Annotated in this window: 51 protein-coding genes, 1 tRNA gene and 1 pseudogene; 26 read left to right on the forward strand and 27 right to left on the reverse strand. The window is 51.3% G+C overall.

The window, feature by feature from the left end; all coding sequences use genetic code 11:
* Positions 1-50 precede the first annotated feature (50 nt).
* Positions 51-590, forward strand: a complete 540-nt coding sequence (locus tag HK25_RS10890) for an endonuclease V (protein ID WP_198943257.1) — start codon at positions 51-53, stop codon at positions 588-590.
* Between the two features lie 435 nt (positions 591-1,025).
* Here HK25_RS10890 and HK25_RS10900 read toward each other — a convergent pair whose 3' ends face one another.
* The 7 genes from HK25_RS10900 to cbiB form a co-directional block, all read right to left on the reverse strand.
* Entirely contained in the window at positions 1,026-1,358 is a 333-nt protein-coding gene (locus HK25_RS10900) for a DUF6525 family protein (protein WP_086636208.1), read from the reverse strand.
* Positions 1,351-2,574 (reverse strand): GTP-binding protein, encoded by a 1,224-nt coding sequence (locus HK25_RS10905; protein ID WP_086555335.1) that lies wholly within the window; start codon positions 2,572-2,574, stop codon positions 1,351-1,353. The genes HK25_RS10900 and HK25_RS10905 overlap by 8 nt, the downstream gene beginning before the upstream one ends.
* 88 nt (positions 2,575-2,662) lie before the next feature.
* Positions 2,663-3,487: an MOSC domain-containing protein gene (locus HK25_RS10910; protein WP_086636209.1), complete on the reverse strand. Its 825-nt coding sequence runs from the start codon at positions 3,485-3,487 to the stop codon at positions 2,663-2,665.
* 8 nt (positions 3,488-3,495) lie between these two features.
* Complete coding sequence (locus HK25_RS10915; protein ID WP_086636210.1) at positions 3,496-3,960, reverse strand: nuclear transport factor 2 family protein; 465 nt, start codon at positions 3,958-3,960, stop codon at positions 3,496-3,498.
* Between the two features lie 69 nt (positions 3,961-4,029).
* Positions 4,030-4,581 (reverse strand): flavodoxin family protein, encoded by a 552-nt coding sequence (locus HK25_RS10920; RefSeq protein WP_086555338.1) that lies wholly within the window; start codon positions 4,579-4,581, stop codon positions 4,030-4,032.
* A gap of 35 nt (positions 4,582-4,616) precedes the next feature.
* Positions 4,617-5,255: a 5,6-dimethylbenzimidazole synthase gene (gene bluB, locus HK25_RS10925; protein WP_086555339.1), complete on the reverse strand. Its 639-nt coding sequence runs from the start codon at positions 5,253-5,255 to the stop codon at positions 4,617-4,619.
* Positions 5,252-6,241 carry an adenosylcobinamide-phosphate synthase CbiB gene (gene cbiB / locus HK25_RS10930; protein WP_086636211.1) on the reverse strand — a complete coding sequence of 330 codons (990 nt, stop codon included), beginning with the start codon at positions 6,239-6,241 and terminating at the stop codon, positions 5,252-5,254. Before cbiB ends, bluB begins: the two co-directional genes overlap by 4 nt.
* Here cbiB and cobD point away from each other — a divergent pair.
* The 3 genes from cobD to cobS all read left to right on the forward strand — a co-directional run bounded on the left by cobD (position 6,240) and on the right by cobS (position 9,415).
* Positions 6,240-7,373, forward strand: coding sequence for a threonine-phosphate decarboxylase CobD (cobD, locus tag HK25_RS10935; protein ID WP_086636212.1), 1,134 nt, complete (start codon positions 6,240-6,242; stop codon positions 7,371-7,373). The genes cbiB and cobD overlap by 2 nt on opposite strands.
* Before the next feature lie 198 nt (positions 7,374-7,571).
* Positions 7,572-8,615 (forward strand): nicotinate-nucleotide--dimethylbenzimidazole phosphoribosyltransferase, encoded by a 1,044-nt coding sequence (cobT, locus tag HK25_RS10940; RefSeq protein ID WP_086636250.1) that lies wholly within the window; start codon positions 7,572-7,574, stop codon positions 8,613-8,615.
* Positions 8,612-9,415 (forward strand): adenosylcobinamide-GDP ribazoletransferase, encoded by an 804-nt coding sequence (cobS, locus tag HK25_RS10945; RefSeq protein WP_086636213.1) that lies wholly within the window; start codon positions 8,612-8,614, stop codon positions 9,413-9,415. Before cobT ends, cobS begins: the two co-directional genes overlap by 4 nt.
* A gap of 141 nt (positions 9,416-9,556) precedes the next feature.
* Here cobS and HK25_RS10950 read toward each other — a convergent pair whose 3' ends face one another.
* From HK25_RS10950 to cobU, 3 genes are all read right to left on the reverse strand, one after another.
* On the reverse strand, positions 9,557-11,011 hold the full coding sequence (locus HK25_RS10950) for an NAD-dependent succinate-semialdehyde dehydrogenase (RefSeq protein WP_086636214.1): 1,455 nt from the start codon (positions 11,009-11,011) through the stop codon (positions 9,557-9,559).
* A gap of 144 nt (positions 11,012-11,155) precedes the next feature.
* Complete coding sequence (locus tag HK25_RS10955; protein WP_086636215.1) at positions 11,156-11,749, reverse strand: PadR family transcriptional regulator; 594 nt, start codon at positions 11,747-11,749, stop codon at positions 11,156-11,158.
* A 142-nt stretch (positions 11,750-11,891) separates the two neighbouring features.
* A complete protein-coding gene (cobU, locus tag HK25_RS10960; RefSeq protein ID WP_086636216.1) occupies positions 11,892-12,455 on the reverse strand; it encodes a bifunctional adenosylcobinamide kinase/adenosylcobinamide-phosphate guanylyltransferase in 564 nt (187 codons plus the stop codon).
* 141 nt (positions 12,456-12,596) lie between these two features.
* Between cobU and aroE the strand changes: the two genes are divergently transcribed.
* From aroE to HK25_RS10980, 4 genes are all read left to right on the forward strand, one after another.
* Positions 12,597-13,457 carry a shikimate dehydrogenase gene (aroE, locus tag HK25_RS10965; RefSeq protein WP_086636217.1) on the forward strand — a complete coding sequence of 287 codons (861 nt, stop codon included), beginning with the start codon at positions 12,597-12,599 and terminating at the stop codon, positions 13,455-13,457.
* 11 nt (positions 13,458-13,468) lie between these two features.
* On the forward strand, positions 13,469-14,944 hold the full coding sequence (locus tag HK25_RS10970) for a sugar porter family MFS transporter (protein ID WP_086636218.1): 1,476 nt from the start codon (positions 13,469-13,471) through the stop codon (positions 14,942-14,944).
* Between the two features lie 53 nt (positions 14,945-14,997).
* Positions 14,998-15,300, forward strand: coding sequence for a hypothetical protein (locus HK25_RS10975; RefSeq protein WP_143295991.1), 303 nt, complete (start codon positions 14,998-15,000; stop codon positions 15,298-15,300).
* Between the two features lie 752 nt (positions 15,301-16,052).
* A complete protein-coding gene (locus HK25_RS10980) occupies positions 16,053-17,267 on the forward strand; it encodes a phage integrase central domain-containing protein (RefSeq protein ID WP_086636220.1) in 1,215 nt (404 codons plus the stop codon).
* A gap of 314 nt (positions 17,268-17,581) precedes the next feature.
* Here the strand turns inward: HK25_RS10980 and HK25_RS12830 are convergent, their stop codons facing one another.
* From HK25_RS12830 to HK25_RS11025, 8 genes are all read right to left on the reverse strand, one after another.
* Positions 17,582-17,890, reverse strand: a complete 309-nt coding sequence (locus tag HK25_RS12830; RefSeq protein ID WP_143295992.1) for a hypothetical protein — start codon at positions 17,888-17,890, stop codon at positions 17,582-17,584.
* Positions 17,891-18,763: 873 nt separating this feature from the next.
* Entirely contained in the window at positions 18,764-19,264 is a 501-nt protein-coding gene (locus tag HK25_RS10995) for a hypothetical protein (RefSeq protein ID WP_086636222.1), read from the reverse strand.
* A 25-nt stretch (positions 19,265-19,289) separates the two neighbouring features.
* Positions 19,290-19,979, reverse strand: coding sequence for a hypothetical protein (locus HK25_RS11000; RefSeq protein WP_086636223.1), 690 nt, complete (start codon positions 19,977-19,979; stop codon positions 19,290-19,292).
* Between the two features lie 1,025 nt (positions 19,980-21,004).
* On the reverse strand, positions 21,005-21,835 hold the full coding sequence (locus HK25_RS11005; RefSeq protein WP_198945977.1) for a hypothetical protein: 831 nt from the start codon (positions 21,833-21,835) through the stop codon (positions 21,005-21,007).
* Positions 21,836-21,890: 55 nt separating this feature from the next.
* Positions 21,891-23,636 (reverse strand): DUF2326 domain-containing protein, encoded by a 1,746-nt coding sequence (locus HK25_RS11010; protein WP_086636225.1) that lies wholly within the window; start codon positions 23,634-23,636, stop codon positions 21,891-21,893.
* Positions 23,633-23,860, reverse strand: coding sequence for an ABC-three component system middle component 6 (locus HK25_RS11015; RefSeq protein WP_086636226.1), 228 nt, complete (start codon positions 23,858-23,860; stop codon positions 23,633-23,635). Before HK25_RS11015 ends, HK25_RS11010 begins: the two co-directional genes overlap by 4 nt.
* The gene (locus HK25_RS11020; protein WP_086636227.1) at positions 23,857-24,600 is read right to left on the reverse strand and encodes an HNH endonuclease signature motif containing protein; all 744 of its coding nucleotides are present in this window, start codon (positions 24,598-24,600) and stop codon (positions 23,857-23,859) included. Before HK25_RS11020 ends, HK25_RS11015 begins: the two co-directional genes overlap by 4 nt.
* The gene (locus HK25_RS11025) at positions 24,590-25,141 is read right to left on the reverse strand and encodes an XRE family transcriptional regulator (RefSeq protein ID WP_233127810.1); all 552 of its coding nucleotides are present in this window, start codon (positions 25,139-25,141) and stop codon (positions 24,590-24,592) included. Before HK25_RS11025 ends, HK25_RS11020 begins: the two co-directional genes overlap by 11 nt.
* Positions 25,142-25,914: 773 nt before the next feature.
* On the opposite strand from HK25_RS11025, the gene HK25_RS11030 reads away from it, so the two are divergent.
* Genes HK25_RS11030 through HK25_RS11040 form a run of 3 tightly spaced genes read left to right on the forward strand, consistent with a single transcriptional unit; the run spans position 25,915 to position 26,905 of the window.
* Entirely contained in the window at positions 25,915-26,355 is a 441-nt protein-coding gene (locus HK25_RS11030; RefSeq protein WP_233127811.1) for a RusA family crossover junction endodeoxyribonuclease, read from the forward strand.
* The gene (locus HK25_RS11035; RefSeq protein ID WP_086636229.1) at positions 26,352-26,717 is read left to right on the forward strand and encodes a hypothetical protein; all 366 of its coding nucleotides are present in this window, start codon (positions 26,352-26,354) and stop codon (positions 26,715-26,717) included. Before HK25_RS11030 ends, HK25_RS11035 begins: the two co-directional genes overlap by 4 nt.
* Positions 26,714-26,905, forward strand: coding sequence for a hypothetical protein (locus HK25_RS11040; protein WP_086636230.1), 192 nt, complete (start codon positions 26,714-26,716; stop codon positions 26,903-26,905). The genes HK25_RS11035 and HK25_RS11040 overlap by 4 nt, the downstream gene beginning before the upstream one ends.
* A gap of 78 nt (positions 26,906-26,983) precedes the next feature.
* Here the strand turns inward: HK25_RS11040 and HK25_RS11045 are convergent, their stop codons facing one another.
* Positions 26,984-27,391, reverse strand: coding sequence for a hypothetical protein (locus HK25_RS11045; protein WP_086636231.1), 408 nt, complete (start codon positions 27,389-27,391; stop codon positions 26,984-26,986).
* Positions 27,392-27,398: 7 nt separating this feature from the next.
* A complete protein-coding gene (locus HK25_RS11050) occupies positions 27,399-27,932 on the reverse strand; it encodes an ImmA/IrrE family metallo-endopeptidase (protein ID WP_158092947.1) in 534 nt (177 codons plus the stop codon).
* Positions 27,933-28,426: 494 nt separating this feature from the next.
* Between HK25_RS11050 and HK25_RS11055 the strand changes: the two genes are divergently transcribed.
* On the forward strand, positions 28,427-29,506 hold the full coding sequence (locus tag HK25_RS11055) for a hypothetical protein (protein WP_086636233.1): 1,080 nt from the start codon (positions 28,427-28,429) through the stop codon (positions 29,504-29,506).
* Positions 29,507-29,571: 65 nt separating this feature from the next.
* Here HK25_RS11055 and HK25_RS11060 read toward each other — a convergent pair whose 3' ends face one another.
* The 3 genes from HK25_RS11060 to HK25_RS11070 all read right to left on the reverse strand — a co-directional run bounded on the left by HK25_RS11060 (position 29,572) and on the right by HK25_RS11070 (position 31,677).
* Positions 29,572-30,831 (reverse strand): sodium:proton antiporter, encoded by a 1,260-nt coding sequence (locus HK25_RS11060; RefSeq protein WP_086636234.1) that lies wholly within the window; start codon positions 30,829-30,831, stop codon positions 29,572-29,574.
* Between the two features lie 194 nt (positions 30,832-31,025).
* Positions 31,026-31,445, reverse strand: a complete 420-nt coding sequence (locus tag HK25_RS11065) for a hypothetical protein (protein ID WP_086636235.1) — start codon at positions 31,443-31,445, stop codon at positions 31,026-31,028.
* A gap of 4 nt (positions 31,446-31,449) precedes the next feature.
* Positions 31,450-31,677, reverse strand: a complete 228-nt coding sequence (locus HK25_RS11070; RefSeq protein WP_255406302.1) for a helix-turn-helix domain-containing protein — start codon at positions 31,675-31,677, stop codon at positions 31,450-31,452.
* Positions 31,678-31,819: 142 nt separating this feature from the next.
* Between HK25_RS11070 and HK25_RS13015 the strand changes: the two genes are divergently transcribed.
* From HK25_RS13015 to HK25_RS11120, 12 genes are all read left to right on the forward strand, one after another.
* Positions 31,820-31,990: a hypothetical protein gene (locus HK25_RS13015; RefSeq protein ID WP_158092948.1), complete on the forward strand. Its 171-nt coding sequence runs from the start codon at positions 31,820-31,822 to the stop codon at positions 31,988-31,990.
* Complete coding sequence (locus HK25_RS11075; RefSeq protein ID WP_086636237.1) at positions 31,987-32,178, forward strand: hypothetical protein; 192 nt, start codon at positions 31,987-31,989, stop codon at positions 32,176-32,178. Before HK25_RS13015 ends, HK25_RS11075 begins: the two co-directional genes overlap by 4 nt.
* Positions 32,175-32,384: a hypothetical protein gene (locus HK25_RS11080; RefSeq protein WP_086636238.1), complete on the forward strand. Its 210-nt coding sequence runs from the start codon at positions 32,175-32,177 to the stop codon at positions 32,382-32,384. Before HK25_RS11075 ends, HK25_RS11080 begins: the two co-directional genes overlap by 4 nt.
* A complete protein-coding gene (locus HK25_RS13520) occupies positions 32,381-32,506 on the forward strand; it encodes a hypothetical protein (RefSeq protein WP_255406303.1) in 126 nt (41 codons plus the stop codon). The genes HK25_RS11080 and HK25_RS13520 overlap by 4 nt, the downstream gene beginning before the upstream one ends.
* Positions 32,503-32,715 carry a hypothetical protein gene (locus HK25_RS11085; RefSeq protein WP_086636239.1) on the forward strand — a complete coding sequence of 71 codons (213 nt, stop codon included), beginning with the start codon at positions 32,503-32,505 and terminating at the stop codon, positions 32,713-32,715. Before HK25_RS13520 ends, HK25_RS11085 begins: the two co-directional genes overlap by 4 nt.
* Positions 32,715-32,999: a hypothetical protein gene (locus HK25_RS11090; RefSeq protein ID WP_086636240.1), complete on the forward strand. Its 285-nt coding sequence runs from the start codon at positions 32,715-32,717 to the stop codon at positions 32,997-32,999. The genes HK25_RS11085 and HK25_RS11090 overlap by 1 nt, the downstream gene beginning before the upstream one ends.
* Before the next feature lie 524 nt (positions 33,000-33,523).
* On the forward strand, positions 33,524-33,697 hold the full coding sequence (locus HK25_RS12835) for a helix-turn-helix domain-containing protein (protein WP_143295993.1): 174 nt from the start codon (positions 33,524-33,526) through the stop codon (positions 33,695-33,697).
* Complete coding sequence (locus HK25_RS11095) at positions 33,694-33,888, forward strand: helix-turn-helix domain-containing protein (RefSeq protein WP_086636241.1); 195 nt, start codon at positions 33,694-33,696, stop codon at positions 33,886-33,888. Before HK25_RS12835 ends, HK25_RS11095 begins: the two co-directional genes overlap by 4 nt.
* Positions 33,889-34,212: 324 nt before the next feature.
* Positions 34,213-34,521, forward strand: a complete 309-nt coding sequence (locus HK25_RS11105; protein WP_086636243.1) for a hypothetical protein — start codon at positions 34,213-34,215, stop codon at positions 34,519-34,521.
* On the forward strand, positions 34,518-34,838 hold the full coding sequence (locus HK25_RS11110) for a hypothetical protein (RefSeq protein WP_086636244.1): 321 nt from the start codon (positions 34,518-34,520) through the stop codon (positions 34,836-34,838). Before HK25_RS11105 ends, HK25_RS11110 begins: the two co-directional genes overlap by 4 nt.
* On the forward strand, positions 34,835-37,372 hold the full coding sequence (locus tag HK25_RS11115; protein WP_086636245.1) for a DUF927 domain-containing protein: 2,538 nt from the start codon (positions 34,835-34,837) through the stop codon (positions 37,370-37,372). The genes HK25_RS11110 and HK25_RS11115 overlap by 4 nt, the downstream gene beginning before the upstream one ends.
* Positions 37,373-37,633: 261 nt before the next feature.
* Positions 37,634-38,068 (forward strand): hypothetical protein, encoded by a 435-nt coding sequence (locus tag HK25_RS11120; RefSeq protein WP_086636246.1) that lies wholly within the window; start codon positions 37,634-37,636, stop codon positions 38,066-38,068.
* 133 nt (positions 38,069-38,201) lie between these two features.
* On the opposite strand, the gene HK25_RS11125 is transcribed toward HK25_RS11120, so the two are convergent.
* From HK25_RS11125 to gatC, 4 genes are all read right to left on the reverse strand, one after another.
* Positions 38,202-38,293: transfer RNA gene (locus HK25_RS11125), tRNA-Ser, on the reverse strand.
* A gap of 113 nt (positions 38,294-38,406) precedes the next feature.
* Positions 38,407-39,861, reverse strand: coding sequence for an Asp-tRNA(Asn)/Glu-tRNA(Gln) amidotransferase subunit GatB (gene gatB, locus HK25_RS11130; RefSeq protein WP_086636247.1), 1,455 nt, complete (start codon positions 39,859-39,861; stop codon positions 38,407-38,409).
* Entirely contained in the window at positions 39,858-41,345 is a 1,488-nt protein-coding gene (gene gatA, locus HK25_RS11135; protein ID WP_086636248.1) for an Asp-tRNA(Asn)/Glu-tRNA(Gln) amidotransferase subunit GatA, read from the reverse strand. Before gatA ends, gatB begins: the two co-directional genes overlap by 4 nt.
* A 1-nt stretch (position 41,346) precedes the next feature.
* A complete protein-coding gene (gene gatC / locus HK25_RS11140) occupies positions 41,347-41,634 on the reverse strand; it encodes an Asp-tRNA(Asn)/Glu-tRNA(Gln) amidotransferase subunit GatC (protein WP_086555352.1) in 288 nt (95 codons plus the stop codon).
* Between the two features lie 81 nt (positions 41,635-41,715).
* Between gatC and ruvX the strand changes: the two genes are divergently transcribed.
* Positions 41,716-42,189, forward strand: coding sequence for a Holliday junction resolvase RuvX (gene ruvX, locus HK25_RS11145; protein WP_086636249.1), 474 nt, complete (start codon positions 41,716-41,718; stop codon positions 42,187-42,189).
* A 142-nt stretch (positions 42,190-42,331) separates the two neighbouring features.
* A pseudogene (locus HK25_RS11150) lies at positions 42,332-42,544 on the forward strand (hypothetical protein); the annotation flags it as partial.

The following is a 42,544-nucleotide window of genomic DNA, read 5'->3' on the forward strand; positions in this document are numbered from 1 at the left end:
TTATGGTACTTTTTTTGAGGAAAAATTAAAAAAAGAATGCCCAGATTTATATGAAATGTTTATTTCAAAAATTGAATTTTTTGTGTAAATCAATGATTTTATGTATAGATGCTTATTATTTTAATAAAAAAGCAAAAGTTTCTGGAGGGTTATTTCAGTCATGGACTGATTCTGCTTTCTGTAAAGTTTATAATTGTGATTGTGATGACGTTTTGCCATATGAGCCTGGCAGCTTTTATCAGAGAGAATTGCCTTGCCTTAAAAAGTTAATTTATAAAATTTCAGAACCGATTGAAGTTATTATTATAGATGGTTATGTCACTCTTGGTTCTGATATGAAAAAAGGCCTTGGTGCTCATCTGTATGAAGAGCTTAATCAACGCATTCCTGTCATCGGTGTAGCCAAAAGTAAATTCAAGGATACTCCGGAAGAATGTTTTATTTTTCGTGGTCAAAGCCTTTCACCACTTTATATTACATGCTTAGGTATTCCTCTTGAAATGGCAAAAAAATATATAAATTCTATGGTTGGTGAATATAGAATCCCACTACTTCTTAAGGAAATTGATAAAATATCAAGGAGTATTTAAATAATTTCTAAAAAAATTTATTAATTATTTACTCTATATGTGCACAGGTGGGGTCTATACTAAGTTGGCTTTCCGCCTGTGTGCGTTTTTTCGGCAATATGAGGTCGATACTTATTAAAATTTCAAGGATAAGAACGGTCATGCTCTCTGTTGCAACCCACTATCCTGTCATAGAAAAATGACCAAATAGCACCTGTATAAAAAGTGCCATCTGATCGAAAATATATTCGCAAAGTTGACAGCCCGGCGACGTGTTGCGACCAGATATGACCGCTGCGCTTATACATTCATGTCTGCAATTCACATCACAGCAAGTTTCAGATTCTATCTCAGAGAATGAATCCTGAGCCTGGTAAAGAAAGCTCGTTGGCCTGTAACATGATAAAAGTAAGAGCACGTTTTAGCCTGATGGGACGAGGCAGTTTTTTCTTTCTTTTATCTGAGCACGCTTGCCTCGGCGGCATCATGTGGCAGCACTGCTCCGTAGACTTCGTTATAACGTGAGGCAAAAGCCTCCCGCTCCAGACGTTCACAGTAATCCAGATACTTAATGAGCGCGCGCTCGGCGCGTGGAGTGCGCCCGTAAATACGCTTGTAGTGTCGCCATAGCATCATCACATTCACTGACCATGCATCATAACTGTGCCGGGTCACTCTCGCCCGAACAGCCGGAGGCAGGGCATCAAACGCAGCCCAGTCATCGCCATTATAGCGGTGCCACATTTCGTGGCGTAGTGTTCGCTCGTTATCTGCTAAGATGTCAGGCATGTTCTGCACTTTCCTGCACGCCCCACAGAGGGAAGGGGTCTGGCAAATATGACAGGTGTAAGGGGTCGTATTGCTTTGTGGCGGGTTGCGGCGCCAGGCAGGTGTTGAGGGCACGGGTAATTTCTGCCTCGTTCATCTCCCCGGTGCCGATAAAGACGATCTCCTGACGACGATCGCCGTAAAGCGGATCCCATTTTGAAATGATCGTATTTTTTGATTCTTCGTCTTCAGGCCAGTAGCTTTCAGGAACCGTAACCCACCAGCGTCCCAGTGCCTGTGTGCGCACAAGAGCACCTGCCTGCCCCAGTTCTCCAACCCACTGGGGGCGCGTTGCCAGCCAGAAATGTCCTTTAGCCCGAATGACGCCTGGCCATATGCTGTCAATGAAAGCTTTAAATCGTTCAGGTATAAGCGGGTGGCGGGCCCGCCAGACAAATGTGCTGATACCGTATTCTTCTGTCTCAGGCGTATGATTTTCAAAATCTGAGAGCTCTTTATACCATAGCGGATGCTGGTGGGCTTTGTCGTAGTCAAAGAGCTGAGTATTGAGAATGTCAGCGCATGAAACTGCGCCCTGGTCCGTTTCGATAATTCTGGCATCGGCGTTCAGTGCCTGAATAATTTGTCTGGCTGTTAGCCGTTGCTCAGGTGTTGCGGCTGATATTTTGTTAAGAACGATAATATCGGCAAATTCTATCTGTTCAACCAGCAGGTCAACCAGAGCACGGTCATCTTCCTCACCGGCTGTTTCACCTCTGTCACGCAAAAAATCGGTCGAGCTATAGTCCTGCAGCAGGTTTACGGCATCCACTACCGTGACCATCGTATCAAGGCGGGCAATATCAGAGAGACTTTCACCGGCTTCATCGCGAAATTCAAAAGTTGCAGCAACGGGGAGTGGTTCTGCAATTCCTGTTGATTCAATCAGCAGATAATCAAAGCGTTCTTCCTCTGCCAGCCGGCGTACTTCCTGAAGCAGGTCATCACGCAGAGTGCAGCAAATGCAGCCGTTGCTCATTTCTACAAGGGTTTCATTTGTGCGGGAGAGGTCACTGCCGCTGCGTATCAGATCAGCATCAATATTAACATCGCTCATATCATTCACAATCACGGCGACTTTCCGCCCTTCGCGATTATTGAGGATATGGTTGAGCAGTGTTGTTTTGCCCGCTCCCAAAAAGCCTGAGAGCACTGTTACCGGAAGTTTTTTAAGCATAGCAGACACGGTCCATCAGATTTTGGTCTGCTTACTCTATATGATATGTTATAACATAACAACTCTTAAAAGGAAAAGACCAGTATCTTCAGGGTAACAGGTTAGAGGGGCCTTCTTCGAGTACATCAGCAATATCACCGACGGTCATGTGGCCTTCCTGCTCGACAATGGCATTTTGAGCAAACATGATGCCTTCAGCCGTACGATGAAATTTTGCGAGTGTGCGAAGTGGCTCTTTTTTGTCTGGTATATCGCCATGTTCCTGGTCGGTTGTGGTGACGATACAGCGTGCACAGGGCTTGCTGATGCGCAAAATGGCTGTGCCAATACGCAGCCTGCGCCAGCAATCTTCAGCCCATGGTTCGGCTCCTGCAATGACGATATTGGGCCTGAAGCGGGTCATAGGCACAGGCTGTTTCAGGCGGGCGTTAAGATCAGCGAGCGATGCTTCGGTTGCAATCAGCAGCGGGTAGCCATCGGCAAATGAGACTGGCACCGGGTTTTGTTCAATGGTGCGTATGCGCGCCTGATCGGGGTTGTGCATATACATCAGGCGGCAGGCTGTCTGTGTATGTAGGGTGAGCCAGTCAGCCGCCAGGTCACCTGCGTCCCGTGCGTTAATAAGGTCTTTCCATACACGTACTGTTTTGACGGGTATGTCAGATGCAGGGCAGGTAACAGTGCAGGGTGCAGAGCCTTCACATGTCAGCACCAGTCCTGTTGCCGTTGGGTGTGCCTGCACACGTGCCAGAGCAGGCACTGTGCGCTGCGTTATAAAAGTGCCGTCGGGTTGAGTAATAACCCAGCGGCGGTCCCCCTCTGCTCCCCAGAAGCGTATGGAGACGGAGGAGCAGTCGAGAGCGCGTAAGGCCTTAACCGGATAAATACTCAGAGTTATGACCTGAAGCGTCATATTCGCCGTTACAGGCCGAGAGCTGAGAGGGAGGGGTAATCGTCAGGGCGGCGGTTGCCCTGCCAGTGCATTTTACGGTCTGCTTTAGTAATATGGAGGTCATTAATAGAGGCAAAGCGGCGCTGCATAAGGCCGGTTGCATCAAACTCCCAGTTTTCATTGCCGTATGAGCGAAACCATTGTCCGCTTTCATCATGCCATTCATAGGCAAAACGTACGGCTATACGATTATCATGAAAGCTCCACAGTTCTTTAATCAGCCGGTAATCATGCTCAGTGTTCCATTTATGCGTAAGAAAAGCCTCTATTGCGACACGCCCTGTAATGAACTGGTCACGGTTTCTCCACACTGAGTCGGGTGTATAGGCCAGAGCAACCTGCTGAGGGTTCTGGCTGTTCCAGGCATCTTCTGCGGCGCTGACTTTGAGTGTGGCAGTTTCAGCCGTAAAGGGAGGAAGGGGAGGGCGTGTCATCGTATTGTCCTCGTCAGTAAGTGTATTTCCCGCACGAAGCCGGTGCGGGAAAACAGTGAGGAGAGGTAATTATTTCAGGCGTGATGTGATGTCAGCAATACGTCTGCCATAGAGCTCTGCTGTAAGCAGGTCGCCTTTATGCACTTCATCCACGCTGGCATCAGCGGGCGAACGTACCAGCAGGCCTACTGAGCCACCCAGGTTGTTTGTGTCGTCAGAGGTTGCTGCCTTGGTATTAGAGGGAGGCAGGCCCAGACTGACCCATATACCACCATGCTGTGAGGCAAGTGTTTGCAGATAAATGAGAGAAACCTGCTTGTCACCACTGGGGCTGGCTGAGTTTGTAAAACCGCCAAAAATTTTATCTTTCCAGCCGCCTGTAAACCAGATTTTCGACGTTGCATCAGCGAATTTTTTAAACTGCCAGCTAACATTACCCATATAAGTCGGGGCACCCATAATAATGGCGTCTGAGCTGTTGAGTGTCTCCCAGTCTGCCTCAGTGATATCACCATTGGCATCAATGATAACCAGCGCGCCGCCTGAACCCTTTGCAATGTGGTCGGCAACGACTTTGGTGTGCCCGTAGCCAGAATGGTAAACAATGCTGATTTTGCTCATAACGTCTTACCTTTTTTAAAAAGAGGAAAAGAGTGTTAACGGTAAATCCACCGGCGGCGGGCCGGGTTACGCTGCTCCCATCCCTGGCGTTCAAGCTCAGGGGTGCTGGCATGTTGTTTAGGGTAACCAACACAGAGATAGGCCAGAAACTGCCAGTCAGGCTCTACACTCAGGACAGAGGCGGCATCATCCGGGTCGAGGATAGAAACCCACCCCAGGCCAATCCCCTGAGCTGCGGCACTTAGCCAGAAGGTATAAATTGCCATAACGGCAGACCATGTTGTGGTCTCGGGCATGGTGGCACGACCCAGACCACGCCCCTGTGCCGGGTTTGTGTCGCAAAAAACAGCAATATGGTGCGGAGCTTCATCAAGCCCGGCAAGTTTGAGCGACGCATAACGCTGTGCGTCGTCACCATTGCGGCCATCAAGGGCAAGAGCATTACTGCGGGCAAAATTATTGCGTATACCAGCGCGGCGCTGCGGGCTTTCAACGCGTACAAAGCGCCATGGCTCGCTCAGGCCGACCGACGGAGCACGGCAGGCCGTGTGCAGCAGGTCTTCCAGAATATGTTCGGGCACCGGATCTGTTCTGAAATGACGAACATCACGCCGCCATTCAAAAAGTTTATCCAGATCCTGACGAAATGCTGCGGAAAAATTTGGGTCGCTCATCCCATCATCATGCCGCTAAGTGCCGCACTCAGCAAGAAGATTATCAGCAGGCCACAGGCACGGCGATATACGCTGAGCCCTCGTTTCAGGTCTGATGCTGTAGCCTGTGCTGTGCCGTTGCCCATCCAGTGGTCAGGCACTTCTTTGCCACTATAGCTGCGTGGCCCGGCCAGACGGAGGGTGAGGGCACCCGCCATAGCAGCTTCTGGCCAGCCGGCATTGGGTGAGCGGTGTTTGCGTGCATCACGCCATACTGCCCGCCATGCTTCTCTGCGCTGTCCGTGAGGGGCAGCCAGTATAATGCAAAGGGCTGCGAGGCGTGAGGCTGGCAGGTTAATCAGGTCATCAAGTCTGGCTGAGGCCATGCCAAATGCGGCATAACGTGGTGTCAGGTGGCCTATCATGCTGTCAGCTGTGTTGACAGTTTTATAAAACACGGCACCAGGTAAGCCAAATAATGCAGCCCAGAACAGGGGGGCAACGACACCGTCAGAGAAATTTTCAGCCAGACTTTCCAGAGCCGCCCTGACAATCCCGGCTTCATCCAGCACTGTAGTATCACGACCGACAATCTGGCTTACAGCCTGCCTGCCACCCGTCAGCCCGTCATTTTGTAGTGCCCTGAACACGGCATACACATGAGTCCACAGAGATTTCTGCGCCACCAGTGTTGTTGTGGCGATAGCCTGTGCAATGAGCATGAGGGAGGGGGATAAAAAATGATCACCGATTTTAAGAGCCAGCCCGGTTATGCCCAGTGTAACAGCCAGCAGAATAAACAGAGCGACAAAGCCTGCCAGCCTGCGCCGGGCTTCTGATTCCTCCGGGTGGTTGAAGGTCTGGTCAAGCTTGTTTATCAGGGCACCAGCCCACACCACAGGGTGACCTATGGCGCGAAACAGAGGGGCGGGGTAGCCAGCCAGACTTTCGGTAACAGCCGACAGAGCAGCAACGGGCAGCGTGACAGTAAGAGGAAAAAGCAACATGCGTGCAGCAGGCTCACAGTTTGAGGCAGAACGCCCCGGGGCAGAGACGACACCCTCTATCACGCAATGCAGAGCCGGGGCTATATCTGCCGGGGGTATCCGCTTACCTGCCCATGGCGGGCAGGCTCGTGCTGTGATGCAGAATTTTCCTCATGCGCCTGAGCCGTATTATGACCTTTCAACAGGTATCAGCCCGTATGCCTACCCCTGCACATTTCCTGATGTGGCACAGCTGACCCGCCTGCCTGAGCAGGATGAAGAAGAGGCTTTGTCTCAGAGTGCTGCGCGGGCTTATGGTGTGCCTTCGGCGTCTATGGTTGTGGCAGGTGCCGGGAGTCAGAGCCTTATTGCATTACTGCCTTATGTACTTCCTGTCCGGCATGTGTGTATTTCAGGCCCGACTTATTCAGGGCATGAGCAGGCCTGGCGTCAGCAGGGGCGTGTCACTGTGCAGTGCGTGCAGGAGCCTGATGCCTGTTTGCAGGCAGCCTTACAACCGGGCACGGTATGTGTGGTCTGCAATCCCAATAATCCTGATGGGCGGATTGTTTCTTTAAGCTGGTTACGCACTCTGGCTGAGCATTGTGAGGAAAATAATAGTTTTCTTATAGTTGATGAAGCTTTCGCTGATTTTGAAAAAGAGAGTGCAACTGCACTGTTGCCATCTTCTTCTTCTGTTCTGGTGCTGCGTTCATTTGGCAAAACTTATGGTTTGCCTGGTGTCAGGCTTGGGTTTTTACTGGCATCAGAGGAGGTCGCAGCACAGGTACGCCATGTGCAGGGCAGCTGGCCGGTGGGTTCTGTCGCGCTTCATATTGGTAAAGTCGCTCTGGCTGATGAGGCATGGAAGCATGATGCCGCTGCACGCGTGCGTCAGGATCATGCCCGCCTGGTTGCTTTGCTGACCAGTGCAGGTCTGGTCTGTGTCGGAGAGTGTGCACTTTTTACGCTGGTGATAACACCTTATGCGTTAAGGCTTTGGGAGCATCTGTGTCAGTCTGGTATCGTGACACGTATTTTCTCAGGTTTTTGTGATCGTCTGCGCATTGGCCTGCCAGCATCTGAGCCGGCATGGCTGCGTTTGTCAGATGCACTGAAGGCGTGGGAGCAGTCAGATCACAGCACTTTCTGATTGTCCAAAAGTCTTTGTTTTACTGAAATGTTTGAGCTTGTGTAATCATGACCGCCGGGTAATGGCCTGAATACGATAGATGTGTCGGCTGAGAACAGAGTTCTGCAGAATATGTAAGGCCCATTATGCCCACAGGCGGGTTTGCTGTATTGTGCCCCTGATACGTTACACATAGCTGAATGCCTGAAACACGATAATATGTCCTCTTTCTCACAGCCGCTTCTTTCTCAGCCTTTCTCCAGCCTGACAGACCTGCATGATGTCTGCCTTACGCTGCCCGGGCCCGACCTGTCAGCGCAGGAGGCTATAGCCCGTCGTGAAGGTACTCTTACCAAGCCAGCAGGCAGCCTGGGGCAGCTTGAAAAGCTGACATCATGGCTTGGAACCTGGCAAAAAAAGTCTCTTCCACAACTCAGTAAAGTGAATATTCTGATTTTTGCCGGTAACCATGGTGTGGTCGCTCAAAATGTTTCCCCATGGTCTGCTGAAGTCACAACGCAAATGGTTCAAAACTTCAGGCATGGCGGTGCTGCGATTAATCAGATTGCGCAGGTTTCCCAGGCTGCTCTTTCGGTTATTCCTGTCGCAGAACTGACACCGACTGCTGATTTCACCCTGGCTCCTGCTATGACAGAACAGGCGTTTTTGCACGCGGTCAATACCGGTTACAACAGCGTGCCTCACGATAGCAGCCTTGTGTGCCTTGGTGAAATGGGTATCGGGAATACGACAGCCGCCGCTGCCCTGGCGGCTCTGTTATTTGGGGGTGACAGTCTTTTATGGAGCGGCCGCGGCACCGGCCTTGATGATGACGGTGTTAAACGCAAAGCTGCTGTTGTTGATACCGCCCGTGCCTTGCACACGGCAGAAAGTACCTCTCCGCTTGAGCTGGCACGCCGGGCAGGGGGGTATGAGCTGGCAGCTATTATGGGAGCAACACTGGCTGCCCGCCATCTCTCAGTGCCTGTTCTGCTTGACGGTTATGTTTGCACTGCAGCAGTTGCCCCGCTGTTTAAGCTTAATCCCCAGGGGCTGGCCCATACATGGCTGGCCCATTGTTCAGCCGAAGCGGGGCATGCGCGCCTTGCACAGGCTGTCGGGCTTACACCTTTGCTGTCGCTTGATATGCGTCTGGGTGAAGGGTCAGGCGCAGCCCTTGCTATTCCTGTTCTGAGAGCCGCTGTTGCCTGTCACACAAAAATGGCAACTTTCTCAGAAGCCTCTGTGACAAAGCGGCGATGAATGTTTTGAATCAGCTCCGTCAGGATCTGGCCTGCGCGTTAAGTCTTTTTACAAGGCTGCCTGTGTTCTGGCTGCTTACCAGAGCACAGCGGGCTGATAAACGCCCCTGGCCACTGGCACGCTCACTCTGGCTCTGGCCTTTTGTCGGAGCCTTCACAGGGTTTGCCGGCGGGATCGTGGGGTGGTTTCTTGAAGCCATTATGCATATTGCACCCTGGCCAGCAGTTACTTTGACGCTTGCCGCACAGGTGGCCCTGACAGGTGGCTTTCATGATGACGGGCTGGCCGATATGGCTGATAGTTACGGTGCCCGTACACGTGAGCACAAGCTTGATATTATGCGTGACAGCCACATTGGCAGTTATGGCGTGCTTGCTTTGTGTCTGAGTGTGCTGACAAAAGTCGGCGCGCTCTCAGTTTTACCGGCAACGGCTCTTATTCCGGCTTTAATGTGTTCAGGGCTACTCGCCCGTGCAACCCTGATCTGGGTGCCTGTAGTGCTTTCTCCTGCCCGTAATAATGGCCTTGCCCGCCTGCTTTCTCCTGTGCCGCTTATTCCTTTTCTGTTTGCTCAGACCTGTAGTGTCATGAGTATTGCTTGCTGGGTTTACTGGTGGAATGCGGCTTATTCCCCCGTTTTTTCTGCTCTGATATTACCACTGCTGATGCCATTTTTCTCCCTCGGGATTATGGCCATGACGGCATATAAAAATTTTGGTGGTTATACAGGTGACGTGCTGGGGGCGACAGCGACGATAACCGAATGCCTTGTGCTGGCAGCTTTAAGTGCATCGAAATAATGCAGGCAGTGCTTTTGATGCTGTTATATGGCAGTTCAGGTCAGCAACCACGCTCTGTTCACAGGTTACTTTATCGGTAAACCTGTGAACGGCGAACATGACGTCAGGCCCTGAGTTTAACAGGGGCCTGGTTCGGCGGGCTTAAAAATCAGCAGGAGCCTGTTTGCTTGTCACGAGCTTAAGGTAAGTATGCGCCCGCAATGCCTCCGGGCCTCCCTCAGTGCCATAGCCTGAGTCTTTAATGCCACCAAATGGCACTTCAGGCAGTCCAAGGCCGGAGTAGTTAATGGAGACCATCCCGGCTTCTATTTTTTCTCCCAGCAAACGCTGCGTGCGTTCATCACGTGTATATGCGTAGGCTGCAAGGCCATAGGGCAGGCGGTTTGCTTCAGCAACAGCCTCTGCCAGTGTGGTAAATTCTGTGAGAATAATAACGGGCCCAAAAGGTTCCTCGTGCAGGATGCGCGCAGTTTCTTCCGGGTTAATGACCAGGACCGGAGGGTGAAAATAACCAGATGAAGGCAGTGAAACATCAGGCTGCCAGATCGTCGCACCGTGCTGACGAGCATCTTCAACAAGTTCTTTAATGGCGTTAAGACGACGCTCATTAACCAGCGGGCCCAGGGTTACACCAGCATCAAGGCCGCGCCCTGTTTTAAGTGCGCTCATGCGAGCCTTAAGTTTTTCAGTGAAGGCTTTAACGACAGTGCGGTCGACCATAAAGCGTGTCGGAGAAATACATACCTGCCCGGCATTGCGGAATTTGGCAGCGCACAGGCGTTCAGCCGCGGCATCCAGGTCAGCATCGGCGCAGATGATAACGGGAGCATGCCCTCCCAGCTCCATTGTTACGGGCTTCATCTGTGCTCCGGCAAGGGCTGCCAGATGTTTGCCGACCGGTGTTGACCCGGTGAAGGAGATTTTTCTGACAACCGGATGTGCAATCAGATATTCTGAAATTTCTGCAGGGTTACCATAAACGAGGGAAACAACTCCTGCCGGAATACCTGCATCGAGGAATGTGCGCAGGAGTTCAGCCGGAGAAGCCGGAGTATCTTCAGGGGCTTTGACAATAACTGAGCACCCGGCTCCCAGTGCGGCGCCAAGTTTACGGGCAATCTGATTAACCGGGAAGTTCCATGGTGTGAAGGCAGCGACAACGCCAACGGGGCGGTGCAGCACGCGCTGCTCAATGTCAGCCTCGCGGGCTGGTACCAGCGTGTCATTAAGGCGGCGGCCTTCTTCACCGAAATATTCGATAACATTTGCTGCGGCCTGTATTTCTATAACAGCCTGGGCGAGCGGTTTGCCCTGCTCACGGCTGAGAATGCTGCCTATTGATTCTGCTCTCTCACGCAGTAATTCTGCAGCGCGACGCATAATAACAAAACGGTCCCAGGCGGAAAGAGCACGCCATGCAGCAAAGCCTTTTTGCGCGCCCTCAGCGACCAGAGCCAGCTCAGACTTTGAAGCATAAGCCGCTTTGCCAATGACTTCGCCTGTTGCGGGGTCCTGAACAGGGAAGGTCCGGCCATCGGCAGCATCCTGCCATTTGCCAGATATCAGAAGCTGGACGTTAAGAAGTTGGTCTGACATTTCTCTGGTCCTTAACATGGGTGACACGACCCGTCGGCAGTGGGTTTTACGAACAGAATGTCGTTAATCAGTGCCATGCTAGGAAGAAAATAGTGTAACGTCCATACCAGCAGGTATAAGCATATGCTTATGGTAGAGCAGAGGTCAGGCCTGGCTGATAGTCTGGGCAGCCTCATCCAGTAAAGCGATAATTTTCTGCTCAGCTTCAATATCCAGGCCACCATCACGCAGGCGAAGGCGCAGAGCTGTTTTAAGGTTTTTCATGGCCCGCATCAGTGGGGTTGAGAGGTCGCGGCGTCTGCCATGTTCATCTGACCCGCTGCGTGAACGAATTTCCTCCAGAGCTGCCTGGTTTGCTGTCAGAAAAGCGGCCCCTTCAGGGGTGATGCCGTAATTTTTACGCCCTTCATCGGTTGTGGGGTGAATGTAGCCGGCTTCTTCAAGCCAGGTAAGTGTTGGGTAGATAACACCCGGGCTGGGCGTGTAGCTGCCGCCTGAGGCCTCTTCAATCGTTTTAATCAGTTCATATCCATAGGTTGGTTTTTCAGCGATCAGGCTGAGAGTGAGGAGGCGGATCTCGCCATAATCAAACAGTCTGGCGCGCCCTTCGCGGTGGCTGCCGCCATGGCCGCGGCCATGATGATGGCGATGGTGACGCCCGTGTCCGCGCTCTGCGCCTTCAGGGGAGAACATGTGGTGGCGGTGACGACCGCCTGCGTGTCTTTTTCTGTGTTTCATGATTTTCGATATATATCCCGATATATCTAATGTCAAGATATATCGGGAATCGCATGTGTATCGGGTTTTTGTCACGACAGATGAGGCTGCGGGTTTATTCCTGTCTGTCTGCGGTGTGGTGAATTACAGGCCAGTTTGCCCTTCAGGGCATTAAAGGGCCGGTATTTTGATGTTGCTGGTCTTTCAGTGTCAGTGGCAGGCCGGCAGCCACAAATAAAACTTTGCCAACATGTAAGGCGAGTTGCTGATGCAGCAGACCGGCTTCATCTCTGAAACGACGGGCGAGTTTATTTTCAGGCACAATGCCAAGCCCCACCTCATTGCCAACCAGCACGGCTGGAGCCTTACGATTTTTCAGTGATTCAATGAGCTGTCGGGTAGCCAGTGCTGTATCGCAGCCATCGAGAATCAGGTTGGTCAGCCATAATGTCAGGCAGTCAAGCAGCACTGGTTTGTCGGCATATTTATTAAAGCAGGCGGCAATATTCAGAGGCTCTTCTTCAGTCAGCCAGCCATCAGCCCGGCTGGCCTGATGATGGCCAATCCGCTCACGCATTTCATCGTCAAAGGCCCTCCCGGTGGCAATATAGATCCAGGGGGCGGGAAGGGCAGTTATCAGTGCTTCTGCATGGCGACTTTTGCCTGATCGTGCACCACCAAGAATAAGTGTGGCAGATAATAAGCCCTGCGATGGTGCAATGTTCATTCCGTCTGTATCTTTCTGTGTTATGTGGTGAAAAAGTTGCACGCCTCAACAGGATGTGTTCGACAATTATTTGACATCATACTCATCATGTATTGCGATACGGGGTTTAAGTTGCAGTTTTAACCTTTCCGGAGCGATCTCATGACAGACAGAAATTTCCGCGCCATCCTGACAGGATCTTTTTCAACTCCCTGCGCGGATAACCCAACTGTAGCCATGATGGAAGCTGCCTATGCGCATGATGGTATCGATGCACGGTATATCAACTGTGACGTAAAAGCTGAAAATCTTGAAGGTGCAGTAAAAGGTGCACTGGCGATGGAGTGGGTGGGTTTTAACTGCTCGCTGCCCCATAAAGTTGAAGTGATTAAATATCTTGATGAGGTTGCAGAATCAGCCAGCATTATTGGTGCGGTCAACTGCGTGAGCATCCGTGACGGTAAGCTGACCGGCAATAATACTGATGGTAAGGGCTTTCTGGCTTCCTTAAAGAAAGTGACTGACCCTTCAGGTAAGAAAATTCTGCTGCTTGGTGCAGGTGGTGCGGCGCGTGCCATTGCTGTTGAACTTGGCCTTGCCGGTGCAAAGCATATTACCATCGCCAACCGTAAGCCTGAAAAAGCAGAAGCTATTGCTGAGCTGATTCGTAAAAATACAAAAAGTGAAGCAAAAGCTGTTGCCTGGTCGGGTGATATTGCCGTGCCGGAGGGCGCCGATGTGGTGATTAATGCCACCTCGATTGGCCTGGGAGATAAAGAGGCACTGCCTCCTGTTGATCTCGGCACATTGTCACAGGGAGTCGTGGTGGCAGATGTTATCCCTAATCCACCGGCAACAAAATTTCTGCGTGAGGCAAAATCACGTGGCTGCATAACGCTGGATGGCCTTGGTATGCTGGTTAATCAGGGTGTTATCGGTGCAGAGCTGTGGCTGGGCCGTAAACTTAATGAAGATGCGATGGTGAACACCCTTCAGGAGATTTTTGGTGTTTCATCTGACTGAAAGGCCATGTCATGCCCGCATCACATCCGGCCTCTCAGGAGGAGCATAATCGTCACTCTTTAATCAGGGCACGTATCAGAAAACTGCTTCCGCAGTTTGCCCATCTTCAGGACCGCTCACGCGAGGCCCGGCGTTACGTGATTATGGCAGCAGCAATTGCTGCCATTGGCGGGCTTCTTTTTGGGTATGACACCGGTATTATTGCCTCAGCCCTTATTTATGTGACGCGCAGTTTTTCCCTTTCAACGGCAGGGCAGGAGTGGATAGCAGCCGCACTTAACCTGGGTGCTGTTGCGGGGGCTCTGATCAGCGGGCCGGTGGCTGACCGGTATGGTCGTCGCCTTACGACAATCTGTGCGGCGGCTGTTTTTATAGCGGCTTCCCTCGGGTGTGGTTTCGCACCTGATCAGACAACACTTATTATTGCCAGGTTGTTTCTGGGGGGCGCTGTCGGGGCAACGACACAAATTATCCCTGTTTATGTGGCTGAGCTTGCCCCGGCAGAATTACGCGGCAGCCTCGTCTCGTTGTTTCAGATGGTTTTTTCCCTTGGTTTGCTTGTTGCATTTTTTACCGGATACGAGCTTGCCGGGCCACCTGATTGCTGGCGCACGATGTTTAACCTCGGGGTTATACCTGCAGCCCTGCTTGCTTTGGGTATGTTTTTCTTGCCGGAAAGTCCCCGCTGGCTTCTTCATAATCATGAGGAGGAGCGGGCGATTGCTGTTTTATATCGTCTGCGTGGGCATCATGACCCGGTTCGGCAGGAGCTGGATGACCTGCTTAGCGCACATGAGCAGCAGACAGGTGAGAGCGGCTGGAGTGGACTAAAGCAGGCATGGGTTCGCCCGGCTCTTATCGCGGCTTTAGGGGTTGCTGCGCTCTCTCAGCTCTCAGGGCCTAATGTCGTTGTTTATTATGCCCCCATTATTCTGGCTCAGGCCGGACTTGGGAGTTCTGCTGCTCTGCTGACCTCTGTTGGCATTGGTCTGACCTCGACCATTACAACCATGATGGGTATTGCCCTGATTGACCGTGTCGGGCGACGCCGGATGCTGCTGGTTATGTTGCCTTTTGCAGCTTTATCTCTTTTTGTTCTGGGCAGCATTTTTCTCAGTTCAGCGCCGATTGCCGGTTTGCGTATGGTGGTAATGCTTGCTGCTTTGCTAGGTTATATCTTTTTCAATTTCGGGTCTTTGTCCGTCGCTGTCTGGCTGATTGCCTCAGAGGTGTTTCCGCTCGAAATACGCGGTAAAGCGATGGGCCTGGCCAGCGCAACTGTCTGGTTGTCTGATACTGTTGTATCGCTTGTTACATTAACGCTTGTGAATGCACTTGGTACAACAGGCACCTTCTGGCTTTTTGGCCTGATTAATGTGCTGTCTTTTATTTTTGTATGGGCTTTTGTGCCTGAAACAGCCGGTACAACACTTGAGGAAATTGAACAGAGGCTACACAAAGGTACGTTTTATAACACAGGGCGATAAGCCCTGTTGTTTGCTGATGTCTGTGGCGTCATGCCTGAGTGATGGTGAATATTATGAAGTGTCGTATGATCAGCGCTGTGTTTTTGTGGCTTTTATCTGCCTGTTCAGGTCATGAGAATGAAAAAGGCAAAAACACTCTGATTATCTATCATGAGGGCAGCGCTGTATGTCGGAGCTCCTTACTGGCACTGACCACAAAATTACACCTTGATGTGGTGTATTCCCTTAAAACGATGAATGCTCTTGTTGTTGGTGGCATTTCAGACAGGCATTACCACCAGGCAGAAGAGGCTTACAAAAATAAGAAATGTGTTTACGGCGTTAACAAAGATGAGGTGAATATTATGCCGGAGTAGTTGTAAAATATATCGGAACCGGGCTGTTTATATCAGCTCATGTCGTAGCAGATTAGAAAAATATAACCGCCTTTGTTTGAGAACTTTATTTTTACAAAACAGAAGCCTCCCGCTTCAGAGTACGGTCTGCATCTCGTGAATGTCCGGCCTGCTGGCAAGAGCTGCTGTGGCTGGGAGGTGGGTGTAAGTGAAGAAGAAGTATTTATCGTTTTTTCATGCCGAAAAAATAATAAATCTGACTTGCGATATAAGCTATAATGACAATGAAAAAACTTATTAAAGCACGCATATTGTGATCCATCTAAAATATAAAGGGGTTTTGGAGAATAAATATTTTTAATTATGAGTATGGTAGTTTTTTTATAGGTGAAGGTAAAGAGTTTTATAGAGTAAAAATTTATATGTGATGAGTTTTGAGGGTATTCTTAATAGTAAAATATTGTCCGATGCTGGGCATATCGCAGGGTGCATCTATCCGGTGTGATCTGAATGAAAATCAAAAAAATATCTTCGTCAGCACAGAGAAAAGCTGAGAAAATAGTTTTAGAAAATTTGAGTTTTTAAGAAAATGGCGGAGGGGAAGTCCATTCTTTAATCATTCGCCATAGTTCGTAATAGTTCAAAAAAACCATTAATAATAAATAATATTTCGAAATTTAAGTTCGTAATAGTTCGCCAGAGTTCGCCATAAATCAGACCTTCTCGGGGGGCTCCTTGGTGGACTGAATTCATGTACGTTAGCGTCTCTTCCCATGAGCAGAGTCGTAAAGAAATCTTTGACCGTCAGGGAAGTCGAAACGCTGCCAGACGGCAAATACAGTGATGGCAATAATCTTATGCTGACGATAAAAAGTGGAGGCCGTTCACGCTCCTGGTCTGTCAGATACACAGACGCGGATACGGGACGGCGCAGACAAATGGGAATAGGATCCACCAGAATCATCACGCTCAAAGAAGCACGTGAGAAAGCGGTGAAAATTCTGTCGTTGGTTTATCATGGCATTGATCCCATTACTCAACGAAAAAAAGAGCATCGTGAACGTATCGCAAAAGCAGCAGCATCAATGAGTTTTAAAGAGGTTGCTCTGAGGTATATCGAAGAACACAAAGGACAATGGAAAGATAAGAAGGGTGCCGCTACATGGAGAAACTCTCTGCAGAACCATGTATTTCCGGCTATTGGAAAAAAAGCTGTTTGCGAAGTCTCCGATGATGACGTCTTTCAGATCCTCAATAAAATATGGCGGGATATAACTGAGACAGCTACGCGCATCAGGGGAAGAATAGAAAAAATCTTCGACTACGCGAAGGCTCATGGCTGGTATGAGCACAATAATCCTGCTCGCTGGAATGGTCATCTTGAGCCGCGTTTGCCGCAGGCCTCAAAAATAAAGGATGTTCAGCACTATCGTGCTGTTCATTATGATCAGATCGAAAAGGTCATGAGCATACTTGAGAGTATGCCTGGAGTCCCTGCTAAAGCTGTTCGTTTTAATTGTCTGACAGTTCTTCGTCCTGGTGTTGTGCGGGCAACTCCATGGAGCGAAATTGACCTTGATAATAAGCTTTGGTCTATTCCGGCACATCGCATGAAAATGAAGCGTGCTCACACCGTTCCGCTCACTGATAGCGCAATCAGTATTCTGAAGTCGCTTTTGCCTTTGCGTGACAGAGGAAATGGTGACTGGGTATTTCCTGGTCAGAGGATCGGCAAAACATTGTCTGACGTTGCGATATCAGAAGCCCTGCATGAAGCAGCAGCAACAAAGGACGTAACTGTTCACGGCTTGAGATCCACGTTTCGGGACTGGGTTTCCGAAAAAACCGATTTCTCTCCCGAGGTTGCTGAAATGGCTCTCGCTCATGAAATAAAAAATAAGGTTGAGGCTGCTTACCGGAGAGGTGACTTACTTGAGAAACGCCGTGGGCTCATGGAGGCCTGGGATGAGTTCTGCACAGGCCGATAAAGCAGTCTGACTTTATGTTTTTCGGTCGTCCAGGTCGGACAGGTCGGACACTCAGTCATAACCCCAGGAAAACTGCCGATTTTTGCTCATCGCTGTCTGGCCGACCTTCTCAAAGCGTGGTCGTCCAGGTCGGCCAGTTCTGTATTGTAAAAATATACAGAGTGGAATGGCTTCTTGTTTATGGCATTGAGAGGGGAGGAGAGACCGTCAGCAAAAGTTGCGTAATGCGTATTCTGATACAGCTTCGGGTTTGTTTTCCCGGGGAATACCCGGAGGGGCTTCCGACTTTACTCTGAGAGTTTAAAATTAAGGTTTCAGTTTTCTTCAGTCGACGACAAGAGCTCTCCATAGTCCTGATAGAATGATGCAGGCAACTGAGGATACAGCCAGCGTTTTTCTATTCGCCATTCGAGTTCAATTTCATCCCGCATCAGGATGCTGCATATTCTCTCGATAGTGCGCTTGTGTGCTTTCTTGCCCAGGCGTGAAAGCTTTTTATCATTGCGGTCTATGCGGGTATGTAAGCGGTCTATGACGTCACCATTGCGTGACAGATAGGTTAGCTTGAGGCAACTATTGCAGCCAAGATAGCCATATTCAGAAACACTATTCAGGAACGTCACACGCTTCTGGCAATAGGGACAATGGAGCCATGTTCTGTGTCCTCCATAATTGCAGGCAGTTTTGCTATGTCTGATACAGAGTTGTGTGTCAGCTCGCTGCTCTGCACTAATATTCAGGACAATAAGGCCTGATTGCTTACTGACTAATGCTTTTCCTTTGTAAAAGCCTGCCCATGATATGACGCCTTCAGCTCCCTCCGGTAAGTTAAACACTCCAGAGACGCTAAGGTCAGAAGCCTTTAGCTTAGGATATATACCGACGTAATTACGCTTTCTCTTTCTGCCTGAATTGAACCCGCCCATATTTTTCCTCAATGATTAGGCTGATACAATCTTAGCAGAAGACGAAGTGTAGTACGAAAGCAATAAATTTCGTGCATCGTAAATTTTTATATTGTCTTGTTTTTTAATAATTTTTTGTATTTTCTGAGAAATTAAAAATTCAATGAGTGATGGTTTTCTTCGCATACACATCGCCCTCCGCGACGGGCAATGCGATACAGTTCGCCATGTCGTTTTCAGAAAATCTGCCTACTGACATCCACCAAAGCTTTCCGCAAAAATCAGCCGTCTGTCGAGCGGGTTAATTCTTCCCAATCTGTAATTTCCTTTTCCAGACGAGAGAGCCGTGCACGAACCAGTTGCAGAGCATCGCTTCCCAAAAGGAGCTGCGGTGGAGGCGTGTCCGACCCAATGAGCTGAAGCACTGCGGTGGCGAGTTTCGCCGGATCACCCAATTGTTTGCCGTCCTTCTCGTGTCGTGCAGTCCGGATCGGGTCGAACAGGGTATCGTAGTCCCCGATCGAGCGCTCGGTCCTGACTATTGAGCGTCCGGCCCAGTCCGTGCGGAATGATCCGGGGCATAGCACTGTATTATTTTTTGTGGCGCCCAACTTTCACGGCGGCAATAAGGTTGATTGCGCCACGTATATATGCCCCCCAACTGTCAGGGGTATATTTTGTAGTATCATACCCCCACGGGTCGACGGGTGTGTTGTTTTTCCATGCGTCAATCATTTTACGGTGGGCATCTTTTTGGACGATGATTTCCACCGTGGCAGACGTATAGTGTTCGCGCACCTTTTTATCTTCCTCCATGCGTGTGTTGTATTGTTGGATGTATTTACAATTTCTTTTCGCGCTTTCTTCAATGGATTGGACGGTGGCGCGGATGTGTTCGCGAATGGGCGCAGGGTTGTCGGGACGTTCTTTGTATTCTTTTGCGTTTTCTTTAAGTTTTTTTATGTTGGATTTAAGTGTATTAATGGTGGTGGTGTTAGCAACTGCCGTAGCTTCCAGCTTTTCGGCAAGAATTACCGCCTGTCGGGTACGTTCTTTTGCTTTGTCATGATGTCTTTTTTGTTCGGGGGTCATTCATATATCTCCGTACGTTGAAATTTTATTTACGAAAAAGACGTTGGAAAATTCCACGTTTTTGTTTCTTAGCCTGATGCGCAATTAAGGCTGAATAGTCCTTGTAACGTGGATCATTGGCAGGAATACCCTTTGATTGAAGGTGAATATCGTAAAAAATATGGTATTGTTGTTTGTTGATGCACTCAATTTCTTCGATTGATGTATTTTTCGTGTAAGGCATGCCTTGGTTTTGGCCTGTAATGGTATTGATAATCACCATGGTAAGTGCTTGATGAGCGGCCAATTCGGCATCTATTTCGATATCGTTGTATGCTAGGCCATTATTGATAGTGTCCAATGCTTTCTTGGAGTCTTTTTCTTTTTCCCGAACGACTTCCAATTCTTGCTGGTTATGTTTGAGAATGGAATTCAATTGGCTATTATCGATGGGGGTATTGGGAGCGGGAATATTTTGGGCTGCTTTTTGTAAGGGAAGAAGGATGTTTTTAAGACTGCTGATTACTTGATTCTGGGCGTCGACGAATTCTTTAATCTTAATGAGCCTTGCCAAGGCTTCGTCGCATTCGTCTTGTGCGCGATCGACTTTGTTACTGTCTTTCATGTAGGCCGTGTACGCGGCATCTTGCGCGTATTGTCGTTCGCGCCGCAGACTTTCCAGTTTTCGTTCGGCTTCTGCTGCAGTCCATCGCGCCATCTCTAAGTCGTAATTCATGTCATGTTCCTTTGTGATTGAGAGTCATATCATGGGAGGAATAATAAAAAATAATGTAGTGCTATGATCAGGGCACATAGTCAGACTATGACAGTTACAGAAAGGTAAATGGCTGAGAAGAAGACAGGTGGACTTTCCGCTTCCCTCCATACCCGCCTACAGACTTAAAAAATAATGCTTCCTATATGAGTGTCATTGGCCGCGTACTGTGTAATTAATTACGTTTTCCGCGTTTTGAATGTCAACATTTGTCAACAAAAACCGAGGGGGGGGGGTACATCGGTTGCGCCCCCTTGTGCGCTCCTCACATCTGAAGAACGGTCATGGGGGGGCTTGTGCAGAATTGCCACCCCACTCAAAACATGGGAAATTCCCATGTTATAAAATCCAAGCGCGGGAAAGGCGGTCCACCATTTGCGCTAATCTGGCGCAAAAGCCCGAACGCCCTATGCCTCGCGCGCGCGTATTGTGTCATTCTTCATCTGCTATGCTGCCAAGATCAGGATAAGAGAACGCTCCCATCTATGGGGTGGTAATACGCCGCCTCGTAGCCTTTTAAGAGGGGTAAGATTATCGCTCTGCCCCGAACGTCATTCCACCTTGTGTTTTTTGCGTGTAACCAGTGTAACCGTGTAACCGACTGGAAAAATCAGCAGAAAACAGCCATTTTTTTGATATAAGAGCGGTTACATTTTCAAAATTTCCCATGTAACCAGTGTAACCGGGGAAGATCAACGAAACCCCAGGAAACCGCCGTTTATTCGACAAAATCCCTCCGCTCACAAAAAAACCAGTTACAGCATGGAGCAAACAGAGGGTGTTTTTCTTGTTTTTTAGGTAAGGTTCGGCGGAGTGTTTTCGCTAATGAGGCAAGCGCCAAATCTGGCGTTAGATACCTATCATCCCTTTCTGTTGAGGGGGGGGGGCAAACTTGGGGATACCGGGATCTCGGTATCTGCGTCTCCGTAAAGGAGATGCGTCCAAACTTGGACCGGTCTTTCTCGCGCTACGGTGGCAGCGGGCTGTTATAGCCATACAGATGATTGGCCTTGTCGACTGTAAGCGAGCCGCCGTAGGAATGTTCTGGCGGTGACGAGAACAACATGCAGGCGGAAGGTGCTGTGGTCTTCATCCGAGAGGCCTGGATGCGAACCCTCGGTATGCAGCATTTTGAAGAGGCCGTTGACGTAATTCTTGCCGTCTTGGGTCCACTCGTTGCGATCAGTGGCAAGGAAGCCGATTTCTGCTAGCAAGGCACGCCGGTTTTCTGAACTGGGCCGTTGACCCGCTTCCTGCGGTCGCATGTTGCGCGCGATATCGTCGAACAGACTCTCTAGGAAGGTCCGGAGTTGGCTGTTGCAAGCAGCCCAATCACCGCGGGTATGTGCTTCGACGGCTTGGTCAAGATGACCGAGAGGAGTTGTGAAGTCGAAGAACTTGAGAAGCTGATGCACCTCGTCGTCCGTTTGGGGGAGCTGGATATCGCTGGGCAGTGCCGCACGGATGGACGCGTTTTGCCCGGAGTCGTCCCACGTCAAAACGTATCCATCGCGCGCAAGGCCACGTGCGAAGGCCGTTTGCAGGGCGTGCGTAGCGTGTTGTTGCGTTAGGTACGCGGCTTGCCGGATCACAGCCTCGCCCAAGGTCATGCTGCCTTGGAGCGTGTCCAACTCGGCCTCGGCTCGTTGCACAATAATCCGACCCAGCAGGGCGCACTTGTTGGCGACGCTCAAGGAGGTGCTGGAGGAAATCTCGTCCTCAAGGCCGAGGCGAAGGACCATCTGGTTGAACCGTGCCTGGCTGTGTTGCCCCAACAACTCAACGGCGGCGATCAGCGTGGGTCGGGTGAACGGCACAGATCTCACGCTGGGGACGCCCTATGGGCGTGATCGTGCTTCATATCGTCCCCGCTCAATAACGGAACCCAAGGAGGCTTCCGGTCGGATCAGTATCGGTGAGCCGGAGACGAACGAGGCTCTCGTAATCAAAGCCTGACGTGAAGTCGCTGACCGGAACCATGTCGGTGTTGAGTGTGCAGATGTACTGAAAGCCGTGTTTTGCAGCCATCGCGGCGGCAAGTTCCAAAGCACGGGCGCGCTGCCGCGGGTCAACACCGTCGAAAATCGTGCTGTCGTGGATCAAGAAGTCGATTCCGAGACCACGCTGGCGTGCGTACGAGATCAGCATGAGATCGTAGCAGAAGATTTTCATCTTGCTGATGCCCTCGCTCGGACTGCCTGCGATCTCGACGTCGAATTTGTAGCCGGTATCATCGATATCGATGACCAGGCGGCCGGGCGACTTGTAGAGGCTCTCCGAGAACTCCGAGAAGAGGCTGAGCGCTTGTGACCACAGCGCACGCCGCTCTTCATAGTCGAGGGTCGTGGCGCGTTTCAGCTCAACGGTCTCGACCTTGATCGTGTCCGCCTTGGTGCTCATCTGACGAAGCTGGGTGATCCTGTTGATCAGTTCGTCAACCTTCAGCCGGGTGGCTGCATGCAACTCCTGTAACTGCATCAGTTCCTCCAGCGCGCCCTGTCCGACAAGCGCACTGAGGTAGTTTGCACGGATATCCGTAAGGATCGCGATGTCTGTCTCACGCTTGGTGATGGCAGCTTCCAGCGCGGCAATCTCACCGGCGATGAACTTACGGCGATTGGCGATGATCTGGGCATTGAATGCCCGCGCATCTGCCAGCGTCTTCTTGACGGCGCCAGGCAGGGCGATGCCCGCCTCGCCGTAAAGAGCTTCCAGACGGTCTTCGGTCGGAGCGTCCTCGCTCACCAACGAGTCACGGTAGCGACCGAGCCGGCGCTTATCCACGATATTGCCGTTGACCAGGCCATGGATTCTGCTGGTCAGAAGGTTCGCCTGAGTCTCGATTTCACGGTACTGCGGAAGAACGCGAAAATTCGACAGCGCCTCGCGTTCACGCTCTAGCTGGGTTGCAAGGCGCAGGCGCTCGGCTTCGAGTTCACCGAGCGAGGCCAGTTCGCCGTCGACGGCTCCGGTCTTGATCGCCTGTTTGAGCGCATCGAGCGCGTTCTTTTGGTCTTTGAGCTGCTGCCAGATCGCGGCCTTCTCCCAATTCAAGCCAAGGAGGAAAGCATTATGGACCTGAATGTCCCAAGTCTTCTGATTGTCGAAATGCTTGAAGGGGGTGTTGTAGGCGGCTGTCTGGTTGCGCACGAAATAGGAAAGCAGCGACCGCGCCGAAGGCTTGTATCCGGATTCCGCCGACAGATCGCTAATACCGAATAGGGCCCAAGCAAGAACGGCTCGCCATTTCTTGGCGTCGAGACCCGGAACGCCTTCCTTGTTCGGCGTTGGCCGGACGGGCCAGTCGTCGGTGGCTCCTTCGATCGCGAAGAATCCGGGTGTATCGGTCGCTCGCGTCACGGTGACCTCGCGGCCGAACAGGGAGAGTTCCAGCGTGAACGACCACCCCTGCAAAGCCTCGATGCGAAGCCCTTTTCCGGGTGAGGTATTGCTGGCGAGGCAGAAATCGATGATCTCGATGAGCGTCGATTTGCCTAGGGCGTTCGTAGTGTCCTTGTCACCGGCCAAGGTGGATCGGTCGGCTAGGATAAGATTGACTCCCGGCTGTAGGAGCGCGGTGTGAAAGCCTTTCTGGTTGGCGCGGACGGCTCTGATCATGAGGCGGTCCTGACGATAAGGCCGTCCCGGATCTCGATCGCACCAATCAGAAAGAGGAGGTTCGAGGCCAGCACGAACCGCTCGAAGTTTCCGACGTTCGGTTCCGTGCGCAGACGCTCCCATAGGCCCGAAACGGTCATGGGCATGCTCAGATGCGCGAGCAGCGTGGCGCCGACGCCGATCAGCGCCTCGTTCTGCGGGATATGTTTGGTCGGAAGAATCATTTCTCAAACACGTCGCAGATTTCGAAGAGATAGATCAGAACGGCGATGCCTGCGGTCTTGTCGGCTTGTCGACGCAGACCGCGCTGGGCAAAGGCACACATTAACTCGAAAAGCTCGTCGCCCTTATAGCCCTCTTTCCGGCGAGCATAATATTCTTCGAGGAAGCCGGCCTTCAGCCGCTCAGGAAAGTCGGGATCGAGTTGCGCTTCAGCCTCGACATAATCGCCAACAGTGGTTCGCGAGGTCAGGCCGGCAGCGATGATGTGGCGAGATCCATTCGAGAGCGCGTTCTTTTTGATCTTCTCGTCGGGCGCGAGGAGATCAAAAGAGCCGTTCGGGGCTGGCGCTTGGCTCGCAACCCAGGAGACGGCGTTCTGCAATTCGGGAAAGGCGACGTCCGTAAAAGCCTCTTCCATGGCTTGGCGGACTTGATTTTCGTGGCTTTCCTTCAGTTGCAGTAGGGACGCGGTCGGCCAATCAGCCTCGACCTTGTCGATGATCGTGTGGTGATCGGTGCAAAGATAGATAAGGTTTCGAACGTTATCGCGCTCCTCATTGGTCATCGAGGCGTCATAGCGGGCAGCGGTCGGTTTCTCGCCACGAATGTGCGCCGCCTCGCCGACATAGGTGTCGTCTCCCACCTGAGCGTCGTAGGTGAGATGCTTGCCGCACTTCGGGAAGGCACAGACGCCGCCGCTTCGAAACGCCAGGATGATCCTCGTTGGATAACTAGCGCCCACGGCGACCGCCGATCTGCGCTTGCGTGCGACGGCTACGGGCCGCAGCCTGCGGAGGAGCACCGGCATCGTCCAACTGATGAATCCGCAAGACGGGCATGTGCAGTAGCTTTACCGTCAGTTGAAGTTCTCCTCCCACGGTTTCAACATAGCTGCGAAGCATGGAGAGGTACATATCAGTCTGTTGCTCAATCTGAGAAACCGAAGGCTGCTTGATATTGAGGGTAGAAGCAATCTCCGCTTGGGCCTTGCCTGCAATCTGCCGTAGCTCGCACAAGCCTTCCTCTGTTTGCTTCATATCCTGACAGCTGCCATCGATGAACGTTTGCTCTTCGGGAGGAAGCGCGGTGATAATATCGCTCAGGCTATGGCCCATCTTATCTGCCTTTTCTACGGGACTCAGGCTTTTTGCCCCTTCCACCCCATATAGGTTGGAATCTATACTCGGGCAATAGAGCGATTGCGCGGGGAGGCGGAAGATGCCGTCATCGCGCGCTGATAGCTCTACGGCGTATGCGTTAAGGTCACCGACCACATAGCGCACTGAACCGCTCCGGGATTGGCGCAGACGTCCGCTCCCAAGAGTTTGGCCGCAAAGCCGACAGTCCGCCTCTCCCCCATAGCCGCCAGTCAGTAGCTCCCTCTGCTTTCCAGATCGGGAAAGCAAACTGGAGGTCAGGGGAATATCCCCCAGACTGTCAAGCGAAGCGGGATTTCCCGCATCGGAATTAGAAACTATGCAGAACTGCACAGTTTCCGAAACTACCGGGATGTCGGTGGCCCTGGCTGAAATCTGCAAAATTTTGTGCGCCCGAATTTCGGACGCGCTAACTTCCCAATAATCCTCACATTCCGTTTGCTGGCGGTCCACTGTCGCCAATAACGATAGTCGGAGCCTATGCCTCTCGCGCGTGCGCGTATCCTCGGGGCCGCTTATTATGCGGGCCCTTGGTGGTGTGTGGTGTCCTCGCGTGCGCGTGCGCGCGTAATGTGCACTTAAATACCGGGAAGCCGGTAGTATCGGGCATCTGGACCTTTGCAACACAGGGCGAGGTTTTGCGGCGAAGCACCGCGAAACACTCTTTATGCGCTGCTGCTGCGCGAAACTTCTTTTACGAGGAAACCTCAGCAGGCATTGCTGTTACAGCAATGCCCTCGGTTAATTCCTCATATCTTAGGGCTTATGCAGAATTGCACACCCCTCCGGGCACGATTGAATACCCCGGAGGGCTTGCCTGAATAAATACGACACAGCGCATTAATAACGATTTGTTATAACCGCAGAAAACTGCCGTTTTTCTGTACAAGAAGCGGGTTTTGTACTATCATTCAGGCATGGAAAAAACAGCTTCTGAAACCTCTTATCGTGTCACCATACCGGGCCTTTTACGGGCTAAGGGCAGACCACGTTTTGGCAATGGCCGCACCTACACAGATGCAAAGACGGTGCAGGCTGAGAAGCACATACAACGTCACGCTATAGAGCAGATCGGCAAGCCCTGCCTGATGGGGCCGCTTTGTGTGTCTTTGCAAATCAGCATAGAGCCACCGCCATCATGGAGCAGGCGCAAACGCTTTCAGGCTCTTGCCGGTCATATATTGCCTGTCAGCAGACCAGATATAGACAACCAGATGAAGACCGCCGCTGATGCTTTAAATGGTATCATGTGGAAGGATGATGCACAGATTGTCGATGCTCATCTGACACGCCGTTACGGGCCTCAGAGCATGACTGTCATTGAGGTGCAGCCGCTATGATCATTCATTCAGCTACTGCAAAAGATGGTCCAGATTTGGGCCATCACGTAAAAACAAAGGGTTACAGACAAGAGCAGCACGAAAAGCCGCATCTTTCCTCTGACAATCAGGACTTGCAGCGTGCTGTCCGTAAGATGAGGGCACGCGGGTCCAATCTTAAGGACATTGCAAAATGCTTCGGTATTTCAATGGAGACCGCACGTTCTGCCCTGTTCAAATCTGACAGACTTACAAGTGAAAAAAGCAGAACACCTGAGCCTTTGCCGGCTGGTCACTCCATAGCCATGCGCGGCTTGTGGCGCGGCCTTGAGCACTGGCGGGGCTTTGCTGATGCTATGAATAACAGGAACAGAGAGAGATGAAGTCAGAGCAACGCCAGGGCATGATGAAACGGCTTAACCAGATAAACGATAACGGCGGAAAGGTAGTTCTGAAAACCGCACCACCCAGAAGACGGAACTACCCACGCAAACCAACGCCAGCACAGATAGAACGCTTTGAGGCCCTCCGTGCGCGGGTGATGAGGCAGTTATTCGGAAAATACGAATAACTGAATCTTTACATACAGAACTGACTACCGGCAGGATTACGTGTAAATAATGCGTGTTTAATAAAGATTTATGTAAATCTAGCTTTTTGTTTTGCCATCTGAGAATAAATATTTAACAGCGATATACCCAAGGCCAACAATTTGAAGAAATGTCTCAAGAGTAATTGAATTGATGAACCACTTATAACTCTTAAAGTTTAAACCTCCCCACCCTATAAGAAAAGTGAGAGATATATTGAATAATATTAATATAAAAATCCAAATTATTATTATAGATGACCAACTCTCTCTTAATTCAAAAAATTTCTGACGACCGAATAATTCCACCTGTTCGCTACTAGCACCTTGGTAGAGAGAGTCTTTTTGACTATTATGATCGTTTTCTTCCCCCGTTTGTCCTTGTTCGGCTTCATCTAGAGATATACCTCCGTCAAAAGGCATATCATCATCAAGGGGTATATCTTTATCGGAGGCAGTATTTATCATTGACCATTTAGAGCCATTTACTGGCGTGCATAATTACATCTTCTGATACAGCAAACATACGAGCCAACTCTTGGTTTGAAGCATAATTTTTATATAGCTTTAAAATATCACGTGGAACTAAAAGGTGAGAAGCAAAAGCATCAGCCTCTTGTTCTTGAGCAGGCTTCCTTCCTCCATATGTATTTGATCTAGGCATTACTTTATAGTGGTTTGATAGTGCCCAAGTCCTATGCAAAAGGTAATGAGCTAACTCATGGGCTATAGTGAAGCCCATTCTGTTAGGGGATATATCTTTATTTATAACAATTTTTTTTTGTTTAATATCTATATAGCCAGATATTTTCTTGCTTATTTCTGGTTTGAACTTTGAATACACAACATCAAGCCCTTCAGCTTCGGCTAAACTTTCAGGGTCAATTGGTGCTTTGGTTATGTTGTATTTTTCAAGAAGTGTTTTTGCTTCGTGTTCTGCTTTTTTATAATCGGCAGTTAGACGCTCTTCATGATCTCCAACATATTCGCGAGAGATAGTTTCTGACATTTTATTCCTCCCGGTTAAAGTTAGCGGACACAGAGAACCATACAGAGACAGACTGGCACACTCTTCGGAGCCGGAGCAAACAGCTTCAGGGTAGCGATAGTCACAATTTTGCGGGGTTATCAGGCCGACCGGAGAAAGGCAACCCCAAGCCATAACCTAAATATGGTCACAGTATGGGACACTTGCAAGCGAACTTTCGTTTACAATCTACCAGTGACCGGCCGCCCCTATAGAGGTTTCCCCCTTAAATCGGGTCCGCGCCTTATAGAACTTCGGGGAGCAAATCAGAGCGCCAGAAATATACCAGTCGGTGAATTTCCCGACTGCTTTATCTGATGCATTCAGGTCGTGGTGTCATTTCAATGATTGAAGGGAAGCTCTCACAAAATCAACACCGCTCCTGGTGATGTTACTCTCTGTTCAATATGAACACCCCGCTTGTACCTGTTGTAAGTCACTCCTAATGTTCATTTTGAACAGTATAGGCAAAACAGATGGTCGGACAGCAGAAGCACAAACTTAATCTCGATCGTCTAGCAAAAATATGGGCACTGGCTGAACAGGGAGATGCCGGAGAACAGGGCGCAGCGCGTAACAGAGCTGAAGCACTGGTTCAGCCGTATGGTTACTCACTGGCGGATGTGCCTGATCTGCTTCTCTCGGAGGGGTATCTGGACGACGAACCTCAGCCCGCCGCAGGTGGTTTCACCTTCTATGATATGAACAATCCGGCACATCAGCGCGCCTATGCCCGTGCGGAGGAGAAGAAACGTGCAGCATGGCGTATAGCTAACCGAGTCAGGATAGATGAGGTGCTGGCACGCTACGGCTCGGAAGAGGCTGTATTTGAATATACCGTCGAAGAGAAAGCCTACGATGCTGTGATCAAGCCCTTCCACAAGGCAGGCGATCCTGGCAAAGGGGACACATGGGATGGTGAGCATTTCAGCCCAAGTATTCGCGTCCGTGCGGCTCTCGCTACGGTCAGGCCCTGGCCAGATACTATTCCTGATGCCATCGCGGAATATGAGTATTGGGAGAAGCTGTACGATGACCGGAACATAGCGGACAACAACAATCAGTATAACTACCTCAGCCAGGGGGCTGACTTTCGCAGATGGGCTTTAGGTGATCTGATTAACGAAGAAATTGCGGCCCGCGACCTCTCGGACGTAATTATCCGTCTCCGCTTTCAGGAAGCCAGTCAGGGCACATACAATGACAGTGCTGCCATCCTGCGGGATCTGGAACGACTGCATGCGGCGGAAAACTCCCAAAGGCCAGATCCTGCCTCTGGGGATATTTCCCCTGACCGGGGATCTCCGGTCACCTCTGATGGAAACATGGGTGACTCTGGAAACCGCGCCACCTCAGAAGCCCCAGATATGGGGAATAGCGAGAGACCGGGCTTTGCCTCACCCCCTCCGTTCATTCTGAACACTGCCAGCAAGCGTAGGGCAGAGGTAGAGCGTATACTGAATACACCGGAAGGGGCACGTATGTCGTTGCGCCAGGTAGCCAGGATGGCTGGTGTTTCACCGGCAACAGTTATGAAGGTGAGGGGGGCTTTATAGAAACAGTATTGAAAGCATGGAGAACCTACCTCTGTCTCGCCCCACCATTCTACTTACTCTCGGTTTTAGCTGGCGGCATCAGAAGCAGGATAGAGTTTGCGGGTAAGTCGCTCCATGGTTAGGCCCTGTACGATGATCGTAAACACCACCACGCCATAACAGACAGGTAGCAGCAACTCGCGCATCTCTCCGGGAGGCAATCCAAGCGCCAGCGAAACCGAGATGCCGCCACGCAGACCGCCCCAGGTCAGAATACTAAGAACACGGCCTCGCTCCCATTGTCTGAGATGAACGGGAAGCGTTGAAAACAGCACGCTCGATGCCCGCACGGCAATGGAGAGTGGGATCACAGCAAGTGTCGCCAGCACTGTAAACAGATGCGGAGTGATCTCAATAAGTTCAAAGCCAATCAGCATGAACAGCATGACATTGAGCACCTCGTCAATTAGTGTCCATGCGACATCGAGTTCTTTGCGAGACGTCTCATCGAAAACGGAATGACTATAGCTTGTGCCAAAACACAGTCCTGCCACCACCACGGCAATCGCACCTGACATGCCAAGCTGATTGGCAATACTGAAAGTTCCGGTCGCAAGAGCCAATGATGTAAGCAGGTCTATGTGTGAGTCTCGCTGCCCCTTGAGCACACGAAGCGCAATCCATCCAGTCAGTGCGCCTAGCAGACCGCCACCGATCGCTTCTCGGCAGAAACTCAGAGCAATCTCAGAGGCGGTCACTCCCTGACTGTCCCCGGTCGCGAGTCCTATCGTGACGCCGAAAATCACCACGCCCACGCCGTCATTGAACAGGCTTTCCCCTGCGAAAACAGCCTGAAGCGGGCCGGGTAATCCAAGACGTTTCAGCATGCCGACAACCGAAACGGGATCAGTCGGCGCGAGGATAGCCCCAAGGACGATGCACCACGTGAAAGGAATGGCATGGCCCAGAAGAGGAAATACGTACCATGCTGCTATCGCCAAAAAGGCAACAGCCAGAACGGTTCCCAGAACAGAGAGAGCAGCCACAGAGGCCAGCTTTACGCGCAGGTGTCCGACGTCTACCTGAGTGGCCCCGGCAAACAGAAGTAGGGACAACGCGCCATTCAGAAGGGTCGTGGGGAGATTGATCGCTCCGAGAACCGATCGCGGGAGAGCCTGAAGGTCATAGGCCGGCATCAATGGATTCAGGACCATAATCAGTAGCGAAGCCAGTAATGAGAAGACCAGCACGCCAATTGTCACAGGAAGGCGAAACGTGTGATGATTAAGAATACTGAACCCTGCTGAGAGCGTCAGCAGCAGAGCGAGGAGGCTAATGGTATCCATCGTTCATGACTGGCTTTTCTGGCGAGCCGCGTCAAGAACAACGATATTTTTCCGAGACGTAAAACTAGAAACAGATGCCAAATTAAACGGCTTAACCAGCTGGGTGTTTGGTCCCGGAGTTTGATGCTGCATTATTTTCGTACGAGTGGAAGGGAGCACCATAATATCTATTGCAGGGCATCAGGATTAGAGTTCTATGGGTTGTCCTCGTTGATTTCGTCCCATCGTTCTTTGTATTTTTGATCGATGTATCGGGGAGGGTCTACCCAGTAGCATGGGCCTCCAGGGTCTTTTTTCATTCTCTCGATCACGTCCTGTCGATTCAGCAAAAAGCACGCAGGCGTATCTGATCGCACATTGATTGTAATCGCCATCCAGTCAAAAGGAAGCTGATCCGGGCCTGTAATATTTTCACCTAAACTGACAGCATTCTGCCCACTAAATGCACGGGACTGAACAAGGAGAGGCGGGTGATAGTCGTCTTTTTTAATTTGGATAAGAGTAGCCGCTTTTTTAGTTCCTGAGGCAGGTAATACTGCCCAGTCACGTCTGGCAAGTTGCCAGGTAACGTAAGCCAGCCCCGCCTGAGCAGTCCTTATCTTGTTGCTAGCCAATCTTTTATCCCTTCTTCATCCTCACGCCGGCCCCACCGCCGTTCTCAGGTATGAACTCAACGCCAGCGGCTTCTAAGGCTGTGCGGATAGCAGCAAGAGTGGAAAGGTTAGCGGGATTATCTCCTTCAATTCTAGTAATAGTAGCAGGAGATACTTTAGCTAATGCAGCAAGGTCTCGGACGCCTAATTTAAGAGCAGACCGCGCCATCCTTAATTGTGCCCCTGTTATCATATTATCACCTTGACATTATATAATCGTGGTTATTAAGTTGTAACCATGTTATCGAATGGTGACATATAGAGCAATAGCGGCTGACCTCAAAGCTACAACCTTCTGAAGTCAGCCTGACCACAACCGAAAAGGATCTTCGGCAATGGCTGAAAACGCCAATAGCACACCTGCGCCCTCAATGGGATTCTGTTTATTACGTGCCGCCCTGCCTGCTTTTGCAGCTGCCGGCCTGCTTATCCTGGCCGCTTATGGCGTTGCAGAGCCAGAGCATACAATCACGCATCATTCATACCAGGCAGGGGCAACACAGTGAGCACTGACTTTCAGGACAGTGTACACAGCGTATGTTGTGAACTGGCAGGTATGGCAGAAGCTATTAATGGCATGTCGCTTTGCCGTGACACGTTGCCGCTCGAATGGCTGCAGCAGTGGGCCGCACGTCTTCACTCAGAATTAGACCGGGCCTTTCTCGATCTCAGGCAAGAGCAGGTGACGGCATGAGTGAGCAGACAGACAGCATCTTAGTGATGCAGGCGCATACCCTTGATGAAATTGAGAACGCAATGCTGTTACTGATGGACCAGCTTTATTCACATACAGATACAGAGCCTCAGAAAGCAGATTGTGTCGCATGGGGTGATGGTCTCTCGTGGCTTATTCGCTCGGTCTCTCGTGTCCGGACAGCTTTGCAGGAGCTGGCACCATGAAACCTCTGTTTAAAGAACTGGCTCTGTTCGTGCTTCTGCCTCTGACATGCTGGTGCATGAGAAGAACAAACACACTGATGCGCTTTACCCTTCGACTTTCAGCGGAGGGCAGCAAGCGATGACCGGCAAGATCAAAGCTGACTCTATGAAGGTCATACAGGATGCAACGCACGGTCTTTCGTGCATCACACATTGTCTGGAGGCACTCAGTTTCCAGTGCCTGCATGATGAGGGGACACCACGTCTGACAATGCTGGGAATAGGTGCCGCTCTCTCATGGCTGGCAGAAGAGGCCGAACATTGTTGCGCCGCTATATCAGAGGAAGCCTGATGAGTGCAGAATATGTGTCAGTCCCGGGTATTCGCGTATCTTCTGCTGATCCAAAATTACAAAAGCAGGCAAGGGCCCTCCGGCAGCAAGGTCTTAATCTGCGTCAGGTTGCCGCTTACCTTGGTACGTCCATGGAAACAGCACGTCAGTCTTTGCTCAAAGCAGACAATGATGTTGCCTGTGGCCGAACAGCTGAACCGCTTCCTGTCGGTCATCCTCTCATTCTGAAGGCAATGTGGAGAGGGCTGGAACACTGGCGAACAAACTCTGATTCGAAAGGATAAAGTGAACTAAAACATTTAAATCACGGCTTCGTGATAATTTTGTTTATTGGTGGGTCTGAGGAGCCAAAGTTGCAAACAAAGGGTTCGGTTCCTGAGACACACCTTCAGACCCATTATCAGGAGGGCTTCCAGTCAGTGTCGGCAGTGTCATGCATCTGGTCCTGAAGGGCAGTCTGTGGAATTCTTCAAGCATCATGAAGAACGCAAAGAGCAGAGACGGCCCTAAGGGCAAAGAAAAAGGCCGGATGCGTCAACACCCGGCCCTTTCATCCAGAACGGATTGCAGTTTGGGAGCCCGTCAAGGTTCTCAGTCTGCGGTGAATAGAGATTTCCCATCGGCTATTCGCATAACAGGTAACAAGAAAAGGGGGCTATTCGTCAACGTAAGACAGGATAGCTCTTCTTCCGGTTCCTGCCGCAGCACTGCATCTGTTTCTTTTGTCAGCTACATAAGAAACGAGTGTATCCCATTGACTACGAATGACTTTCTTTCGTTGCCGGACGCATGTCGGCAGCTGAATCTGATGGGTGTGAAAATTTCGCTCAGCAGTCTCTATTATAAACTGGCCAATGGCTCTCTGGATGCATCACGTATTGGTCGCCAGTGGTTTATTCCCGGTGAGTCTCTGTCATCCCTGGCGGAAACTCTTAAAGCCCAACATCAGACTGGTCGTAATACGACACGGAGGGCGCCATGAGCCCTCCGGATATTCAGCCAGAATATGCAAGCCCGACTGTTGTCTGTCGAATTTATGGAATTGGCCGCACGACATTATTTGCGCTGCTCAACTCCGGGAAAATTGAGAGTGTGAAAATCGGACGGGCTCGACGGATTAAACTTGCCAGTGTCGAGCGTTATTTCGACCGCCTGAAACAGACTCGCACATAAAAAAATCGCCAGTCCCTTTTGACAAAGAACCGGCGATTCAGAGCAGTGACGAGCCGTAAAGATTTGCGCGTCTTCTTCTTGTTTCACTGACTACCTGACGGGTCCAGGCAAAAAGGACTGCGCGTGGAGAAAGCCCATGACGCATACTCACAGTAATCAATCAAAACCTTTACGCACGACACTGATCAACAGTCAGCCAGTATGTTTCTTTGATGCTCCTGATGCACAAAGTGTTTTTCTGACTTTGACACAGAAAGTCCTCAGTCGTGCTGACCACCACCACTTTGCTCTTCGGGCGACGTTCAATGGATCTGGAGGTGAAGGATGAGTGCCTCAACGACCAGTACTATGGAAGCGCGCCAGCAAATGCTGGCTTCCATCACCCAGGACTATCTGGAAAAACTTCAGCGCTGGATTGCAACAGACCCACCATCAACACAAAACGGAGGGTCTGTTGAACAGTGTGCTGCTTTTTCCGCAGTTAGTTTCATCCTTGGTCGTGAAATGGAGCGTGCAGGACCTGATGCAGTACGTGTTCTGGCGGATGCCGCTCAGTTTATGGCAGAGGGGCTGCTGGCCTCATTAGCTGAACAGACTGCTCTTGCCGGCCTGAACCCGGAGGGCTGTGCATGAGCAGGCACCTTCGTAGTTCTTCTGTTCATTTTGAACAGATCAATCAGGCAGCACGTTCCTGTCTTGCCGCACTCCTGCTTCGCTGGCTGCCTGATGGCCGCAGGCAGGGACGGGATTGGGTTGCCCGCAATCCACTACGCGCAGACCGTAGTCCGGGGTCTTTCCGCATTGATATACAGACCGGCAAATGGGTGGACTTTGCTACTGGCGACCGTGGCGGAGATCCTGTTTCGCTCGCGGCTTACCTGTTTGGTATGAGCCAGAGTGAAGCTGCCAGCCATCTGCGTGCCATGCTCGGTATGGGAGGCGATGTATGAGTGAAACAAACCTCACCCCCACTGCTTTTGCTCCTTTGACTGAGAGTGAACGCCGCGCGGCTGACAAACATAGCCAGCCCCTCTCTAAAGAAGAACTCTGGGAACCCATTTGTCCTGCTCCCGAAGAACCAGAGATGCCTTCAGGAGCCGCGGTCATATGGGTCTATCGCGACGCGGAAAGTCGTCCTCTGACAGCTCGTGTTCGCTTTGAACGGGACAAGGGCAAAGACGTCCTGCCTTACACCTATGGTCGCCGCATATGGACTGATCGGTATGGCAAAAAGCGCGATGTAACCGGCTGGCACTTCAAACAGGGCAACAAGCCTCTCGGTCTGTATGGTCTGGAGAAACTTGCCGCAGCGGGTGATGATGTTCCTGTCCTTCTTCTCGAAGGTGAGAAAACGGCTGAGGCCGCCCGGAGGCTTTTTCCTGACTATATCTGCATGACCAGTCAGGGCGGAAGCAAAGCCGCGGCCAGTAATGACTGGTCTCCTCTCTCAGGCCGTGACGTGGTGATCTGGCCGGATCACGATGAAGCGGGAGCCCACTGGGCCGATAGTGTTCAGGATGAACTGAAAGCCATAAACGTGGCCTGTATCCGGCTTGTCTCTGTACCCGCGAGCTTTCCTCGAGGCTGGGATGTTGCTGACGACACCCCTCCGGAACTGACTGATGGAGGCAGTAAGCAGGACCTGGCAATTCTCCGGCCTCTTCTGGATAATGCCCCTCTTGCGACAAAGAATGTCACGCTTCCTTCGGGATTTATCATGAAACGGGATGGCCTCTACTTTGAAGAAGAAGTGAAGGCCAGAAAGGGAGATGCGGAAGATAACACGCCTCATTTTCGTTCCGTCTGGGTCTGCAATTCTTTTGAGGTTATTGCAGAAACAAACGATAGCGAAGGCTTTGGCTGGGGATTGCTTATCCGCTGGCATGACCGTGACCGCCGTCTGCACCAGTGGGCCATTCCTAAACGGCTTGTTCATGGGGAAGGTCGGGATATTGCAGCCGAACTGGAGGATATGGGGCTTAATTGTAATCCTGCGGCTGTTCGTTACCTGAAACTGTTCATCGCGGCGGTTGCGACCAAAACACGCCTCCAGTGTGTTGACCACTCTGGCTGGCACTCCACCACCGCAGGTAACGCTTTCATTTTGCCTGGAGGGGAAGCCTTTGGTCCTGGTGCCAGGGCCATCACTTATCAATCTGCACAAGCAACCAGCATGCGGGAGTATCGCCCGGCCAGATCGCTGGAAGACTGGCAGGATAACATTGCAGCTTACGCATCTGGAAACAGCAGACTGACGCTTTTTATGTCAGTAGCGTTCTCTGGCCCCCTGCTTGATATTGCAGGATATGATTCTGGAGGTTTCCATCTGGTTGGTGGGTCTCAGGTCGGCAAATCAACAGCGGCCTATACTGCCGGCAGTGTATGGGGGCGTGGAGAGAAAGGTACGCAGGTTCGCTCGTGGCGTGCTACAGCCAATGGGCTGGAAGGTGTTGCTGCAGCAACCTCCGATACCATCCTCATTCTGGATGAAATGGGACAGGGTAACGCCCGGGATGTTGGTGATACTGTTTACATGCTGGCCAACGGGGTAGGGAAAAGTCGGGCCAGCCGTAACGGAGATGCGCGCGCGCCCAGGAACTGGCGCTCTCTCTTTCTGTCTACAGGCGAAGTCACGCTGGAAGATAAGCTGAGAGAGATCAACCAAAGGACCATGGCTGGACAACAGGTGCGCCTCATCAATGTTCCTGCGGATGCCGGAAATGGCCATGGTCTTTATGAAAAGTTGCACGATAAGGAAGATGGTGCAGCACTTTCCCGGCATCTGGCCGCGGCTTGTAAGCTCTATTACGGCACCGCTGCGCGCGCCTTCCTTAAGCGGCTCGTGGATGAACGTTCTGAGAACCCGGAACAATTGAATGACGTCATCAATGCCACCCGCAAACGCTTTGAAAGTGAGCACGTCCCGGCGCAGGCTGATGGACAGGTCAGGAGTGTAGCATCCCGCTTTGCTTTGGCAGCGGCCGGAGGGGAACTGGCTTGTGCCTATGGTGTGGTGCCCTGGGAACGGGGTAATGCCTTATGGGCCGCAGGTGTTTGTTTCAGGGCCTGGCTGGCAGAAAGGGGCAGCACAGGTGCAGGCGAAGATAGTCAGGCAGTCAAACAGGTAAGGGCGTTTCTGGAAGCCCATGGCTCAAGCCGCTTTGAATGCCTGGAGCGTGACAGCCAGACTGATACGCTCACTCCGGTTCAGGAAAACCAGCGCATTATCAATAGGGTCGGTTTCAGGCGCAGGGTCTCCACCAATGGTGAGACAGTCTGGCACTATCTTATCCTGCCAGAGATGTGGAAAGACGAAGTCTGTAAAGGCCTTAACCCCACACGGGCGGCACAAGCCCTCCGTAACGCAGGTTTTCTGATTCCAGGAGATGGCAAGAACCTGACCTGTCGCGAAAGTCTGCCTGATATCGGACGCGCGCGGGTTTACGTCATTGCAGGAAGTATCATCGGAGGGGAGGAAATATGACCTCTCTTTTCTCCTGTCCGACCTGTCCGACCAGCGTTTTCCATGGTCGGCCAGATACATTCCGGCTGTCGCCCGCAGAAATGCTGGCTTTTCCTCTTTGTGTCCGACCTGGACGACCTGTCCGACCTATTTTTACAAGGTTGAAGAGAAAAACATCACATAGCCACACAGCACGAGCCTTCAGACTGAATACGGTCTGGCGGGAAACAGCCGGAAGACGGGGTTTCGGCAGAGTGTGGCACTCTGACTGGAGAGCCCATCATGTCTGATACTCTGTTGGGATGGCTTAATATCTCAGAGGTCGGACAGTCGGCCATTCAGCCAAAATCGGACATCAAGTGTCCAGAGGCAGAACAGGAACCAATCAACCTGAATGCCCTGTCTGATTATGAGCGCTTTCAGGCTCTGGTCGGCATTGGGAGAGGTCTGATTGAAGAAGGTCTGACTTATGGGGTCAAGATCACAATCAGGGAAGGGAAACCTTATTTGTGCGGAACATTACCCGCTTGCGCAAAAGAAGCAGGTTTCCTCATGCGTCTTAGAAACCAGAGACGACCAGTCATCATCGCTGCAGACAGTTTTGAAAAAGGCTGGACTGTCGAGCATACAGAGGAGGGAGGTCTGAAGATTAACGGACCAGGGAAACGCTGGCCCCGAATGTCAGATTGGCCTGTTGAGGTTCAAAAAAGCATATAATCACGAATTAGTGATAAGGCTTGACCCGCTAAAAACTACTTTGGCGGGTTATTTTCGTTGGTGGCTCTATTGGTTGGTCTAAATGAGAGCTTCGACCTAACTATATGATAAATATAGATTTATTTGAATTAAATGGCGGAGGGGAAGGGATTCGAACCCTCGATACGGTTTAACCCGTATAACGGTTTAGCAAACCGTCGCCTTCAGCCACTCGGCCACCCCTCCGCAAAAAAGAGTGTAAGTTACACGACGTTTGCAGGACTGCTTTTAGGGGGTTTCTGACGTTTCGTCAAACCCCCCTGAGCATATTTTTACAGGGAAAATATTTTCCCTGTTTTTTACTGGTCGAGCTTCGCTTTCAGCGCTTCATTGACCAGAGCCGGGTTGGCTTTGCCCTTAGTTTCTTTCATGACCTGACCGACAAAAAAGCCAAAGAGTTTATCTTTGCCTGAACGGTATTCAGCAACCTTATCGGCATGCTTTGTCATGATGTCATCAATAGCGGTATCAATCACGCCGGTATCAGTTACCTGTTTCAGGCCTTTTTTCTCCACAATGTCTTCGGGTTCGTCACCGGTTTCAACCATGGTTTCAAAAACATCTTTGGCAATTTTGCCATTGATGGTGCCATCAGTAATCAGGTCCAGCATTTTGCCGAGAGAAGCCGCGCTGACAGGGCTGTCTTCAAGGGTGCGGCTCGTGCGGTTCAGGGCAGCGAACAGGTCTCCCGTAACCCATGTGACAGCCAGCTTACCATCACGTCCTTTTGCGACAGTCTCAAAGAAGTCAGCCGTAATCTGTTCAGCGACCAGAACGCCTGCATCGTAAGAGGTAATGCCATATTCCTGCTGGAAGCGGGCTCTTTTTGCATCAGGCAGCTCAGGCAGGGCTTTTTTCAGTTCATCAACCCATGACTGCTCAATGACCAGAGGCAGCAGGTCAGGGTCGGGGAAATAGCGGTAATCATGCGCATCTTCTTTTGAGCGCATGGTGCGGGTTTCACCACGTGCGGCATCGAACAGGCGGGTTTCCTGGTCAACTTCGCCACCGTTTTCCCAGATCTCAATCTGACGCACGGCTTCTGCTTCAATAGCCTGCATCACAAAGCGGATGGAGTTAACGTTTTTAATTTCACAGCGTGTGCGGAAAGGTTCACCAGCCTTGCGTACTGAGACATTAACGTCAGCACGCATTGAGCCCTCTTCCATGTTGCCGTCACAGGTGCCCAGATAGCGTAGAATCTGACGCAGCTTGCGCAGGTAGGCACCGGCTTCCTCAGGGGCGCGGATATCCGGCTCGCTGACAATCTCCATCAGGGCAATGCCTGAACGGTTCAGGTCAACAAAAGAGCGGCTCGGGTCCTGGTCGTGCAGCAGCTTACCGGCATCCTGCTCCATATGCAGGCGGGTAATGCCGATCTGGCGTGTTTCGCCATTCTGCAGTTCGATCTCTACCGTGCCTTCGCCAACAATCGGGTATTCGAACTGGCTGATCTGGTAGCCCTGGGGCAGGTCAGCATAAAAATAATTTTTGCGATCAAACCGGCTTTGCAGGTTAATGCGGGCATTCAGCCCGAGGCCGGTACGCACGGCCTGAGCGACACATTCTTTATTGATAACAGGCAGCATGCCGGGGAAAGCCGCATCAACCAGGCTCACCTGCGAGTTCGGCTCGCCACCAAAGCGGGTTGAGGCTCCTGAGAACAGCTTGGAGTTGCTGACGATCTGGGCATGCACTTCAAGGCCCACCACGATTTCCCAGATGCCGGTTTTACCTTCGATTGTATAGCTCATAGACCTGCCTCCGCAAACAATGCGGGTTTGTGGGTAAAGCCTGCGGCAGCTTCAATAACACTCCCGGCTGACAGTACAGTTTCTTCGTCAAAATGGCGGCCGATAATCTGTAGCCCCAGTGGCAGTCCCTGGCTGTCGAGTCCGGCAGGCACAGAGAGGGCAGGCACGCCGGCCATGCTGGCAGGCACGGTAAAGATATCGTTCAGATACATCTGTACCGGGTCAGAAGAATTTTCACCCTGAGCAAATGCAGCGCTTGGTGCAGTTGGTGCCAGCAGCACGTCAACTTTTTCAAATGCTTCTGTAAAGTCACGGCGGATCAGGTTTCTGACCTTCTGTGCTTTCAGATAGTAGGCATCATAATACCCGGCTGACAGAACATAAGTGCCCATCAGGATACGATTGCGTACTTCTTCGCCAAAGCCTTCAGCGCGGGTGCGCTCGTACAGCTCGTCGAGAGACGGTGCCTCTGCGCGTGAGCCAAAGCGCACGCCGTCATAGCGGGCCAGGTTTGATGAGCATTCGGCCGGGGCAATGATGTAATATGTTGCCAGGCCATATCTGGTATGTGGCAAAGAGACATCAACAATTTCACAGCCGGCTTCACGCAGCCATGCAATGCCCTGTTCCCATATGGCAGAAATTTCAGGGGCAAGGCCGGGGGCGCGATATTCAGCCGGAATACCAACGCGCAGGCCTTTGACACTTTTACCGACAGCTTTTGAAAAAGCCGGCACGGGTTTATTTGCGCTTGTGCTGTCTTTTTCATCAAAGCCAGCCATGGCTTCAAGCATCAGGGCAGCATCTGCCACGGTGCGGGTCATTGGCCCGGCCTGGTCAAGCGAGCTTGCGAAGGCAATTGTGCCCCAGCGGCTGCACCGGCCATAGGTTGGCTTCAGGCCAACAATGCCACAATAGGCGGCTGGCTGACGAATAGAGCCGCCTGTGTCAGTGCCGGTAGCGGCAAGCGCGAGGCCGGCAGCAACAGCGGCAGCTGACCCGCCTGATGACCCGCCGGGAACCAGAGCCGCTTTTTCGTCACCCTTACGCTGCCATGGGCTGACAACAGGACCGGCAGCAGAGTTAATATTAGCTGACCCCATAGCAAATTCATCAAGGTTTGTTTTGCCAAGGAAGACAGAGCCGGAGGCAAGCAGCTGTGCTGTGACAGTGCTTTCATAAGGCGGAATAAAATCAGCAAGCATTTTGCTGGCTGCTGTGGTTTTAACACCTTTGGTGCAGAAAAGGTCTTTAATGCCTATTGGCAGACCTTCCATCGGGCGGGCTGTGCCAGCGGCGTAGTGCGCATCAGAAGAATCGGCAGCAGCGAGAACATCTTTTTCAGGGATAACCGTAATATAAGCGTTCAGTTTGGGGTTCAGGCTGTTAATGGCACTGAGATGCGCGGCTGCAAGTTCGCGCGCAGAAAATTTGCGCGCAGCGAGGCCTGCGCGGGCTTCGGTGAGTGTCAGTCCGGTGAGCATCTTATTCAATAACCTTGGGTACTGTGTAAAAAGGACCAGATTTATCTGGCGCACAGGACAGGACGGCCTCCTGACAGTTGCCATCCGTAACGACATCTTCACGCTGTCGCATGGCTTCGGTCTCTGTGCCAACCATTGGTGCTATGCCCTCGACATTCACTTCGGAGAGCTGGTTAAACCAGTCAAGAATGCCGTCAAGCTTCTGGCGGACGGTTTCAAGTTCATCATCTGCAAGGCCAATACGGGCCAGTTTTGCAATGCGTCGTGTGGTCGCAATGTCGAGCGACATGGTGGCAGACCCTCTTCAGGCTGTATTCAGAAAAAAAAACTCTAGCATAATTGCGCCCGTGGCAACATACCGGTGTGTGCAATGACACTTCTTACTTTTTCTGAACTCTGTTCGGCTCTTCCCCGTCATGCCCGTCTGCTGGGCATAGACCCGGGTAAAAAACAGGTCGGCCTGGCACTTTCTGATGTTTCGCGCATGGTGGCCACGCCGTTTGCAACCATAAAACGGGGCCGGCTGGGTGCCATGGCTGCTGCGCTGCGCACTCTTGCTCAGGAGCACGAGGTTGCAGGAATGGTGATCGGTATGCCATTATCCCTTGACGGTTCATTCGGGCCGGCGGCTCAGGCTGTCAGAGACTGGGCGCTGGAACTGACGGTGCAGACTGGTCTGCCCGCCTGCCTGTGGGACGAGCGCCTTTCGTCCGCAGCGGTAAACCGTATGCTCATTGATGAGGCCGATCTTTCGCGCAGGAAACGGGCAGATGTGGTCGACCAGCTGGCCGCCGCTTATATTTTGCAGGCAGCACTTGATAGTCTTGCCCGCGATAATACCTGAGTATTGTATCCGGATATATGTTGTGAGAAGCTTAACCTTCTGCGTAACGACTTTATAACAGATCAGGGTACATCCCGTGTTCTGTTTGCCTGTTATCGTTGTTGTTTATGAGATGTTTTATTAAACCAGCCGGGAGGCTTTTATGAAAATTCGTACCGTTGTGGCTACAATGTTTGGTGCTGCCGTCACTGTAGTGTCTGTGGCTCACGTGCAGGCCCAGACACAGCCCCAGCAGGAGCCGGGTGCTCTGACGCGCGCCTGGAATGCTACGAAAAACGGCACAGATAAAGCCTGGGACGCGACGAAGCACGGCACTGAGAAAGGCTGGGATGCCACCAGCAAAGGGGCCGATAAA

Origin of the sequence: Acetobacter sp. DsW_059 (genome assembly GCF_002153695.1) — a bacterium.
GTDB classification, from domain to species: domain Bacteria; phylum Pseudomonadota; class Alphaproteobacteria; order Acetobacterales; family Acetobacteraceae; genus Acetobacter; species Acetobacter thailandicus.

Excerpts from the sequence above, each read along its gene's own strand:
- HK25_RS10890 (WP_198943257.1), top strand. The coding sequence starts at position 51 with ATGAAATGTTTATTTCAAAAATTGAATTTTTTGTGTAAATCAATGATT.
- HK25_RS10900 (WP_086636208.1), bottom strand. The coding sequence starts at position 1,358 with ATGCCTGACATCTTAGCAGATAACGAGCGAACACTACGCCACGAAATG.
- HK25_RS10905 (WP_086555335.1), bottom strand. The coding sequence starts at position 2,574 with ATGCTTAAAAAACTTCCGGTAACAGTGCTCTCAGGCTTTTTGGGAGCG.
- HK25_RS10910 (WP_086636209.1), bottom strand. The coding sequence starts at position 3,487 with ATGACGCTTCAGGTCATAACTCTGAGTATTTATCCGGTTAAGGCCTTA.
- HK25_RS10915 (WP_086636210.1), bottom strand. The coding sequence starts at position 3,960 with ATGACACGCCCTCCCCTTCCTCCCTTTACGGCTGAAACTGCCACACTC.
- HK25_RS10920 (WP_086555338.1), bottom strand. The coding sequence starts at position 4,581 with ATGAGCAAAATCAGCATTGTTTACCATTCTGGCTACGGGCACACCAAA.
- bluB (WP_086555339.1), bottom strand. The coding sequence starts at position 5,255 with ATGAGCGACCCAAATTTTTCCGCAGCATTTCGTCAGGATCTGGATAAA.
- cobD (WP_086636212.1), top strand. The coding sequence starts at position 6,240 with ATGCGTGCAGCAGGCTCACAGTTTGAGGCAGAACGCCCCGGGGCAGAG.
- cbiB (WP_086636211.1), bottom strand. The coding sequence starts at position 6,241 with ATGTTGCTTTTTCCTCTTACTGTCACGCTGCCCGTTGCTGCTCTGTCG.
- cobT (WP_086636250.1), top strand. The coding sequence starts at position 7,572 with ATGTCCTCTTTCTCACAGCCGCTTCTTTCTCAGCCTTTCTCCAGCCTG.
- cobS (WP_086636213.1), top strand. The coding sequence starts at position 8,612 with ATGAATGTTTTGAATCAGCTCCGTCAGGATCTGGCCTGCGCGTTAAGT.
- HK25_RS10950 (WP_086636214.1), bottom strand. The coding sequence starts at position 11,011 with ATGTCAGACCAACTTCTTAACGTCCAGCTTCTGATATCTGGCAAATGG.
- HK25_RS10955 (WP_086636215.1), bottom strand. The coding sequence starts at position 11,749 with ATGAAACACAGAAAAAGACACGCAGGCGGTCGTCACCGCCACCACATG.
- cobU (WP_086636216.1), bottom strand. The coding sequence starts at position 12,455 with ATGAACATTGCACCATCGCAGGGCTTATTATCTGCCACACTTATTCTT.
- aroE (WP_086636217.1), top strand. The coding sequence starts at position 12,597 with ATGACAGACAGAAATTTCCGCGCCATCCTGACAGGATCTTTTTCAACT.
- HK25_RS10970 (WP_086636218.1), top strand. The coding sequence starts at position 13,469 with ATGCCCGCATCACATCCGGCCTCTCAGGAGGAGCATAATCGTCACTCT.
- HK25_RS10975 (WP_143295991.1), top strand. The coding sequence starts at position 14,998 with ATGAAGTGTCGTATGATCAGCGCTGTGTTTTTGTGGCTTTTATCTGCC.
- HK25_RS10980 (WP_086636220.1), top strand. The coding sequence starts at position 16,053 with ATGAGCAGAGTCGTAAAGAAATCTTTGACCGTCAGGGAAGTCGAAACG.
- HK25_RS10995 (WP_086636222.1), bottom strand. The coding sequence starts at position 19,264 with ATGACCCCCGAACAAAAAAGACATCATGACAAAGCAAAAGAACGTACC.
- HK25_RS11000 (WP_086636223.1), bottom strand. The coding sequence starts at position 19,979 with ATGAATTACGACTTAGAGATGGCGCGATGGACTGCAGCAGAAGCCGAA.
- HK25_RS11010 (WP_086636225.1), bottom strand. The coding sequence starts at position 23,636 with ATGATCAGAGCCGTCCGCGCCAACCAGAAAGGCTTTCACACCGCGCTC.
- HK25_RS11015 (WP_086636226.1), bottom strand. The coding sequence starts at position 23,860 with ATGATTCTTCCGACCAAACATATCCCGCAGAACGAGGCGCTGATCGGC.
- HK25_RS11035 (WP_086636229.1), top strand. The coding sequence starts at position 26,352 with ATGATCATTCATTCAGCTACTGCAAAAGATGGTCCAGATTTGGGCCAT.
- HK25_RS11040 (WP_086636230.1), top strand. The coding sequence starts at position 26,714 with ATGAAGTCAGAGCAACGCCAGGGCATGATGAAACGGCTTAACCAGATA.
- HK25_RS11045 (WP_086636231.1), bottom strand. The coding sequence starts at position 27,391 with ATGATAAATACTGCCTCCGATAAAGATATACCCCTTGATGATGATATG.
- HK25_RS11050 (WP_158092947.1), bottom strand. The coding sequence starts at position 27,932 with ATGTCAGAAACTATCTCTCGCGAATATGTTGGAGATCATGAAGAGCGT.
- HK25_RS11055 (WP_086636233.1), top strand. The coding sequence starts at position 28,427 with ATGGTCGGACAGCAGAAGCACAAACTTAATCTCGATCGTCTAGCAAAA.
- HK25_RS11060 (WP_086636234.1), bottom strand. The coding sequence starts at position 30,831 with ATGGATACCATTAGCCTCCTCGCTCTGCTGCTGACGCTCTCAGCAGGG.
- HK25_RS11070 (WP_255406302.1), bottom strand. The coding sequence starts at position 31,677 with ATGATAACAGGGGCACAATTAAGGATGGCGCGGTCTGCTCTTAAATTA.
- HK25_RS13015 (WP_158092948.1), top strand. The coding sequence starts at position 31,820 with ATGGCTGAAAACGCCAATAGCACACCTGCGCCCTCAATGGGATTCTGT.
- HK25_RS11080 (WP_086636238.1), top strand. The coding sequence starts at position 32,175 with ATGAGTGAGCAGACAGACAGCATCTTAGTGATGCAGGCGCATACCCTT.
- HK25_RS13520 (WP_255406303.1), top strand. The coding sequence starts at position 32,381 with ATGAAACCTCTGTTTAAAGAACTGGCTCTGTTCGTGCTTCTGCCTCTG.
- HK25_RS11085 (WP_086636239.1), top strand. The coding sequence starts at position 32,503 with ATGACCGGCAAGATCAAAGCTGACTCTATGAAGGTCATACAGGATGCA.
- HK25_RS11090 (WP_086636240.1), top strand. The coding sequence starts at position 32,715 with ATGAGTGCAGAATATGTGTCAGTCCCGGGTATTCGCGTATCTTCTGCT.
- HK25_RS12835 (WP_143295993.1), top strand. The coding sequence starts at position 33,524 with ATGGGTGTGAAAATTTCGCTCAGCAGTCTCTATTATAAACTGGCCAAT.
- HK25_RS11095 (WP_086636241.1), top strand. The coding sequence starts at position 33,694 with ATGAGCCCTCCGGATATTCAGCCAGAATATGCAAGCCCGACTGTTGTC.
- HK25_RS11105 (WP_086636243.1), top strand. The coding sequence starts at position 34,213 with ATGAGTGCCTCAACGACCAGTACTATGGAAGCGCGCCAGCAAATGCTG.
- HK25_RS11110 (WP_086636244.1), top strand. The coding sequence starts at position 34,518 with ATGAGCAGGCACCTTCGTAGTTCTTCTGTTCATTTTGAACAGATCAAT.
- HK25_RS11115 (WP_086636245.1), top strand. The coding sequence starts at position 34,835 with ATGAGTGAAACAAACCTCACCCCCACTGCTTTTGCTCCTTTGACTGAG.
- HK25_RS11120 (WP_086636246.1), top strand. The coding sequence starts at position 37,634 with ATGTCTGATACTCTGTTGGGATGGCTTAATATCTCAGAGGTCGGACAG.
- gatB (WP_086636247.1), bottom strand. The coding sequence starts at position 39,861 with ATGAGCTATACAATCGAAGGTAAAACCGGCATCTGGGAAATCGTGGTG.
- gatA (WP_086636248.1), bottom strand. The coding sequence starts at position 41,345 with ATGCTCACCGGACTGACACTCACCGAAGCCCGCGCAGGCCTCGCTGCG.
- gatC (WP_086555352.1), bottom strand. The coding sequence starts at position 41,634 with ATGTCGCTCGACATTGCGACCACACGACGCATTGCAAAACTGGCCCGT.
- ruvX (WP_086636249.1), top strand. The coding sequence starts at position 41,716 with ATGACACTTCTTACTTTTTCTGAACTCTGTTCGGCTCTTCCCCGTCAT.